General features: G+C 43.3%; 49 protein-coding genes and 1 tRNA gene (1 of these 50 running past the window's edge). 41 read left to right on the forward strand and 9 right to left on the reverse strand.

The genetic code is table 11. The features are described 5' to 3' along the window. Positions 1-123 precede the first annotated feature (123 nt). The 34 genes from PHG53_08625 (at position 124) to PHG53_08790 (ending at position 38,732) form a co-directional block, all read left to right on the forward strand. Positions 124-774: a methyltransferase domain-containing protein gene (locus tag PHG53_08625; GenBank protein ID MDD5381681.1), complete on the forward strand. Its 651-nt coding sequence runs from the start codon at positions 124-126 to the stop codon at positions 772-774. After that, positions 774-1,610 (forward strand): glycosyltransferase family protein, encoded by an 837-nt coding sequence (locus PHG53_08630; protein ID MDD5381682.1) that lies wholly within the window; start codon positions 774-776, stop codon positions 1,608-1,610. Before PHG53_08625 ends, PHG53_08630 begins: the two co-directional genes overlap by 1 nt. After that, positions 1,607-2,587: a UDP-2,4-diacetamido-2,4,6-trideoxy-beta-L-altropyranose hydrolase gene (pseG, locus tag PHG53_08635; protein MDD5381683.1), complete on the forward strand. Its 981-nt coding sequence runs from the start codon at positions 1,607-1,609 to the stop codon at positions 2,585-2,587. The genes PHG53_08630 and pseG overlap by 4 nt, the downstream gene beginning before the upstream one ends. Positions 2,588-2,597: 10 nt before the next feature. After that, positions 2,598-3,452 (forward strand): NAD(P)-dependent oxidoreductase, encoded by an 855-nt coding sequence (locus tag PHG53_08640; protein MDD5381684.1) that lies wholly within the window; start codon positions 2,598-2,600, stop codon positions 3,450-3,452. Positions 3,453-3,522: 70 nt separating this feature from the next. After that, on the forward strand, positions 3,523-4,359 hold the full coding sequence (locus PHG53_08645; protein MDD5381685.1) for a class I SAM-dependent methyltransferase: 837 nt from the start codon (positions 3,523-3,525) through the stop codon (positions 4,357-4,359). A gap of 37 nt (positions 4,360-4,396) precedes the next feature. Further along, complete coding sequence (locus tag PHG53_08650; protein ID MDD5381686.1) at positions 4,397-5,080, forward strand: metallophosphoesterase family protein; 684 nt, start codon at positions 4,397-4,399, stop codon at positions 5,078-5,080. 7 nt (positions 5,081-5,087) lie between these two features. Then, positions 5,088-6,077, forward strand: a complete 990-nt coding sequence (locus tag PHG53_08655) for an ATP-grasp domain-containing protein (GenBank protein ID MDD5381687.1) — start codon at positions 5,088-5,090, stop codon at positions 6,075-6,077. Further along, positions 6,074-7,099 (forward strand): pseudaminic acid synthase, encoded by a 1,026-nt coding sequence (gene pseI, locus PHG53_08660; protein ID MDD5381688.1) that lies wholly within the window; start codon positions 6,074-6,076, stop codon positions 7,097-7,099. Before PHG53_08655 ends, pseI begins: the two co-directional genes overlap by 4 nt. Beyond that, positions 7,092-8,324, forward strand: a complete 1,233-nt coding sequence (locus tag PHG53_08665; protein MDD5381689.1) for a hypothetical protein — start codon at positions 7,092-7,094, stop codon at positions 8,322-8,324. Before pseI ends, PHG53_08665 begins: the two co-directional genes overlap by 8 nt. A gap of 31 nt (positions 8,325-8,355) precedes the next feature. Beyond that, positions 8,356-10,449, forward strand: coding sequence for a radical SAM protein (locus PHG53_08670; protein MDD5381690.1), 2,094 nt, complete (start codon positions 8,356-8,358; stop codon positions 10,447-10,449). A 483-nt stretch (positions 10,450-10,932) separates the two neighbouring features. Further along, positions 10,933-11,982 carry a KpsF/GutQ family sugar-phosphate isomerase gene (locus PHG53_08675; GenBank protein ID MDD5381691.1) on the forward strand — a complete coding sequence of 350 codons (1,050 nt, stop codon included), beginning with the start codon at positions 10,933-10,935 and terminating at the stop codon, positions 11,980-11,982. A 129-nt stretch (positions 11,983-12,111) separates the two neighbouring features. Further along, the gene (locus PHG53_08680) at positions 12,112-13,101 is read left to right on the forward strand and encodes a methyltransferase domain-containing protein (GenBank protein ID MDD5381692.1); all 990 of its coding nucleotides are present in this window, start codon (positions 12,112-12,114) and stop codon (positions 13,099-13,101) included. Positions 13,102-13,103: 2 nt separating this feature from the next. Next, the gene (locus tag PHG53_08685) at positions 13,104-13,982 is read left to right on the forward strand and encodes an SPASM domain-containing protein (protein MDD5381693.1); all 879 of its coding nucleotides are present in this window, start codon (positions 13,104-13,106) and stop codon (positions 13,980-13,982) included. A gap of 140 nt (positions 13,983-14,122) precedes the next feature. After that, positions 14,123-15,562: an aminotransferase class III-fold pyridoxal phosphate-dependent enzyme gene (locus PHG53_08690; GenBank protein ID MDD5381694.1), complete on the forward strand. Its 1,440-nt coding sequence runs from the start codon at positions 14,123-14,125 to the stop codon at positions 15,560-15,562. Between the two features lie 207 nt (positions 15,563-15,769). Then, positions 15,770-17,374 (forward strand): hypothetical protein, encoded by a 1,605-nt coding sequence (locus PHG53_08695; protein ID MDD5381695.1) that lies wholly within the window; start codon positions 15,770-15,772, stop codon positions 17,372-17,374. Positions 17,375-17,552: 178 nt separating this feature from the next. Then, the gene (locus PHG53_08700) at positions 17,553-19,016 is read left to right on the forward strand and encodes a Coenzyme F420 hydrogenase/dehydrogenase, beta subunit C-terminal domain (protein ID MDD5381696.1); all 1,464 of its coding nucleotides are present in this window, start codon (positions 17,553-17,555) and stop codon (positions 19,014-19,016) included. Between the two features lie 16 nt (positions 19,017-19,032). Next, positions 19,033-20,061: a polysaccharide pyruvyl transferase family protein gene (locus PHG53_08705; protein MDD5381697.1), complete on the forward strand. Its 1,029-nt coding sequence runs from the start codon at positions 19,033-19,035 to the stop codon at positions 20,059-20,061. A 5-nt stretch (positions 20,062-20,066) separates the two neighbouring features. Further along, complete coding sequence (locus tag PHG53_08710) at positions 20,067-21,191, forward strand: glycosyltransferase family 1 protein (protein ID MDD5381698.1); 1,125 nt, start codon at positions 20,067-20,069, stop codon at positions 21,189-21,191. After that, complete coding sequence (locus tag PHG53_08715; protein MDD5381699.1) at positions 21,184-22,251, forward strand: glycosyltransferase family 2 protein; 1,068 nt, start codon at positions 21,184-21,186, stop codon at positions 22,249-22,251. Before PHG53_08710 ends, PHG53_08715 begins: the two co-directional genes overlap by 8 nt. Positions 22,252-22,260: 9 nt before the next feature. Further along, positions 22,261-23,031 (forward strand): methyltransferase domain-containing protein, encoded by a 771-nt coding sequence (locus tag PHG53_08720; GenBank protein MDD5381700.1) that lies wholly within the window; start codon positions 22,261-22,263, stop codon positions 23,029-23,031. 26 nt (positions 23,032-23,057) lie between these two features. Further along, the gene (locus tag PHG53_08725; GenBank protein ID MDD5381701.1) at positions 23,058-24,023 is read left to right on the forward strand and encodes an FkbM family methyltransferase; all 966 of its coding nucleotides are present in this window, start codon (positions 23,058-23,060) and stop codon (positions 24,021-24,023) included. A 7-nt stretch (positions 24,024-24,030) separates the two neighbouring features. After that, positions 24,031-24,819 carry a class I SAM-dependent methyltransferase gene (locus PHG53_08730; protein ID MDD5381702.1) on the forward strand — a complete coding sequence of 263 codons (789 nt, stop codon included), beginning with the start codon at positions 24,031-24,033 and terminating at the stop codon, positions 24,817-24,819. Between the two features lie 20 nt (positions 24,820-24,839). Then, positions 24,840-25,907 (forward strand): glycosyltransferase family 4 protein, encoded by a 1,068-nt coding sequence (locus PHG53_08735; protein ID MDD5381703.1) that lies wholly within the window; start codon positions 24,840-24,842, stop codon positions 25,905-25,907. Next, complete coding sequence (locus PHG53_08740) at positions 25,904-27,670, forward strand: polysaccharide deacetylase family protein (GenBank protein ID MDD5381704.1); 1,767 nt, start codon at positions 25,904-25,906, stop codon at positions 27,668-27,670. The genes PHG53_08735 and PHG53_08740 overlap by 4 nt, the downstream gene beginning before the upstream one ends. 4 nt (positions 27,671-27,674) lie before the next feature. Further along, on the forward strand, positions 27,675-28,493 hold the full coding sequence (locus PHG53_08745) for a class I SAM-dependent methyltransferase (protein ID MDD5381705.1): 819 nt from the start codon (positions 27,675-27,677) through the stop codon (positions 28,491-28,493). Positions 28,494-28,625: 132 nt separating this feature from the next. Then, positions 28,626-29,666 (forward strand): glycosyltransferase, encoded by a 1,041-nt coding sequence (locus PHG53_08750; GenBank protein ID MDD5381706.1) that lies wholly within the window; start codon positions 28,626-28,628, stop codon positions 29,664-29,666. Continuing rightward, positions 29,612-30,826 (forward strand): glycosyltransferase family 4 protein, encoded by a 1,215-nt coding sequence (locus PHG53_08755; GenBank protein ID MDD5381707.1) that lies wholly within the window; start codon positions 29,612-29,614, stop codon positions 30,824-30,826. Before PHG53_08750 ends, PHG53_08755 begins: the two co-directional genes overlap by 55 nt. After that, a complete protein-coding gene (locus PHG53_08760; protein MDD5381708.1) occupies positions 30,823-31,638 on the forward strand; it encodes a class I SAM-dependent methyltransferase in 816 nt (271 codons plus the stop codon). The genes PHG53_08755 and PHG53_08760 overlap by 4 nt, the downstream gene beginning before the upstream one ends. Beyond that, the gene (locus tag PHG53_08765) at positions 31,629-32,678 is read left to right on the forward strand and encodes a glycosyltransferase (GenBank protein MDD5381709.1); all 1,050 of its coding nucleotides are present in this window, start codon (positions 31,629-31,631) and stop codon (positions 32,676-32,678) included. The genes PHG53_08760 and PHG53_08765 overlap by 10 nt, the downstream gene beginning before the upstream one ends. A 9-nt stretch (positions 32,679-32,687) precedes the next feature. Beyond that, on the forward strand, positions 32,688-33,485 hold the full coding sequence (locus tag PHG53_08770; protein ID MDD5381710.1) for a glycosyltransferase: 798 nt from the start codon (positions 32,688-32,690) through the stop codon (positions 33,483-33,485). Positions 33,486-33,496: 11 nt separating this feature from the next. Beyond that, a complete protein-coding gene (locus PHG53_08775) occupies positions 33,497-34,423 on the forward strand; it encodes a glycosyltransferase family 2 protein (GenBank protein ID MDD5381711.1) in 927 nt (308 codons plus the stop codon). Beyond that, a complete protein-coding gene (locus PHG53_08780) occupies positions 34,420-35,790 on the forward strand; it encodes a radical SAM protein (protein MDD5381712.1) in 1,371 nt (456 codons plus the stop codon). Before PHG53_08775 ends, PHG53_08780 begins: the two co-directional genes overlap by 4 nt. Before the next feature lie 27 nt (positions 35,791-35,817). Then, positions 35,818-36,663 (forward strand): glycosyltransferase family 2 protein, encoded by an 846-nt coding sequence (locus tag PHG53_08785; protein ID MDD5381713.1) that lies wholly within the window; start codon positions 35,818-35,820, stop codon positions 36,661-36,663. Positions 36,664-36,680: 17 nt separating this feature from the next. After that, on the forward strand, positions 36,681-38,732 hold the full coding sequence (locus tag PHG53_08790) for a glycosyltransferase (protein MDD5381714.1): 2,052 nt from the start codon (positions 36,681-36,683) through the stop codon (positions 38,730-38,732). On the opposite strand, the gene PHG53_08795 is transcribed toward PHG53_08790, so the two are convergent. The 4 genes from PHG53_08795 to PHG53_08810 form a co-directional block, all read right to left on the reverse strand. After that, entirely contained in the window at positions 38,729-40,231 is a 1,503-nt protein-coding gene (locus PHG53_08795) for a glycosyltransferase family 39 protein (protein MDD5381715.1), read from the reverse strand. The genes PHG53_08790 and PHG53_08795 overlap by 4 nt on opposite strands. 1 nt (position 40,232) lies before the next feature. Next, positions 40,233-41,639, reverse strand: coding sequence for an undecaprenyl-phosphate glucose phosphotransferase (locus PHG53_08800; GenBank protein MDD5381716.1), 1,407 nt, complete (start codon positions 41,637-41,639; stop codon positions 40,233-40,235). Positions 41,640-41,739: 100 nt separating this feature from the next. Next, a complete protein-coding gene (clpB, locus tag PHG53_08805; GenBank protein ID MDD5381717.1) occupies positions 41,740-44,322 on the reverse strand; it encodes an ATP-dependent chaperone ClpB in 2,583 nt (860 codons plus the stop codon). Between the two features lie 461 nt (positions 44,323-44,783). Next, complete coding sequence (locus tag PHG53_08810) at positions 44,784-45,884, reverse strand: PEP-CTERM sorting domain-containing protein (GenBank protein MDD5381718.1); 1,101 nt, start codon at positions 45,882-45,884, stop codon at positions 44,784-44,786. A 785-nt stretch (positions 45,885-46,669) separates the two neighbouring features. Here PHG53_08810 and PHG53_08815 point away from each other — a divergent pair. Continuing rightward, the gene (locus tag PHG53_08815) at positions 46,670-47,626 is read left to right on the forward strand and encodes a hypothetical protein (GenBank protein ID MDD5381719.1); all 957 of its coding nucleotides are present in this window, start codon (positions 46,670-46,672) and stop codon (positions 47,624-47,626) included. A 6-nt stretch (positions 47,627-47,632) separates the two neighbouring features. On the opposite strand, the gene PHG53_08820 is transcribed toward PHG53_08815, so the two are convergent. Continuing rightward, positions 47,633-48,031 carry an STAS domain-containing protein gene (locus PHG53_08820; protein MDD5381720.1) on the reverse strand — a complete coding sequence of 133 codons (399 nt, stop codon included), beginning with the start codon at positions 48,029-48,031 and terminating at the stop codon, positions 47,633-47,635. A 188-nt stretch (positions 48,032-48,219) separates the two neighbouring features. Here PHG53_08820 and PHG53_08825 point away from each other — a divergent pair, with 188 nt between their 5' ends. Then, a complete protein-coding gene (locus tag PHG53_08825; protein MDD5381721.1) occupies positions 48,220-48,624 on the forward strand; it encodes a response regulator in 405 nt (134 codons plus the stop codon). Between the two features lie 197 nt (positions 48,625-48,821). Here the strand turns inward: PHG53_08825 and PHG53_08830 are convergent, their stop codons facing one another. From PHG53_08830 to PHG53_08845, 4 genes are all read right to left on the reverse strand, one after another. Beyond that, complete coding sequence (locus PHG53_08830; GenBank protein MDD5381722.1) at positions 48,822-49,352, reverse strand: macro domain-containing protein; 531 nt, start codon at positions 49,350-49,352, stop codon at positions 48,822-48,824. Positions 49,353-49,592: 240 nt separating this feature from the next. Further along, on the reverse strand, positions 49,593-49,838 hold the full coding sequence (locus tag PHG53_08835; GenBank protein ID MDD5381723.1) for a hypothetical protein: 246 nt from the start codon (positions 49,836-49,838) through the stop codon (positions 49,593-49,595). A gap of 718 nt (positions 49,839-50,556) precedes the next feature. Further along, the gene (locus PHG53_08840; GenBank protein ID MDD5381724.1) at positions 50,557-51,039 is read right to left on the reverse strand and encodes a hypothetical protein; all 483 of its coding nucleotides are present in this window, start codon (positions 51,037-51,039) and stop codon (positions 50,557-50,559) included. Between the two features lie 599 nt (positions 51,040-51,638). Then, positions 51,639-51,712 (reverse strand) — tRNA-Cys (locus PHG53_08845). 324 nt (positions 51,713-52,036) lie between these two features. Between PHG53_08845 and PHG53_08850 the strand changes: the two genes are divergently transcribed. The 5 genes from PHG53_08850 to panC all read left to right on the forward strand — a co-directional run. Further along, on the forward strand, positions 52,037-53,671 hold the full coding sequence (locus tag PHG53_08850) for a TolC family protein (protein MDD5381725.1): 1,635 nt from the start codon (positions 52,037-52,039) through the stop codon (positions 53,669-53,671). A 530-nt stretch (positions 53,672-54,201) separates the two neighbouring features. Continuing rightward, entirely contained in the window at positions 54,202-54,621 is a 420-nt protein-coding gene (locus tag PHG53_08855) for a transcriptional repressor (protein ID MDD5381726.1), read from the forward strand. 31 nt (positions 54,622-54,652) lie between these two features. Continuing rightward, positions 54,653-55,882, forward strand: coding sequence for an LL-diaminopimelate aminotransferase (locus PHG53_08860; GenBank protein ID MDD5381727.1), 1,230 nt, complete (start codon positions 54,653-54,655; stop codon positions 55,880-55,882). A gap of 32 nt (positions 55,883-55,914) precedes the next feature. Continuing rightward, positions 55,915-56,994 (forward strand): 2-amino-4-hydroxy-6-hydroxymethyldihydropteridine diphosphokinase, encoded by a 1,080-nt coding sequence (gene folK / locus PHG53_08865; protein ID MDD5381728.1) that lies wholly within the window; start codon positions 55,915-55,917, stop codon positions 56,992-56,994. Further along, positions 56,994-57,671, forward strand: the 5' portion of a protein-coding gene (gene panC, locus PHG53_08870; protein ID MDD5381729.1) for a pantoate--beta-alanine ligase. The gene runs 177 nt beyond the window's last position; 678 of the gene's 855 nt are visible here — the first part of the coding sequence; its start codon is at positions 56,994-56,996; its stop codon lies beyond the right edge, outside the window. The genes folK and panC overlap by 1 nt, the downstream gene beginning before the upstream one ends.

The following is a 57,671-nucleotide window of genomic DNA, read 5'->3' on the forward strand; positions in this document are numbered from 1 at the left end:
ATACCCCCAAACAGTTCTGGGGCATAGTGGAGAAATTCTGGAATCGTGAGATATTTGAGGAAGTTGAGGGGGGCTGGAAATTAAAAAATCCTGTCTACAAAGATTTAATGGAAAGCCGAAAAAATGGATAAGCATACTACATCTCAGTCACAAAAATGGGAAAGTAAACTTGGCGAGGAGTACACCGAGAGGAATATTTTTGCGCCGGAACAATTAGATCAGTTGTATGTAAGCAATTACGGCATCAGCAGAACAGCGTTAAACGAGGCGTTTTTGGGTAATTTTGAGCGGTCGGTAAAAATACTGGAGGTCGGGTCGAACCTCGGCAATCAATTACTGAGCCTGCAAAGAATGGGATTTGAAAATCTTTACGGTATCGAGGTGAATAGCTATGCGATTGAACATGCCAAGAACAACACTAAGAACATTAATATTATTCGGGGCAATGCTTTTGATATTCCCTTTAAAGACAGGTATTTCGATATTGTTTTTACTTCGGGAGTTCTGATTCATATAGCCCCGCAAGATATAGAAAGGGCGCTACAGGAGATACACAGGTGCAGCAGGGAATATATCTGGGGGTTTGAATATTATGCTGACAGTTGTACCGAGGTTAGATACAGAGGGCACACGGATCTCCTCTGGAAAACAAATTTTGCAGGTTTGTATCTTAATTCCTTCGACGACTTGGAGCTTGTCAAAGAAAAGAAGTTAAAATACTTAGGGAATGAAAACATAGATACAATGTTTCTTATTAAAAAACGGAAAAGCTAATGAAGATAGGAGCCGTTGTTCAAGCAAGGACATCTTCGACAAGGTTGCCGGGTAAAGTGCTTAAGGATTTACCTTATGGCAGCGAAATATCTGTTTTGCAACAGGTAATCAGAAGATTAAAAAAAACATCGAAACTCGATGATGTTGTAATTGCCACCACTATGGATAAGGCAGATATGGCGATTGTCGAATTATCTGAGAAAGAAAACGTCAGATGGTTTAAAGGAAGCATAGATGATGTATTGGAACGGTATTATCTGGCCGCGAAAGAAAATGATTTAGATATAGTTGTGAGAATAACAAGTGATTGTCCGTGCATAGACCCGGCAGTAGTTGATTTAGTTGTGGAAAGACATATAGCTTCAAAAAATGATTATACTTCAAATGTACTTCACAGGACTTTCCCACATGGGTTGGATACGGAAGTTTTCAATTTTGGTGCCCTCGAAAAAGCACACGGGGGGGCAAAGAAGCTGTCTGAAAGGGAGCATGTAACTTCGTACATATACAGTAACCCACAATTATTTAACCTCGGTGAAGTTCAGGCGGAGAAAGCATTTTATAGTTCTGATATCAGAGTTACGCTCGATACAGCAGAGGATTATGTCTTGCTATGTGCAGTCTTTGACTACCTTTATCAGGCAGATGAGTTTTTTGGTGTCGAGGATATAATAAAGTTGTTTTGTGACAAACCTTGGTTGAAGGATATCAATAAGAACGTAATTCAAAAAAGGATATTTGATTCAGTGGAGCAGGAAATCAAAGAGGCGATAAGGATATTAGATTTCCAGGGGCTCAGAAGGGCAAAGGAAATTCTTGCAGGACATATGCAGTGAAAGTTTGGATATTGACCGAAGGCGGTAAAAATATAGGCTTCGGACATATTAGCAGATGCACGGCCATATTTCAGGCACTTCAGGAGAGAGTGGTTAAGCCGACATTTATAATCAACGGCGATGAATCAGTCCGGAAGCAATTCAAAGGCAGCATCAGTTTTGACTGGCTGAACGATACTGAAAAGCTCTTTTCGTATATAGAAAATGCAGATATTGTTTTTGTTGACTCGTACCTCGCAGATTATGACCTATATGAAAAGATTTCTAATATCGCAAGGATGGGTGTTTACTTTGATGATACTGTAAGGATTAAGTATCCAACAGGTTTTGTGCTCAATGGAACCATTTCGGCGGAGCAGATGCCGTACCCAAAAAGAAATAGTGTTACGTATCTTTTGGGTACTCGATATACCCCTCTTAGGAGGGAGTTTTGGGACGTACCGGGAAAAACTATACGTGATATTCTCGAAACTGTGATGATAACGTTCGGTGGGACAGATGTATGCAATCTTACACCGAAAGTTCTGAAGCTATTGGTTGATGCTTATCCACAGTTAAATAAAAAGGTGGTCATAGGAAAAGGATTCCAAAATGCATCGGAGATTGAATCTATCAAAGACCACAATACTGAACTGATATATTATCCCGATGCTGCTGAAATGAAGAAGGTTATGCTCGAATCTGATATAGCGATATCATCTGGTGGCCAGACATTATATGAGCTGGCAAGGGTTGGGGTTCCTGCAATTGGCATTTGTGTAGCAGATAACCAGCTGCAGAATATCAAAGGCTGGCAAGAGGTTGGTTTTTTAAAATATATATGCTGGTACAATAACAAGGATATGAAAGAGAGGTTGGCTAGTTCTCTGAAAAAACTGGTATACGCTGATATTCGGGTTAAAATGTCGCAAGCGGGCAAGACCCTTGTAGATGGTCAGGGGCCAAGTCGAATAGTATCTGCTCTGGGAGTTGTGTGAAGGGTACACTGTGGTTGGAAGAGTTTTAATTAGCGGTGCCAATGGTTTCGTGGGGAGTTGCCTTGTTAAGATGCTTGAGGATACCAACTGGCAGATAGTACCTTTGGTACGGCGAAGCTCGGGTTTCGATAATGAAGTAGTGCTGGATTTTTGTGACATTGATTTTTGCAGTAAACTTGCCTTGTTGCCAAAGGTTGACGCTGTTGTTCATCTTGGGGCGAAGATAGGATGGGATGGAAGTACACGAGAGGAGCTGTTTAAGCCCAATGTTCTTGCGACAGTAGAATTAGCTGACTGGTCAAAAAGCATAGGGGCTTATTTCCTATTTTCATCTGCGGCAATCGTTTTTGGGTCGCATAGCCATCACATTACCTCGAATAGTAAACTGGAGTTGGATACTGATTACGGCTACAGCAAATGGCTTGCTGAAGAGACAATAAAGATGTCCGGGGTTGAAAGTGGGATACTGCGGATAGGTGGAATTTTTGGTAAGTCTGGACCTAGGCATCTTGGCATTAATGTAGCTATTAATAACGCGATAAAGGGTATTGTGCCTGTGCAGTTTGGGAAAGGAGCGATTAAACGTAATTATATATATGTCAAAGATTTATGCAATATAATCAGGTTTTGCATAGAGAATAGGGTCGGAGGTGATTACTTGGTCTCTGGCAGTTCGGTCAATACAGTTTATGAAATGCTCAGGATAATCTGTGATGTGTTGCTTGATGGTAGAGAACCTGAACATGTAGAGAAGGAAGAGACTGGGCACGATCAGATAATAGAACATTCCAGCCATCTTCCCAGTGGGCGTTCATTTGAAGAAGCAATTAGGAATATTAAAAGTGCAACTGAATCATCCCTATAAAGAATCTATCAATAAGAACGGGTACACACTAATAAACTGTGAGAGTTGCGGTTACTGGCATGTTCACCCTATGCCCACAAATGAAGAACTAAATTTACACTATGAGCAAATCTATTATGAAACTCTGGGTGAGAATCGAAGCATGACAGACAGACTAAAAGACCCTGACGGTTTTTACATGATTCAGTATGAAGACAGATTAAGGCTTATTAAGAAATATCTTAGAGATGATTTACCTCGCAGTATTATGGATATAGGGGCTGGTTACGGAGATTTTCTGAGTTTCATGAAAACAGCTGGGTGGAAGACTCAGGGTATAGAACCCTCCAAGTATGCATATGAGCTTATAGAAGACAAAGAAGAGCTTGATATCAAGTGCGCAAGCATTGATGAATTGATAAATCTGGGTCTTAAACCTGTATCTGTAGTAACAATCAATAATGTGCTTGAGCATTTGAATTTTCCACAAGGAGTTCTTGAGACTGTCAGGAAATGTCTTTTGCTGCCGAATGGAATCGTTTTTGTGGCGGTGCCTAATGATTTTAGTGTTCTGCAGAATCTACTTATGCAAACTGTTTTAAAAGATAAGCCAGACAAGCAAAATTACTGGGTACATCCACCTGAACATCTTAATTACTGGTCGCACAAAACAATAGTAGGTTTTATGCGAAAGTGTGAATTTGAGATAGAATTTTTAACTACAGATTTCCCTATGGAAATCTTTCCTTTAACGGGAGAGGATTATATCACAAAACCTGATGTTGGAAGGAGTGCTCATCTTAAAAGGGTCGGCTTTGAGAAATATCTCCATCAGGCACACGCCGAAGTTTTTAAGGATTCTTTGTATTTGTCACTGGCTCAATTAGGCATTGGCAGAAACATGTATATTGTCGCAAAACCCATATAGTTCTGGAGGAGATTTTCTGTAGTAACTCAAATGGTGTATGAGGATAGGCGTTTTTGCAGATGTACATGGTAATGGCTATGCTTTTGAGAAGGTGCTTGCATCTTTGAAAAAAGAAAAGGCAGACCTTTATGTTTTTTGTGGTGATATTTGTGGTTATTACTATTACCAGAACGAGATTATCAAAATCATGAGAGAGATGGAGAATCTTATCTGTGTAGCCGGGAATCATGATGCGATGTTTCTTCGCATGCTGCAGGACCAAGCTTTAGAGGATGAATATGAAGAACTGTATGGCAAATCATCTCGTTTGCTTAGGAGTAGTATAAACAAGGAAAACCTCGAATTTATCAAAGGTATGCCGGATCAGTATATCTTCGAGGATTATAAGGTGGCTGTTTTTCATGGCAGCCCCTGGGACCATATGAATGAATATGTGTACCCCTCGTCTTGTCTAAAGAGATTCAAAGAGCTTGGATATGCATATGTCATCCTTGGCCATACTCATTATGCTATGGACAAGCTCGCAGATGATGTGCGAATAATAAATCCTGGTTCATGCGGCCAGCCACGCGATAGCAGGGACCCCAGCTATGCGATTGTTGACCTCGAGAAAAAGACAGTGCATATCAAACGAGTTCAATATGATAGGTCACTGATGATGCGAGATGTGTTGAAACACCAAGACAAAAATGCGTATTTAGCAGCGGTTCTGGAAAGATAGATAGTCTATGGTTAGAGGATATGTGCTGGTAACCGGGGTTGGCGGGGACATTGGACAAAGTCTGCTTAAGTGTCTGAAGGATACAGATTACAAGTTTTCATTGCTGGGCTGTGATATTGATCCATTTGCCGGTGGTAGAGCATTGGTTGAGAAGTTTTATCAATCGCCTTGTGCGTTGGATTCAGAAAACTACCTGCGATTTATTACAAGATTACTTGAAAGTGAAGATATCAGATATGTCTTTCCAACCAGCGAGGCCGAGATCGAGTTTTTCGATATTCACAGAGACCGTTTTAAGAATAATATAACTATTTTTATCAATAGTCACGACATAGTAAGGATTTTCCTGGACAAGTACGAAACTGCGTTGCTGCTGGCGAACAACAATCTGCCAAGTCCACGGACATATCTTATCGAACACTACAAAAACGAACTTGGCTATCCGTGTATTTTGAAGCCAAGGAGAGGACATGGCAACAAAAGTCTAATTTTGATAAATGACCTTGCAGAGTTTGACTTTTTCAGAAGAAGACTTAAAAATTACGTTGTCCAAGAGAATATTGGAACCACGGACGAGGAATATACCGTGACGGTCTTTTCTACCAGAGAAAAATCTTATTCTATCGCATTTAAGAGGTCGTTGGGCTATGGCAGCCTGTCAAAAGTCGCCCAGTTAGTGCATGATGCCCACCTTGAACGTTTGGCAGAAAGAATTGCCATGACTGTGTCGCTGGAAGGTTCGTTGAATATTCAGTGTCGCAAGACAGATTCAGGCTATGTTCCATTTGAAGTCAACCCGCGTTTTTCGAGTACTGTCTACGTAAGACATTTCTTTGGTTTCCAGGATGTAAAGTGGTGGATGGATTTGAAAGAAGGCAAACCTGTTGAGTATAAGCCGAGGTTCAAAGGCGGAACATGTGTGCGGACCATCAGCGAAACTTTCTTCGATTTGGGGACAGAACAGGTTAAGGATATTCCGAAGGTTAATAATCAATGATTGATCTGAAAATAGGCAAGGAAACGTTTATAGTCGCGGAGATTTCGGCAAATCACGGACAGAATTTTAACAGGGCTGTAGCACTGATAAAAAAAGCTAAGGAATGTGGTGCTGATGCTGTCAAGTTCCAAGCCTATACGCCAGATACTTTGACAATCAAAGCGGACAATAAGTATTTTCAAATTAAGCACCCAACGTGGGGTGGACAAACACTATACGAACTTTACCAAAAAGCTTGCACTCCTTGGGGGTGGTTTAAGAAGCTAAAGAAAGTAACTGATGACCTCAATATGACATTTCTTTGTTCAACCTTTGATAGAACCAGCGTCGATTTTTTGGAAGAACTGGATGTTTGTGCTCATAAGATGGCTTCGCCTGAGCTGGTAGACTTGGCTTTGATTGAGTATGTTGCAAAGACAAAAAAGCCCTTAATGCTATCCACCGGTATGGCTGATATTTGTGAGATTCAAGAAGCAGTTGATACCGCCAGAGAGGCTGGTGCAAAAGAAATCATCTTATTGAAATGTGTGTCGAGTTATCCAGCTAAGCCTGAGGAGATGAATTTGAGAACTATTCCGAACATGCGAGAGCATTTTGGTTGTCCTGTCGGTCTTTCTGACCATAGTTTGGGAATTGGAGCTTCTGTTTGTGCAGTAGCTTTAGGTGCAAGTGTTATTGAAAAACACTTTACCTTGTCAAGAAAGATAAAAACACCCGATGGTTTCTTCTCAATAGAGCCGGAAGAATTAAAAGAGTTGGTGACAAATATAAGAATTGTGGAAAAAGCTTTAGGCAAGGTTTATTATGGACTAACTAAAGAAGAAAACAAAAGCAAGGTTTTTAGACGTTCTTTGTTTGTGGTTAAAGATGTTAAAAAAGGGCAAGTTTTTTCTGAAGATGATATCAAATCTATCAGGCCTGCAGCTGGTCTTGAGCCGAAATACATAGATGCGGTTTTGGGCAAAAGAGCAACGGCGGACATAAAACGTGGGACGCCGCTGAGATGGGATTTGGTTGATTGAAAAAACGCTTTTGTGCCGAGATATGAGCATAAGTGTACCTATAAGCCGAAAGAACATATGTTTCATACGTTCAGGCAGTGTTGAAACAATAGTAGACCTCGATAGTCTGCTTTTTAAACATTTCGCCAAGGTATTCGATGAAGTATTCTTCTTGGATGTCAGCAAGGTATTTACATCTAAGCTTATATTAGGTCGATATGATAATGACAGTGCATATCACAGGTTACCAGCAGGGTTCAAAGTTGTTTGCCCCAAAAAACTTTCAGAGGTCAAAAAGTTCTTAAGGTCTAATGATGTGGTTGCGATATGTTGTTTTTCCGAGACATGGCCAGATTGGTGGATTCATCATTATTTAAGGAAATATTCGATACCGCTTATTTATATATATACGCACTCAGTAATAGCAAGCTTTCAGTATAAAAAATCGTATTTTAACGATTTCAGAGCAAAATTGAAGAATCTTGCTGCTCATATTCGTCGTCGCTTTCCTTCACATGATTTTTTGGCGGATATAGATACCTATTTCGTTTCCGACAAACATAAAGCGGAGAAAAAAAAACCTTCCAGCCGTTACAAGGAAGTGGTTGTGACAAATAGTAGATTTTATGATAGTTTATTAGTCAGCAACCACAAGATTTCAACAGATTATGTAGTCTTTCTAGACTCTATGGAGCCATATCACGATGACCAGATAGTTTTTGGTTACCAGCCTATTGACAGAGAGTTATATTACAGAAATTTAAATACTATTTTGGATACAATAAGCAGAATACTCAAAAAAGAATTAGTGGTCTGTTTGCACCCAAAATACGATGACGATAACCTAAAAAGAGACTTTGGAGAACGAAAAACCGTTAAATATAAGACGGCGGAATTTGTAGCACAGGCCGAAGTAGTGCTTTTTCACGAATCGAGCTCCATTAACAATGCTTTCGTTTATGGTAAAAAAGTTATTCAATTAACTGGCAAATACTTTAACGATTTTACTAAGAGAAACTGTGAAGCGTGTAATAAAGTTTTTTTATTTCCGACGTTGGATATGTTTGAGTGGGAGGAGAGTTCCCTCCTGGAAATTCTCTATGGCCTCAGGGTAGATTCGGAAAGGTACAGTGATTTTTTATCAAATCGTATAATAACCAGTGGTCAGAAGGGTGTTCCTTCTTTTGTGCAAATAGCAGACCACGTTAGTCATAAGTACGGAATCTCGAAAAAGGGTGGGAACTAGATTTTCTAATGAGAATACGGAGGTTTAAGGCATGATTGTTTTTCTGGCAGACCTACAAAATTCCTACTATCGCTACTTGCGAAATTCTATACCAATCGGCATGGGCTATGTCGCTGCGTACTTAAAAAGTCGCTTTGGAAAGGATGTTGATGTACACCTATTCCGCCGGTTTGAAGAAATATACGAAGCGCTCAAGGACACAACTCCGCATCTTGCTGCTTTTGGTTCCTACTGCTGGAATACCAAACTCACTCTTAACACAGCCAAGTATATCCGTGAGCGTTGCCCGGATGCGGTGACCGCAATTGGCGGGCCCGATGCTTCACCTTTCCCAGGCATGTTGGACAAGGATTTGTGTGCAAACCGACATGTTGATTTTTATCTGCCGAACGAAGGTGAAGCGCCCGCCGCAAATCTTATGGAAACGCTTTTGAATCTAAACGACCCTGAGAAGGTGCGTCGGACTATGATTAGAGGCTGTCTTTCCCTTAAGCCCGGCACATCTGAGGTATGGGGTGAAGTGATAGACCGTTTTGAAGGTGATATTAATGAAATTCCATCACCTTACTTTGATGGTTTGATGGATCGTTTTTTGAGTGATATTGACTATATGCCAAGTATCCAGGTTACGCGTGGCTGTCCATATCAATGTACGTTCTGTGTGTCCGGCAAGAAGAACTGGTGCAAATTGAAGACATTTGATTTGTCGCGAGTTAAAGCGGAAATCGATTATGTAGCTGCACGAACGAAAAATTCTTTTATGCGATTTGCTGATGAAAATTTGGGCCTTTTGCCGAGCCATCTCGAAATAGTTGAATACCTGATGAAAAAAAGGAAAGAAACCGGTTTTCCTCAAAGCGGCTCGATTTACACGGATAAACACCTAACAGAGCGGGTCAAGCAAATTGTCTTTCTGATGCGGGAGATTATACCACTTTGTGTCAGCTATCAGTCGTTGACGCCGGAGGTGCTGAAAAACATAAAACGGGTAAATCTAGGCGAACAAGAGGTGCAGGACGTTATAAAATTTGCGCGACAGAATAATCTAATTCTTGTAAGCGAACTGATATTTATGCTTCCCGGCGAGACCGTGCAGACGTTCCTGGCTTCCGTTCAAAAGTTGGTGGATCATAGGTTTGAGAGTATGGAGATTCAGCCGTTGCAGATTCTAAAAGGTACTGAGATGGATACTCCACAGGACCGTGCCAAATATGGCGTCAAGACTATGTTTGCCGCAGGTGAAAAGGGCTACACCAGACACCCTGCATTAGAGAATATCGAAATAGATGAGTGGGTTGTAGCTAATAACACCATCTCCAAAGAAGAACATTTCAAGACTCTGCGATTTATTTATCTTCTTGATTTTGCCCATTATCGAAGCTACCTCAAAGAATTTTTGTTCTTTTTTGAATGTCATGGCGTTCGTACCACAAAGCTTCTTATGCGAATTGTTGATAGTCCTGATACTTGCCAGATACTCTCGACGACCGCAGCGAAATATGAAGCAGGAATACGAGAATTTCTTTATGAGACCCCTGAGCAAGTTGTGGATTACGTGCATAGGAAAATTGCCGGTGGTGAGGAACTATTGGGTTTCTACGACCTCAGGAGAACGATAATGGTAGAGCTTCTGATGGCCGATAAGTTCGCCAACGTAATTGATGAAATAGCTGCAATTGGTACGATGATTTGCAAAGAACAATCAGGTAGCCTACCCGATGGCTTCGAAGATGAACTGGCAATAATCAAAGAGATAGTGTTCAATTCATTTATTCCTATACACCGCAGGGTACCGCTTGAGGTAACTGTCGAAAGCCCATTCGATGTGCGCGGCTGGATTGTGGACAATTATAGTAAACCTTTGTCCGCTTACAGGCTCAAAACCCCTGTCAAGTTAACCTTGAAGATACGTGGTTATAGTTTTTATGAAGATATATGGGCGATGCAGGAAACTGATCTGACCAAGTACCGAAAAGCTTTTCGTGTTTTCACATCAGCTAATCGTCGACGAGCTTTAGTCGCACCATCAGATTCAGAACCACAGCAAGCCAAATCAACCAAGGGTATAGTGGAAGTTGATGTGTCGAAAAAAAACGACGCCTCACTCGGTTCTATACGCAAATAGCAAGTCATTTAAGCCGAGGACGTGGCATCGTAAAATTCGAAGCTACTGGATTTAGTGGAGATGGCCAAGATGTTGATATCAAAAATGTGGTCAATATTGAAAGAGGAAAGGGAAATCCTTGGGTGTGTTAGCTTTATTTGGCTAAACGTAAGTGCCTTATACAGCTGAAGATACTGATGAATTGTCCCCAAAACAGTTATTTCAAAATTTTTCTTGAAGAAAAAATCGTAGAAATGTGCCCATTTGAGGAAATAGTAGTGTATAATAACCTCGAAAGAAAAGAAAATCAGGGTAGAGCAACTTACGTACCACTGGCAGAAACCGAACGGCATACGGAGGATACCTTTAAAACAGGCTTTTTGAACCAGATGAGTTGTTTTATCGAAAATTTTGTATACCAGAAGAATGCATCTTTGGAGCATATTGAACATTTAGAAAAGGTAACGCTTTTTTGTGACACGTTAATTCGCTCAAGGAGATTCTATGAATAGGGTAATTTCCAACATATCCAAAATGGAAACAAAGAAAAAAGCGGTAGTAGAGTTGCATCAGCAAAAGTCTAAAGATAAGTTCATATCCTATGCTAAGGAAGTATTTAAGATAGAAGCTGAAGCAATAACGGAGCTTTCACAGCGGGTTGATGATGTGTTTTCAAAAGCCGTTAAGGTGATATTGGAATGCAATGGAAGAGTAATTGTCTGTGGAATGGGCAAGTCCGGCATTATCGGTCGAAAAATATCGTGTACGTTGGCCTCGACAGGTACGCCGAGCTTTTTTATGCACCCAGCGGAAGCATTTCATGGCGACCTCGGTATGATAAAGAAAGAAGATATCTTGATGCTAATTTCATATTCGGGAGAAACTGAAGAGATACTGAAAATTATTCCCTTCTTAAAGGGCAACGGTAACCGGATTATTTCGATGACAGGAAACCCAAATTCCACAATAGCAAGCAGCTCTCAATATCATTTGAATGTGAATGTCAAAAGGGAGGCTTGCCCGCTCAAAATAGCTCCGACCACTTCTGCCACTGTTTCTTTAGTGATGGGGGATGCAATCACCATCGCACTAATGAGAGAAAGAGGATTTAAGGCCGAAGATTTCGCAAGATTTCATCCCGGAGGAAGCGTCGGGAGAATGCTGCTAACGAGGGTAGAGGATGTTATGGTTAAGAATAATCTGCCAATCATCACAGAATATTCTGATATAAAAGATGTGATTCAAGTTATGACCTCCGGCCGATGGGGTACGAGTGTGGTTGTTGACAGCAAGGAACATGTAATCGGTATAATCACTGACGGGGACTTACGAAGGGCATTGAGCAAACACGGGGATATACTGATGCTCAAAGCACGTGATATTATGACGAAAAATCCCAAGACTATTAGTAAAGACTTAAAACTTTATGAGGCTGAGAAGATATTCAATACTTACGAAATTATTACGCTACTCGTTTGCAGTGGAGAAGGCAAACTGCTCGGCTTGCTGTCAATTTCAATGGTTTGTACGCCGAAGACTAATAGGATTAGTTAGAATCACACCGGGAAGTAAAGGATCAACGCGCCTTGTGAACAACATGTGATTGGAATAATTACCGATGGAGTTCTGCACAGAACTCTGAAATAATACCCAAAGGACTGATTAAGCTATTCGAGTATCGATATGATAGTAAGCGAAATAATGAACTCGCCGGATAAATATGTCTTAAAACTTCCGGTTGTGAGTCTGAAAGAATTAGCTGATGCTGTCAATAACGGCAATGAAGGTGTGGTTTTTATCACAGATGGTACAAATATTTTGAAAGGGGTTGTAACAGATGCTGATGTCAAAAGATTTATCGCTAATGGAGATACCTTGATAGATAATATTCTGCATCTTATGAATACCAATCCGACAACCATTGATTCTGAATCAGATGCAAGTATTGCGCTTAGAATTATGAGGGAAAGGTCTATAAATGTTTTGCCTGTAATGATTGGGAATAAGCAAATCATAGGTATTTTAACTCTACAGAGCCTGCTTTCCGTGTCTTCTCCGGAAAGATTATATATACGGAATCCCGAGCAGGATTCAGAGAGCGATGAGAATATAGACAGGCATGTGAGTCGATATAAATTTGCAGAGGGTTTTTTAGGCAAAAATGGCATTTTTTTGGATTGTGCATGCGGCTCAGGTTACGGGACAAAAATATTATCAAGTAAAGCACAAAAAATTGTCGGTGCGGATTTTGCTCAAGACGCGATAGATTTTGCTAACTCTTATCATTCCGGGGAAAATATCGAGTATATTTGCAAAGACGTCGGCAGTCTATCTTTTGATGATTCATTCTTTGATGCAATAGTTTCTTACGAGACATTAGAGCATCTACCCCAAGATAAGTGTTTAAACTTTCTTAATAAAATATCAAACTGGTTAAAACCGGATGGTTTGTTTATCGGCTCATCTCCAATGCTTCGTTACAAGAATGGTCAGCCGTATATTACCAATGCTTATCACATAAACGAAATGCCAAAAGAGGAATTAATAAGGACATTTCATAAATACTTGAACGGCTTTAAAATTCATGTATATCACCAGAAACAAAACTCATTTGTTCCTTTGTGTGATGAAAACTCGGGATTCTGTATTATTGTCGCAAGAAAAAGAGGCTGAGTATGAATCCCCAAAGAACGATCAGTAAAAACCTGAAAAGAGTTGATGAATTAATTGCTAAAAGCACAAAAATTACCGATGATGGTATTCCTCTACTGTCTTGGGTTGAAGTTAGTCTCACTGAATTTTGTAACAGAAAATGTGTATTTTGTCCCAAAATAGATGACTCTATCGCCCCTAATCTGAGATTGGAAATGCCAGAAAAACTCTGCAGGAAGATAGCAGAAGAATTAAAGGAGATAAACTTTGAAGGTACAGTTATGCTGGCTGGCTATGGCGAACCGATGGCTGCAAAGAGTTTAATAGGAGCAACAAAAGCCTTTTCCGCTGTTTGTAATACCGAGATTACAACAAACGGAGACTATTTGAGCGTTGAATCTATTAAGGAAATGATTGCCGCCGGAATTGGCAAAATTGTTGTGAGTATGTATGATGGAGAATTTCAAATAGCTAAATTTAAAGAAATGTTTACTAAGGCGGGTGTGGGAGAAGATAAATATATTCTTCGTGATAGATGGTATTCTGAAGACCTTGGCTTTGGTGTTAAGTTGACTAATCGTGCTGGCGTAGTTAAAGTGGGACATCAAGGAGAGGTAGACCCCAATAAACAATGTTTTTACCCGCATTATTCAATAATGATTGATTGGAACGGCGATGTTTTTTTATGTACACAGGACTGGCAAAGACGTGTAAAGGCAGGGAATTTGAACATTCACTCCTTATATGAGGTGTGGACATCCGACATCATGAGAAAATACAGAGGTCATCTTTATAAGGGGAAAAGAGACTTGTTTCCGTGTAATCAGTGTAATGCAAGGGGTACTTTGCATGGTAGAAAACATGCTGAGATTTGGGATAGTTATTATACTAAAAAGAAGTGAAATGACATGTTTATAGCTATTCAAAGTGTAATCCTGCACATTTTATGTTACGTAACACACCAAAATCAAATGCCTCAAATAGATCTACAATTTACCATATATATGTTATATCATAAGAGTTTATCGCCGGAGTATATTAGGTGGGAAAGAGTTTTGTTATGGGATTGAGCAATATCAGCGAAGAAGTTTACAACAAATTCAAGAACAGCCAGGCTAAAACCATAGAAAGGTTGAATAGAGAATGTGTAAACAACTATGTTCTTAACGAACAATATGGATTAAACGATAAAAAAATATACATAAAGAAAGCTTATGGGCCCTATTTGGAAGACTTTGATGATAACAGGTACATCGATACCGCGATGGGAGGTGGGACATTTCTCTTGGGACATGCCCCCGCTTTTATTCTAGATCAGGTAAGAAAAAAAATTGACGATGGTACTTTATACACCATGCCAACGTTTATTCCTCATGAATTTGCAAAACTAGTCAGTAAATGTATTTCTCATTTCAGCAGCTTTGTCTTTTGTAATAGTGGTTCAGAGGCAACTATGCGTGTGATGAGAATTGCTCGGGCATTTACCAAAAAAAAGAAAATTGGCATTTTCAGTGGTGGATGGCATGGCTCACACGATGGTAGTCTCGTAGGTGACAATTATGAGACTGATAAAGATAATCCTGGTTCTTATCTTCTATCCGGGGGCATACCGGAGGAATTTTTGAATTTGGTAGTACTGCTACCTTATAATAATGACAGGGCATTTGAAATTATTCTCAAGCATAAAAATGACCTAGCCTTGGTTTTTATTGAACCCAGCCAGGGTTCAAACCCAAGAGATGATGTTAAGGATTTTCTGCTCAAATTAAGAGATATCACCGCCGAGAATGATATTTTGTTAGGATTTGATGAAATAATCACTGGATTCAGATTAGCTTTAGGTGGAGGCCAGGAATACTATAACATAAAAGCTGACATTGCAACCTACGGGAAAGCGGTTGGTGGTGGTTTTCCTGTAGGAATAATTGGTGGGCGGGAGGAAGTTATGAATGTGATAAAAAAGGACCATATTTTTATGGGTGGGACTTTTTCTGCGAATCCTATAACAACTTTTTCAGGGATGATGGTATTGAAACACCTGATGCAAAATTCCGATACGATATATCCATCTATGTTTGAATTAGGAAATCTTCTCAAAACTCGGATGAATGACCTTTGTGTTCGAAAGAGTATTCCTATAAGAATGCAGGGCATCGGTTCCATGTTAAGGTTGATTTTTACAGACTATCCAATAAAATCAAGACGGGACCGGGATGAGTATGAATGTGATAGAGGGATCCAGGATTTGTTTTACACCGAAATGCTGAATAGAGGGGTACACGTTGGAAGCAACAGAATAGTTTTTTTATCTACGGCTCATACGATTAGCGTGGTAAAAGAATTGATAGATATATATACAAACACTTTTGAGTATTTCTCAAAAAAAGGACTTTGGGAAATAGCCCTGAGTTGCCCAGTCAATAATTTGAACCATCTGAGCCGTAAAGGCCTCGGTGGAATCGAAAAATATCGATATCCTTAATATCTATCTTTTTCAAGACACAATATTCTTGATGCGGTTGATTATTCTGGTAAGTTTTTATTCGACGATGGTATTTTAGTCCTGAAAAGGGGTAGGTACGAATGTCCGGGTTGATTCCCTCCACGGCAATTGGCAGTTTCAAATCTTCGTGCATCAGAAATTGTGCCCCTCTATTTGGTTCGCTGATTTAATTCGGGAATTTGGTTGATGAACGACTTGCACTCCAATTTTATTCAAGCCAACAAAGAACAGTGGTCAAGGATTCCAGCAAGCAAAGGCTCAAATGGCGTGTTGCTCGTGGAAATGCACCATCATCCCATTATATCCCATGCCAATGCTGTTGTCGCACGTATTATAAAAGAGGCTAAGGAAATGAGTATTCGTTGGCTTGACAACAGCTATAAACCAGAGGTTCAGCAGCGTTTGATGTCTTATGATAGCACTTCACAAATCATCTATCCTGCTAAATTGTCACTGTTTGACAAATCAACTATCGGATTTAAGTTCGTATATCATGCTTTGAAGATATTGCTGACACAAAATATTAAAGGTTTCTATTTAGACGGCGTTCCTTTTGGGGATATTCTTTATGATTCTTACTTAGTCTGGTTCAAGGTTGCAACTATTCACAGAGTCAACAGGGGTGTTCTGAAGACTTTGCTGGCGTTGATTACAAGTTATTACCGATTCAAAAAGACTCTGCAGAGCTGTCATACATCAGCTGTGCTGGTATCGCACCAGGTTGGATTATCTTCCGGAGTTCTGATGCGGACTGCTTTGAAACTTGGGTTGAAAGTTTATCTCCGCAGCGCAGGAAATAACAAATTGGCAATAAATCTATATACTTCACTATCGCAAATCTATCAATATTCTTACACACCTCGCCCAGTCGATGTGCGGCTGCTTGCCTCGCTGAGTCAGCAGAAGATGGACGAGGAGTTTAAGGATTTAGCTGCAAACAGAACACGGGGACTTGGCGACGAAGATGTCAGCAGAGCTTATGGCGAAGGAAAGAAAGTGTACAACTCGAAAGCTGAATTCGCCCAGGAGTTTGGGCTTTCAAAGGATAAGCCGGTTGTTTTCGTGATGTTGCATGCTTTTAATGATCACCCTCATACGCACTTCGGCAAAATGCTTTTCAAGGATTACTATGACTGGTTTGTAAAAACGTTGGATTTTGCCAAGGGCAAAACAGATGTTAATTGGGTGTTCAAGGAGCATCCCACGGCTGCGTTGTACCCTGCTAATGATATATCAATGCCGAGTCATTTTGTCGGATGTCCGAATCATATAGTTTTTTTGGATAGGGAATCACCCTTTAATTCACGGAGTCTTTTAAATTTCGCCCATGCAGTTATTACAGTACTGGGTACTGCTGGTATGGAGCTTCCTGCTCTGGGGGCAATCCCTTCGATCTTAGCTGGTGTTACTTATTACAGCGGCTTCGGGTTTTCCATAGAACCAGAAACTCAAGACGAATACTTTAAAACTCTCAGTAATATAGAGAAAATCGGTAAACTGTCGAAAGTCCAGCAGGATACAGCTCGGCGGGTTTTTCTTTACATTGAAAGGTACTCTTATGTGCCATTTGCTTGGTCCCCGTTGTGCAGCCTTGAGGAAACTAAGGATCCCGACCTTGACAAATATTATTGGAGGCGCGTGATAGATTGTTATGGGGAAAATGCCGAAGTTCTTGTTTCCGAATTCCAAAGGTACGTCGAATATATCAGCAAAAAAGATTTTTCCAGACTTGCGGGGCTGCAGTTTCTTGGGCAGGAGTATTACACAAGTGCAAAACAGGAAGGCCTGTGAGGTCGAATTGAGGTGTTACCGGAGATGAGAAGAAACAAAGGATTTGCCGAAAAACCCAAAAGTCTTTTAAGCGTATTTTCATCATGTAGCAGCGTTTCCACGTCTTTTTACAAATACACAGAAAATGGCTGGAATATCAGCACCGGGAGCGGTAGCACTTATAGAAGTGGTTAAATAGATGCCTAAGACGGAGGCGGAAACAATTAAATATAAAAATGTTTGTGACGTTATTGTGCGCAACGACTTGTGTGTTGGTTGTGGTCTCTGTGCGGGTATCTGTCCTGAAGGCGCTCTGCAGATTGTCTGGAATAACTACGGCGAATATGTGCCTGCGGAACAAGCTGGCAGATGCACCGAGTGCGGATTGTGTCTTGGCGTTTGCCCCTTCTGGAATCAGCAGGAAAACGAAACCACTTTGGCGGAGCGTGAGTTTAAGGATCAAAGTGGAATTCAGCATAATCCTATCACCGGTTTATTCCTGGATCTCTTTGCAGGATACTCTAAGGTCGATAACCACCGAAGCAGTGCAGCAGGCGGAGGACTGACAACTTGGTTGCTTGAAAAGTTATTTACTGAGCAACTGGTCGATCACGTTTGTTGTGTTGTGCCTGATAATGATGCCGGTACTTTGTTCCGCTTCGCAATTGTTAATTCAATCGGCGACATTCGCAATGCCTCTCGTTCTGTGTATTATCCCGTTGAACTATCAAAGGTAGTTTCTGAGATTCTCAATGTCGATGCCAAATATGCTGTTGTTGGTTTGCCCTGTGTCCTCAAAGGATTGCGACTTGCCATGCTGCATAATACGGGCTTGAAGAAAAAAATTGTTGCTCTTGTCGGATTAGTATGTGGCCAGCAGAAAAGCAGGTTTTTTGCCGAATATCTTTGTGCTGTCTGTGGAGGATGTCCTTCCAAACTTAAATCCGCATCTTTCAGAGTCAAAGACCAAGGCAGGCATCACCTTGATCATCGTTTTGAGTTTATTTGTGGCTCCGGACAAAATGAAACTGCTGGATACGTCTATCAATCACAAGGAATGGGCTGGCTGTGGGGGCACGATTGTTTCAAGATAAATGCTTGCAACTTTTGTGATGATATTATGGCTGAAGTTGCTGATGTGACGTTCGGTGACGCAGTAGCCGAGCCTTATTGTTATGGTAATATGGGAGCAAACTTTGTGGTAGTGCGCTCACAGGTAATTCGTAACTTGTTGGTTAGTGGTGCTTCTGCGGGAGAAATTATTCTTGACGAGGTGCCCGTAGAGTCTGTAATTGCCAGGGAGAAGGACGTTGCTTTGCAGAAACGTGATGACCTTATGCATCGGCTTTACGAACTCAATAACAGGCACGATTCATCTTATGTTCCTGTGAAGCGCATAGCAGCACGCCGAAGGTTTAATCCTTGCCGCAATCTTGATATGTGTATTCGCGACCAGCTCAGGAAAGTTAGCCGTGAAAGCTATGCGGAATTCAGACATTTACCCGGCGTAGGATTAGTAATTCAAAAAGCTATGAGCAAGGTACTTGAGAATTTTACCGCAAAAAGTTGGAGATATCACTTTCTTCTTGGCATCGCCTGTATCACAAGACTTGTCCGGGTATCGTTTGACAACTTGATGCAAAGACTGCGTAAGTTAATTTGATTTTGTGAGTATTCGGATGAAGATTGGGATATTGACTTTTCATGATGGGATTAATTATGGTGCCTTTTTCCAGGTCTATTCTTTACAAAGTTTTCTGTTGCAGCACGGATTTGACTGTCAGGTGATAAATTATAAAAGTCCCGGTTTTACAAAGCGAGAATACCGGGTTTTCTTGAAGCTGCGGCGGCCTGTTTACTTTGTGCGGAACGTCAGAAAAATTATTCAGTTTAAAAAAGCTCATAAGAAGCTTCGGCTGACTAAAAGAATCTTTACACTAAAAGGACTTTCGAAATTATTATTTGGCAGGATTATTATAGGTAGTGACGAAGTTTGGAATTTTAGTACACGGCTGATTGGATATGATCCTGTATATTTTTCACAGGGGCTTCAGGCAGAGCGAATTATATCTTATGGAGCGAGTTTTGGCAGTATAAAAGCAAACCAGCCTGTTCCAGAGCAGCTCAAAGAGGCCCTTGGCCGAATAGCACATATTTCGGTTAGGGATGATAATTCTGCCGACATAATGCGTGTTATAAGTGATAAGCCTGTGCGAATTGTGTTGGACCCGACTTTTCTTGTTGACTTGAGTTCTGAAGCTGTCTTGCCTCGCGAAAAAGGATTTATTCTGGTATATGGCAGCTTCAGTAGTAAGATGGTTCGCAAGATTGTTGAGTATGCTAGGTTTGTTGGTCGGAAGACTATTTCGGTTGGTTATAGATTGCCCTGGTGCGATGTCAGTCTCGATACCCTCAGTCCGTTTCAATGGCTCGGCTATTTTGCCGCAGCGGATTGTGTCATAACCACTATGTTTCACGGTATGATATATTCAATCCTGAATCAGAAAGAATTCTGTATGTTTATCACGCCTTATCGACAAAATAAATTGGGAAATTTTCCATCAGACATCAAGCTCTCTGAACGTATAGTTGATGAAAATGTCTCTCTCAAAGATGTTTTTTCGCGTAAGATTGATTACTCGCAGGTCAATTCAATACTTCAAACGAAGCGCAACGACTCGGCGAAATTCTTGCTTGAAGCCCTATAGGCATAATGGAACTTATAGTTGATGGCATTATCTACTGTTTGCAGTCGAAAGGCGGGATTTCAAGACTTTTCCGTGAAATCCTTCTGCGGATGTGCGAAACCGATGACTCATTAAACATAACTCTTTTGATAAAAGGCCGACTAAAACAGGCGCTGCCTCGGCATCGGCACATTAAACATCGTTCTATTCCTGATATCGAGCGTTATCTGCGTCCAAAGCGAATATGGAGCTTACTTATACCAGCGGCTGACGGCCTTATTCAAAAAATATTGATTGGACAAGGTTCAGGAAAGGTTTGGCATTCGACCTACTACACTTTACCGCAAAGATGGAAGGGACATTCGGTTGTGACGGTTCATGATATGATATTTGAACAGTTCCGTGATTTCTACAACGGCCAAAACGCTGATCTTCTCAGAGACAGAAAGCAGCAGTGTATCCGCAGTGCTGATGCCGTGATTTGTGTTTCTGAGACCACCCGCAGGGATGTAAAAAACTTCTATGGGTTTAATTCCGACTCTATTTATGTAGTGCCGAATGCGTGCAGCGATGTTTTCAGACAACTGGAGCAAAGTGTAGATACCTCCAGGCTTCCAACCGACCGGCCTTTCTTGCTTTATGTTGGTATTCGCAGTCCTTACAAGAATTTTGGTATGTTGATGCAAGCCTACAGTAAGTGGCACCGGCAAAAGGAAGTGACGCTTGTATTGGTAGGAGCAAGACCTTGGTCGGACGATGAACGGCGGCAGCTTGCGCGGTTGCAAATACAGGACTGTGTTCATCTATTGCAGGATGTTGATGATGAAACACTTTGTCGTCTTTATAATAAAGCGGCTGCATTTGTTTTCCCCTCCCTTTGTGAGGGCTTTGGCATACCCTTGCTTGAGGCAATGACCTGCGGCTGTCCGATTGTTGCTTCCCGTATTCCCTCTACGATTGAGGTGGCGGGAGACTGCCCGATATATTTCGACCCTGCAGAAGAAGATGATTTGCTCATCGCTTTGGATACTGCTTTGTCCGAGGGGCGAAACTCCGCAAGAATACAGACAGGCCTTAAGAGGGTCAAATCCTATTCTTGGGATAAGACAGCCGCTCAAACACTGGAAGTATATCGAAATTTATATGCCTAATTTGCAAAAAATGCTATTACGAAGTCCGACTCTGAAAGATTTGCCGTCTGCTCCTGCGGGTAAAATCGGCTGGCCATGGACCGAGCAGAGCAAAATTCTGCTGGACACGGCTCCGGATGGTCAGCCTTGGCCTAAAATAAGCATTGTTACACCCAGCTATAACCAGGGAAAGTTTATTGAAGAATGCATCCGTTCAGTATTGCTGCAGGGTTATCCGAACCTTGAATACATCATCATAGACGGCGGAAGCACGGATGAAACCGTTGAGATTATAAAAAAATATGAGCCGTGGCTGGCCCACTGGGAAAGTGAGCCGGACAGAGGACAAAGCCACGCAATCAATAAAGGGTTGCTGAAAAGCACGGGAAGGTTTTTCAACTGGCATAATTCTGATGATATCCTTACGCCCAATAGTCTGGCGACTATGGCCTCAACAATAATCAAATACCCGCAGGCTGGCTACATTCATGGATATCGTATTCTTGTTGATTATAAAAGCGTTATCCAGCACGGCAACGAACCTATCGAAAGCGACAAGGTTAGTTTCTTACCTGAACTGACGACTGCGATTTCTATGTTGAAGTCGGGTTATCAGCCGGGCTGTCTGATGGATAGACAGCTTGCGGTTGAGGTCGGTATGGTAGATGAGAGTCTTCATTATATTATGGATATTGATATCTTATTAAGAATCGCTTTGGTAAGGCGCCCTGTATATATACCATTTCCCGCTGTCTATTTAAGGATTCATCCCGAAGCGAAGAGTACTAAGTGGAATTCCCAGCGGGCCAAAGAAAGGATTTACCTTGCCGGTAAAATATTCAGCCGCTCTGATTTACCGGATTCCATAAAAAAGTTAAAAGGGCAGGGGCTTGCAGCCGCCCATCAATTCGCCTGGCGTTGTTATGGCGAAGCGAGAATGTACCCGGTTGCTTTATGGCATTTATTATTGGATATTTTTTACTCACCTTATAATGGCTGGAGAAGACGGTTTGCAAATTACAAATTGCTCAGATTTGGCAACCGAACACGAAGTTTTCTCGAAAAAACTACCTCTGATTAGAGAAGAGCGATGCATCTAAAATTCTGGTTTAAAACTGTTCTTTACCTTTATACTCCCGGTGGTTATGGATATGTGCGTCATCTTCGCAAATTCCGTGATACCAGTTATGTCTACAGCCGCGATAAACATAGCGTTCGCAATAAACATCACGCCCAAAGCGGCTGGAAAGAGCAAAGCCAAGGTGATTTCCATTATCGAGATTATAAGGATTACCAGGAGTACGTAAATCATCAGGGTCAAAAGTTTAACGAGATACTGAAGATGCGTGGCGGTTTTATAAATGAGGCAATAGTGGCTTATCGCCACAGGTTCTATAGTCGGTTCCGTCATTTATCAGCTCTTTTGCCGAAATCGGCACACATCCTTTGTGTCGGTGCACGACAGGGAACGGAGGTCGAAGTTTTGAGGGATATTGGTTTCAAAAATGCTTATGGCATCGATTTGAATCCAGGACCTGATAATAAGTTTGTTCGCATCGGTGATTTTATGCGTCTGGAGAACGCTGACTCCTCTCTGGATATGATTTATAGTAATGCGTTGGACCATGCTTTTAATCTCGAATCTTTTTTCCGTGAGCACGCTCGTGTGATAAAACCGGATGGGTATATATTATATGATGTCGCCGGACAAAATAAGGAGCATGGAGCGTTTGAAGCTGCTGGCTGGAAATCACAGGAGGTGCTGTTTCTTTTGATGCTTAAATATTTCAAAAGTGTGGTAAAAGTAGAAACGGAGCCCGGCTGGATGTGGATATTGTTACAGGGCAAAACAGGTATGTAAAACATTTTTTTAGCAGGGATAACTCAATGAACATTGAAAATATTAAAACTTTGCTTCCCTTTATAAAAAAAAGGCAATTTGGGAAAGCGTTCTCGCTGGCTTTTAATCAGATAGACCATCATATCAATATAAAAGTTCTTAAAAAAAGGGAGGTTGTCAGAAAAGTAAACAATTACCCGATGATTCTGAACTTCGAGGAAAAAGGATTGTCGAGAGATCTGATAATTCACAGAGAAAGAGAAATTGCCGAAACTGAAACAATCAAAAAAATCGTAAAACCGGGGATGTGTATCCTGGAAATAGGGGCAAACGTCGGCTACTACACTATTCTTATGGGAAAATTAGCAGGTAAAACCGGCAAAATATATTCTTATGAACCATATCCTCACAGTGTTGACATTCTCACCCGTAATGTCAAGCTGAACAATCTTACTGATATTGTTGAAATTCACAATATGGCGATTTCCTGCGATAATACCGTCAAAAGGTTATTTCTCGGCAACGCAACGAATGTCCACAGCTTAATAAACTACAAAACCGGCGATAACAATCCGGACTATGTTGAGGTTAAAACTAAGGATATTAGAGAAATCTTGGTAAGTGCCGATAGAAAAATTGACCTGTTAAGAATGGATATCGAAGGTCATGAACGTGAGATTTTTAACAGGTTAAGCAGTGATATTAAGGCGTTTTTACCTGCTCAAATATTTTTTGAGGTTCACCCACTGGGCAACATTGACCCGGACCCGACGTTTACAAAACCATTGACGAATATGCTGGACCTGGGGTACTGCCCCGACTTGGTTATTTCGTCTTCTCACGTTGACGCCAAAAAAAGATTTGATGAGCTGAACTATCAGCCGTTTAAGAGTACGGGTGTTAATGCGAGCATGCATTATTTGTATAATAACATAAAAGCTTCGGATTTATTAAAGGTCGCAGCAAGACGCCCGAAAATAACAAGGGCTATCTTGTTAAAACGTGCGGAATAGATGCAATATGGCAACAGGGCGAAAAATTGAAACACGCGGTCATATTGTAGGTTTTAGGGAGGAGATTGATAATGCTTCCCATGGGGGCAAGGACGCATTTTTCACCTGGTTTGATAGTGCCGAGAACGCCGACACTGCGTTTTTAAGAGGACAATGGGATTTTATGGTTCATATTGGCCTGCCGTTAGCTGGATATATTAGTAATCCTGAAGGTAAAATTGCTCTGGAGATAGGACACGGCGGGGGAAGAATCCTGTTGGCTGCTTGTAGAAGTTTCAAAAAAGTAATAGGTGTTGATGTTCATAATAACAATAGATTAGTCGAAGCAGAGCTTAGAAATCGAGGCGCGTCTAACTTTGAACTGTTCAAAACTGACGGCAGCACAATACCCGTTGAAGACTCTTCCGTAGATATCGTTTATTCTTTTATTGTTTTACAGCACGTAGAAAAAATTGATGTTTTTAAACGCTATTTGGCGGAAACCCAGCGCGTATTAAAACCGGGAGGAATTGCCATCTTGTATTTCGGCCGAAAGTGCGTTTGTTCCTTAAATAGCAGCTCCCGTATTAATTATTTGATTGATTGTATTCTTGAGAGATTCTTGCTAATAAGGGGCTTTGAAGAACTTCCGGCTAAAGTAAATTGTAAAAACCTGATAGTCTCTTTGAGATATGCCGAAAAACTCGCCGATGGATGCGGGTTTCTTACGCTGAAAAAATGCGTTTCACATAAAAAAGTCCCTGATGGGTTCTCCTTGTATGGAGGCCAGCATGGTCTAATTTTGAAAAAGCCGTAAACTTCAAAGTAATCATCGCAATGCTTTTGAATAAACGATACATAAGAACAGTTGAAGACTCTATAAGAAATAAAATAAACCGTAAGGATATCTACTATATAATAGAAGGTGCAAAGTGGTCCATAGATCACGATGGCCGTTCCATAACGGCGAATTTGCCCGGCCTTAGTTCAGCTGTTGTTACGACCTGTCGTGGTATAAGAAACAGCATAGTACATTTTGGTTCAGTTAACACATTCCTAAATAATGATGGGCCAAAGTTTCCCCACAAAAGCAACAAATTAATAGTGACCTGGTTTCATGTCTCACCGGCCGACAAACGTGTCGAATTTATCTCACAGACAGTAAAACACGTGGGTTTATGGCATACTTCTTGTAACCTTACCCGAAATAAGTTGATAGAGTTGGGGATACCGGAAGAAAAAATAACGGTAATTCCTCTCGGTGTTAATCTGAGCGCCTTCGGCGTGCCGACGCCGCAGCAAAAAGAAGATATACGTGCCGAATTGGGTATCCCGAAGGGGAAAATTGCAGTCGGCTCTTTTCAAAAGGATGGCATCGGATGGGGTGAAGGGCTGGAACCTAAATTGATAAAGGGACCGGATATTTTTTGCGATGTGGTCGAGAAATTACGCCAGCGATATGATTTGTTTGTAGTGCTTACAGGCCCGGCTCGCGGGTACGTCAAACAACGGCTTGAAAAGTCGGGTATTCCTTATTTGCATCATTTCCTTAACGACCCTGATGACGTCGCCATGTATTATAAAACGCTGGACATTTATATTGCGACAGGCCGATGTGAAGGCGGACCAAAATCTCTGCTCGAATCATTGGCCGGCGGTGTTCCCTTCGTCTCTACAAAAGTCGGTATGGCCCCGGATATAATAAATGACGGTGAGAATGGATTTCTTTGTGATGTTGACCATGTTGATGAAATTGTGAGAAAAAGCTCCGTGGTTCTGGAAAATAGGGGAAAAACGCAAAAAATTGTTGAAAAAGGGCTGGCAACAGTGCGCCGCTACGATTGGACCTGCATAGCCCGGCAATATGAACGTTTTTTATACAAGCGTGTTTTAGGAATAGTATGAATATAATTATTACAAGTAGAAATGGATTCAGACACCAGATATTTTTATCTAAGGCTGTAGAATACTTTGGTTCGCATATTTCAAGGATATATATACAGGATATCGAAAGAAAAGAGGATAGTTGTTCCTGCTATGGTAAAATACGAAATAAATTATCTGCAGTTAAGCACAAAATTCTAAGCAGGGGAAGAAAGAACCTTGATGATTACTTGCGAGATTTGTATGACAATATTGATTCCGGTTTATGGAAAAAATCTAATGCTGTAAAAAAATATGTAATAGATATTAACCGTCCTGATGTTCAAAAAGAAATATACGATTTGAAACCGGATTTAATTTTAATTTTTGGGGGAAAAATCCTAAAAGATGCATGGGTTGATGGTGCCAGGTATGGCTCAATCAATTTGCACTACGGTATCCTGCCTTATTATAGAAGCAGTCATTCGACTCAGTTTGCTTTATACCATGAAGCCTACGAAAAGCTTGGGGCGACTATCCATTATATTGACAAAGGCGTGGATACCGGTCCTATAATATCGAAATTTTATGTACAGCCGAACGTAAATGACCTTCAGGAGTTAATGGCCAATATCTTTAAGGGTGGAATTGATGCTTTGATTAGGACCGCCTTAAAAATAATTAATGGAGAAAAAGTTACAGGAAATAGTGAGCGCTCAGAAGACAGCTATTTTCCGGGAAAGGCTTTTAATGATCGCGTAAAGCAAACTGCAAATTTAAGATTAAAAGTACTTAATAAATACAGATTTCCATGTGTTTCAAGGGCCTTGAGGAACATACAAAATAAATCGTCTTATTCTTTAGTAAACCTCAAAAAACGCAACCGCCTGGAAAATGGCGTATATATTTTCTTGTATCACTCTTTGGTAGATAGTAATAATTGTAAGGAATGGGAAAGATGTTGTACCAAAGTATTGACATACAAGAAAGATTTTTGTGACCATATCAATTATCTGTCGGAAAATGCAAATTGCGTCAAGCTCAGCGAAGTCCCCAAAATCCTTTACAAAGGCAGTTTCGAAGAACCTTATTACGCCGTAACGTTTGATGACGGATATTCAAATATATTGGATAATGCTTTTGAAATATGCAAAAAAAAAGGCGTATATCCAGCTGTTTTTGTGAACAGTAATTTTGCAAGTCAAAGACAAATATATTATCGAGTTTTACTGGGGCTTTTGCTCAGCAGGGGGTGCCATAACGATGTTAGGGCGGAAATCACAAAAATCTTTAATATTAATGATGAAATATCATTATTCGACTTTTGCAAAAAATATTATCGTTACGGGGAAACGGAACGTATCATCAGCAGCATTTGGAATAAGTGCTTCGCAGATGAAAAAATTAGATGTCATTTGGACTGGAATCAATTGAGGTTTTTGCAGGAAAATGGTTGGGAAATTGGTAACCATACAATGTCGCATCCTGTGCTGTCGAAGTTATCGTATGAACAACAAAAAATCGAGATAGAAAAGAATTATCAGGAAATACAGCAGAACGGCCTAAATTGTATTAAATGGTTAAGTTTCCCCAATGGAAAGCCTTGGGATATAAATGAAGACACACGCACCTGGATGGGAAATAACCCTGATTGGTATGGCATTGTTGTTGCTAATGGATATAATCACTTCTACTCCCAAAATGAATATTTAAGAATCGGAATAGTTAATGATAATATCCGGCAATTTAAAAACAAAATTGCATGTTCAAATTATAATATAAAATCATTGCTGAAAGGTTGTTGAAACTGTGTTTAAAAAGTTTTGTAGCTTCTTTGGTAATAAGCGAAAGTGGTATGAAGATTTGTGCGAGTACTATTGTGTAACACCGCAGCAGGCGAAGAAATTGGGGCCGCGTTCCGACACACGCAGACCTTGCCTGCCTAACTCATCCACGACAAATCCGGTCGCCGGAAAGACAATGGACGAAATTTGGGAAGGCAGACCCCGCAATACCGCTGAAGAAATTTACCGGTGGCAGAAGGATATGGGGTCTTGGATTTCTTTTCGCCAGTGTTATTATCATCGCAACGACCGTTTTGATTGGCTTGTCAAAACTCTGTCGTCCGAAAGCAAATACTGCGAGTATGCCTGTGGAACTTCACCGATATGCAACTGGATTGTGGAAAACGTGAAAGACATGGTGTTTAACTTTACGACGGTTGACGTTGACTGTGAGCATCGAACGTTTGGCGAATGGCGTCTTAGAAAAAGGATTGAACGCAGTGGCCGGCCGTTCACGTTGCAGGCCTTGATTGTTAGACCTGATGCTCCGTTACCGTTGAAGGACCAATACGACGTCGTAAGCATTATTGAGGCCCTTGTTCTTATTCATAACCCGCTTGAGGTGGTTCGGCACGTAACGGAGCACCTCCGAAAAGGCGGCAAGTTATGGGAAACATACACAGTTATGGACGATCCCCGCACCAAAAGTTGGATATCTTTTCGGCAGGCTCAGGAGCAAAGGCCCGCCGTCTTTGATTATATTCGTGCAAATTACAAGCTTCTCGAGGGACCAGACCCGGACACCCCGAAAGATGCTGGAAGGCGATGCTGGGAAAAGGTATAAACATCTAAAATCAGCCGACCGCGTCGAGGCTGTCTCATCCCACATAATCACAAGATTATCTTGCTATAACCCCTTGAGCAGATGAAGGTTAGCTTTAACATAAAATTTATCGATAGCGCCTACGGAGGGGGGATGAGTTTTGCAAATTTTTTGAAGGCGTTTCTTGAGAACAAAGGGGTAACTGTCATCAATCATTTAGACGACGATGACATCGATATCATTCTTCATGTCAACATTACTTTTACATCCGCCTATTCTTTCTATGCGGCTTATCTTTACAAACTTGATCATCCCGACACAATTATCGTTCATCGTATGAATGATTCCGGCATGCATCGCTCAAATGCCTTAATGAGCCGTTCGATGATTACCTGCTGTGGTTATTCGGATTACTTGGTTTACATTTCAGAGTGGCTCCAGAATCTGATGCAGCCGAAGTCGTCTGCAGCAAAACCCTCTATTGTAATTTATAATGGAGCTGATGCGGCGATATTTAATCAATCCCATCATAAAGAATGGGACAAAAAGTCTAAATTGAAGATTGTTACTCATCATTGGAGCAGCAATTACCTGAAAGGGCACGAAATATATAAACATCTGGATGAGTTATTAGATGAAAAACCGTTCCAGGAGAAATATGAATTCACCTATATCGGCAATTATCCTAAAGGTTTGCAATACAAAAACACGCAACTTATACCGCCCTTAAATAAGTTGGAGCTTGCTGCTGCATTAAAGAAGCACGATGTTTATTTGACCGGCGCCAGAGATGAGGCCGCGGGTATGCATCATATCGAGGCTGCCCTTTGCGGACTGCCGATATTATATGTTAATTCAGGAGGAATACCGGAATACTGCAGAGAATATGGCATTGAGGTCAGTAAAGAAAATCTCCGGCAAGCCCTGTTGCAAATATATAGGGATTACGACAGGTATTATAATAAAATGAAAAGTTATGCGAACACCGCTTCTGCTATGAGTGAAAATTATCTGAAACTTTTTGAGGAGTTGATTCCCAGAAGAAAAGAATTTTCAGAGCATGCTGTAACATTGAAACATACGCCATTTTACAATCTTTACAGGGGCTGTCTTCGCCTCAAAGACAAATTGTATTCTCTTTGCTTAAGAAGAGGCAGCTTAATTTCCCGGATTCTAATGTTTTCTCTCCGTTAATTTCGTTATTTCTGTCTATTACTATGCAGCTTGCCTTGTTTTTCACACATGGTATTTCCCTCCGGATTTGGCTCGACACCGGCTTGTTCGACCGTGAAAAGCAACTGTATGAGGAGCATCTTCGCAGGGGGCATCTTGAAAAAGTATATTGGCTGACTTACGGTAAAAAGGATGCCGAATTAGCGGAGCAATTAAAGTTATCCAGCCGACTTGATAGCCGTATCGAAATCCTTCAGATGCCGCATCTTTTTTGTAGTCGCTGGGGCTGTTTGATTTATTCATTTCTTATGCCGTTGATTCACTTTGCCGTCCTTCGTCCTTGCGATATTCTTAAAACCAATCAAATGGACGGAAGCTGGGCCGCCGTCATCGCAAAATGGCTGTATCGCAAGCCTTTGATTGTCAGGACTGGTTTCACCTGGTCGCTTTTGAGAAAAACGCAAAATGCGCCAAAACACCGGCAAATACTGATTAGAATAGCTGAACGGCTCGCATATAAAAATGCCTCGGTGACTACAGTTACTACTCAATCTCAGGCCGGTTATATTATTGAGAGCTACCGCCTCTCTGAAAAGAATATTCAGGTAATACCCAATTATATTAACACGCAGCTTTTTACGCCCGGAGAACCGGTTGAGAAATATCCTGACCGGCTTGTGTTTGTCGGTCGGCTCAACGAGGAGAAGAACCTTTTCAACCTCATCGAGGCGGTCGCCCAAACCAGTCTGACCCTTGACATTTACGGCCAAGGCGACATTCGCGACAAGCTGGAAACCCTCGCAAAAAAGCTCAATGCGAATGTTAATTTTATGGGCGTCGTTCCCAATAATGAGTTGCCGGCGGTTCTTAATCGTTACCGCTATTACATATTACCCTCACTGCACGAAGGAATGCCTAAAACATTGCTGGAGGCAATGGCCTGCGGACTGGTATGTATCGGAACGGATGTGAATGGGATAAATCAGATTATAGAGGACGGCGTCAGCGGTTATCTGGCAAGAGGAACACAGGCCGATGCGATTGTTGAGGTAATAAAAAGAGCTGCTCGGTTGCCGAATGATTCCCTTACCGCAGAGGGATTGCAACTGGTTCGAAACAACTTCTCACTCGAAACTGTAGTAGAACGGGAGAAAGAAATAATCGCAAACTTGAAAATATGATACGCTATTTTGATAAAAGTAATAACCGGCTTGTTTATGTAGGCAAAGCGGCCGATGACGCCTATTGGGACCAGCACTGGAAGGTTGAAAGTTCAAAACTTAAAGAACAAATTAAGGTTAAGGGCGATAGGTTTATAATCGGTTATACCCAAAAGTACCTTCCGCTGGGGACTAAAATATTTGAAGGCGGATGCGGACTGGGAGGTAAGGTTTGCGCCCTTCATTATAATGGGTATGATGCCTACGGGGTTGATTATGCGAAGGAGACTATCGAAAAAGTTAATCAGTATGCGCCTGAATTAAAAATTAAGACCGGCGACGTCAGAGATTTGCAGTTTCCGGACAATTTTTTTGACGGCTATTGGTCGTTGGGAGTCATAGAACATTTCTACGATGGTTACGAAAAAATTGTAAGTGAAATGTTTCGAGTGCTTAAGCTGGGAGGCTATCTTTTCCTGACAGTACCTGTAATATCTCCTCTGAGAAGAGCTAAAGTGAGGCTAAAAAAATACCCTGAATATAAGGAATCTGAAGAAATGAGGGAGAATTTTTATCAGTTCGCGTTTGAACCGGAGGATATTATCAATGATTTGAAAAGTAAAGGATTCAGCTTGGTCGATGTGAAACCTTGCGATGGGATTAAAGGCTTGAAAGATGAGGTCTTGATATTAAAACCTTTTCTGCAGTATCTGTATGATAAAAGAGGTCGTGCTTCAAGTCTGATGAAGAAAATATTGGATGTGGCATTTAGACGTTTTGCAAACCATGTATGCCTGTTTGTTATGCGGAAGGTTGAAACAAATTGGAGCTGATAAGAGAAATAAATTCCGACCAAAGCGGAGATTTTGAGCTCGTAAAACCGAACAACTTTATTGATGCTCCTGCGATTTCAGTTGTAATGTCGGTTTACAATGGTCAAAAATATCTGCGTGAATCGGTTGACTCAATTCTGAATCAAACCTGTAAGAGCTTTGAATTTATCATTATCAATGACGGGTCAGAAGATAACAGCTTGGACATCCTCCTTGATTACCAAACTAAAGATAATCGGCTCTTAATAGTAAACCAAAATAATATCGGCTTGACACGTTCGCTAAACAGGGGGATAAGAGTAGCTGCATCTGAATACATAGCCCGTCAGGATGCCGATGATATTTCTCTCCCCACCAGGTTCGAAAAGCAGCTCAATTATATGGAAAATCATCCGGAAGTTGCTGTAATCGGCTGTCTTGGAGACGTATTCAGCGTCAATGGCATTCTCCGAACAACCAAAGACACCAAATACTCCCGGGATGGAATAAAACGGCACCTGGCAAGTAAAAATCTGTTTATGCACGGCTCAGCGATGATGAGAAAATCCTGCTTGGCGAAGGTTGGTTTCTACCGTGAATTTTTCCGCCATTCGCAGGATTATGATTTGTGGCTGAGATTGTCACAGTATTCCGATATTGATATTTTACCCGAACACTTGTACCAGTATAGAGTTACTCCTGAGGCAATAAGCGTTTCCCGCTGGTCGATTCAGAAACAATACGCCGATATTGCCAGAAAACTGCACGCAGAGCAGCTTGCAGTGGGTAGAGATTCTTATGATATGTTCGTCCGGTCCTATCCGGATGGTTTGCCTGTTTGCGAAGACAAAGCAGGCAAATGTGAGTACCATCTTTTTTTGGCCAGGGAATTAGTGGGTGGCAACAAGTTAAAGGATGCCCGCAGGCAATTACGGCAACTCTGGCAACTGGGCTGTCGAAGGCCGGAGATGCTCTTTTTGCTTTTGAAAAGCCTGCTCGGGGAAACCTTGCTTAACTTGCTTAGGCGACTCAGAGCTCTGATTTTTGAAATGGATGCGTGAACTGAAACTATGGATACGGATGTTGTAGTTCTCATCCCGCATTACAACAACCTCGAAGGGTTGAAACGGTCGCTGCTTGCTGTTTCTCGGTCTATCATTCCGGTTGATGTACTGGTTGTGGATGATGGCAGCGATACACCTGTTGAAGAAGAGCAATTGCGACAGATATATCCTTTGACCATCGTTCTGCGTTCGCCGACAAATGAAGGCATCGAACATGCCCTCAATCGCGGGCTTAAATATATTTGTGAACGTCAACCGTACAAATATGTCGCACGTCTTGATGCCGATGATATCTGTTCTCCGGATCGCTTTGCTAAACAGAGAGAATTTCTAAACGACAATCCCGATGTCTTTTTAGTGGGTTCATGGGCATTGTTTGTTAACCATTCCGGAAAATCGCTCTGGAAGTTTTGTCCGCCGACTGACCACAAATCCATCGTTAAGAAAATGTTTATAAATAATATGTTTTGCCACCCAACAGTGATGTGTCGGCTGGAAGTATTCAAAGAAGTCGGCTTTTATTCTACCGAGCATCCTTCTGCTGAGGATTTTGCCTTGTTCTTTAAAGTCACTCGGCGATTCAAAGCAGCTAATATTCCCGAATATTTAGTGCGCACCTTTGTTACGCCGGGTGGTATTTCGTTGGGCTGGCGCAATCAACAGTTGAAGTCCCGAATCAGAATTATACTCGAAAATTTCGATTTTTCGTTCTGGGCCTTTTACGGTCTGACGCGTAATCTTATTTTGTGGTTTTTGCCTGTTTCTTTCGTGCAAAATTTGAAATGTCGGTTGTTTAAACCGTAAGAATGGTAGAATTGGCCGAAAAAGAAAGCAATCCGTTTGTCAGTGTTATAATCCCGACTTATAATCGAAGCCGGTTATTAGTTCGTTCTGTTAAGAGCGTGCTGAACCAGACTTATCGCAGTTTCGAGCTTATTATTGTCGATGATGCCTCAACTGATAATACTGAAAAAGTTGTGAGAAGCTTTAACGACGAAAGGATTAGATACGTTCGGCACGAGAAAAATAGAGGCGAAGCAGCGGCGCGGAACACCGGCATAAAAGCTGCCAAATACGACTACGTGGCACAACAGGACAGTGACGACGAATGGCTCCCTGAAAAACTTGCAAAACAAGTCCGGGCTTTTGAAAATTGCCCGCCGCAGATTGGCGTTGTGTATACCGGATTTTGGAAAGAAGAAAATGGCCAGAGGACATATATTCCTTTTGAATGGGTAAATAAAAAAGATGGGGATATACACCAGCAGCTATTGAAAGGGAATTTCGTAGGAAGTCCTGTCACTCTTGTTAAAAAGGAATGTTTCGAAAAGGCTGGTATGTTCAATGAGGGAATATTCCATCTCGTGGACTGGGAATTGTGGCTTAGAATTTCGAAATATTACCACTTCAAATGCGTAGATGAACCTTTGGCTATAGCTTATTATCATTCTGACAATGTTTCTTTTAATTATCGTGCTTTTATCGAAGCCCTTGAGTCGATTTTGGAGAAATACTCCGATGAGTTTGCCGGCGACAAAAAGTTGCTGGCAAAGCATTATATTGACATCGGAAATCGGTTAGTGGTCAACAAGGAAATGCAATACGGCAGAAACTATCTCATTAAGGCTGTCAAATTGTGCCCATCCAACGTCAAATTGCTGCTGGCTGTCTTTTCTACATTTTTTGGTCTGGGCGTTTATAAAAAAGCTGTCCGACTACTGTGGAAATACAATGAAAAATGAAAATTACTCTTATTTATCCTGGAATTACTGATTGTGGCTTTAATTCGCTCAAGGGGAATGAAGGCTCTTGGATAAACCACGGCCTTGCAATCTTATCCTTGGCTCTGAAGAATAAAAACCACCGCGTCAATCTTATAGACCTTCGCCGACTAACGAGTTGGGAACATTATTCCCAGGTTGTCGAGGATGAACTTGGCGAAGTTGCAGGCATTACTATGATGAGCGTGGATTACAATAGCGGTATCAAGGCCGCGGAAATAATCAGGAAAGTAAAACCGGAAACGAAAATCTTCATAGGCGGCCCTCATCCTTCAATTTGCCCTCAGCAATTGGAGACAAAAGACTGTATAGATTGTGTTGTAAAGGGTGAAGCTGAAATTACTTTTCCAGCCTTGCTTGACGACTTGGCCAATGGAGAAAAAATCCCTAAAGTAGTGCAGGGACAGCGACTGGAGAATCTGGACGAGGCGCCCTGGGCGGACCGGGACCTGTTCAGCTGTCCTGAAGAGCCTTTTGTGTATTTCTTAAAACATCCCTTTGTTACACTGATAGCGGCAAGAGGCTGTAAATACAACTGCAATTTTTGTCAGCCGGCGGAAAGAATAATGTTTGGCCGTGCGGTTCGACGACGCTCAGTGGCGAATGTTATTGAGGAGTTGAAATATCTCAGGAATAAATACGACTTCAATTCCTTTATGCTCCACGATGATTGTCTCACGGAAGACCGGGATTGGGTAATAGGTTTTTGCAGACAGCTTAAGGCCGAAGGGTTAAATAAGCCTTTTGTCGTGCAGTCAAGGGCGGACATAATTTGTAAAAATCGTGATATGGTTGAGATACTGCGTGATGCTGGTCTGGAATTGTTCATTATCGGCTTTGAAAGCGGCTCGGACCGCGTGCTCAAGTTCCTTCGAAAAGGCTGTACCCGCTGGCAAAATATTGAGGCTGCAGATATCTGTAGACAATTGGGTATAAAAATATGGGCAAACTATATGCTTGGCTTGCCCACGGAAACCAAAGAAGAAGTTCTCGAAACGTTATCTATGCTCAAAGAAATAAGGCCCTACCATTGTTCGCCGGCCTTTTATACGCCGCACCCGGGCAGCGACTTGTTTGAAATGGGCAAAAAAATGGGGATACATTTGACAACTTCGCACGATTTCTACAGACGCAATACCTATGAACCAAAAATCAAAGGCCCCGACTATAAGTTTCTCGCAAATATCCTTTCTGAATCTATGGCGTTAGCGGAATATCAAGGTATGCCGTTTTCGTTAAGACTAAAGAAAAAATGCCAGGCTAGAATCGCAAGATGGCCGATGGTTTACCAATTTCTAAAATCTGTCAGGAAAATAATCTTTCAGTAAAAGAAAATTTATTGGATACTTGACGCCGTGAGTTATAAACCAGATATTAAAATTTTGTTGGCAACCTATAATGGGCAGGAATATTTAGCTGAACAAATAGATTCTATTCTTACCCAGTCCAATCAGGATTGGCAGCTTTTGATTAGAGACGATGGCTCGGATGATGATACCGTGCGCATCATAGAAGGCTACGCAAACCGCCTGCCGGACAAAATCGGGTTAATTAAGGATAATGAAGGTCGTTTGGGCGCGAATTTGAATTTTGGAAAATTGTTGCAGTATGCCGATGCCGAATATATTATGTTCTGCGACCAGGATGACGTTTGGCTGCCGAACAAAATAGAGATGGCACTGAACGCGATGAAAGCAGCGGAGCAGGTTTATCCGGACAAACCAATATTAATACACACGGACCTGAAAGTTATAGATTCTGAACGGAACACCATTGCGGATTCGATGTGGATTTATCAAAAAATTTTTCCTGAGGCTGGCAATGATTTGAACAGGGTTATGGCCCAGAATGTAGTAACGGGCTGTACGATGATGATAAACAAAAAAGCCAGGGCTGTATCCATACCTGTTCCTGACGAAGCCATAATGTATGACTGGTGGCTTGCTCTTAACGTATGCAGACACGGCAAAATTATTTATCTGTCAATTCCATCAGTTTTATATCGGCAGCACTCCGGGAACCAGGTAGGGGCAAAAAAGGCACGGAAGATAGATATCATTCATTTCTTGAAGAAGCTATGTTGCATAAAAAAGCTGTTGTCGGCACACTATCGGATGTTAAAAAAATTTGACCCTCGTGCCGGTTTTTGCCGGCTGCTGCTGAATAAGACCCTCGTTAAAATCGCTCAACGCTGCAGATAGGAACACCCTAACTAAAAATGGTCACCATAATCGTTCCCACCTATAACGCGTCAAAACATCTGCCTTCTCTGCTCGTAAAACTTGAGTCACAAACATTCAGGGATTATGAGTTGATGATAGTAGATTCGTCCTCAAACGACGATACTGTTGATATTGCCCGGGATCACCGGGCTGACGTTATGACCATTCCACAATCGCAGTTCGACCATGGCGGAACAAGGACCCTGGCCGCTAAAAAGGCAAAGGGTGATATCTTGATTTATTTGACCCAGGATGCCTTGCCTTATGATGAATATGCCCTCGAAAACATCATTAAGCCTTTTGCTGATGACAAAAAAATCGGAGCCGCTTTTGGAAGACAAGTACCGTATTTCGGAGCGTCCCTCTTTGCGGAACAGTTGAGGGCATTTAATTATCCGAATACATCTTATACAAGAATCCTGGAGGACAGGAAAAACTATGGCATCAAAACAGCTTTTCTCTCCAATTCCTTCGCAGCCTATAGGAAATCTGTATTGGAGGAAATTGGGTATTTCAAAAGCGGTTTGCCCTTCGGAGAAGATGCCTGCGCCGGTGCGAAGATACTTCTAAAAGGCTATAAAATCGCTTATGTTGCAGAAGCAATAGTCCGGCATTCTCATAATTACACCATTTGGCAGGATCTCAAACGGTATTTCGACATGGGAATGTTCCATAGAACGGAAAATTGGCTCCTGGAGGAATTCGGAAAAGCTGAAGGCGAAGGGATCAGGTACGCAAAATCAGAGATCAAATTTTTATTTAAGAAGAGAAGGTTTGATTTACTCCCCGTATCTGCACTTAGACTTATTACAAAATATTTGGGATATAAGCTGGGAACGGATTATGTACGCGTAAGGCCGTTGATTGCAAAGACTAAACAGGTTATTACATCGTCACCGCCTTCAACAAAGCATAAGGAGCAATCTAAGATAGCCCTTGTCTGTGACTGGCTGACAGCTATGCGTGGCGGCGAACGATGCCTGGATGCTATATGTGAAATTTACCCGGATTCCGACATCTTCACGTTGGTACACTTTCCCGGGTTTGTGTCGAAAGCAATAGAATCGCACAAAATACGAACCTCTTATGTCCAGCACCTGCCGGGCAGTGTAAAAAACTTCAGGATTTATTTGCCGTTTTTCCCTCATGCTATACAAAGATTCGATTTGAGCGGGTATGAATATGTCTTAAGTTTCAGCCATTGTGTCGCAAAAGGCATCAAAGTTCCAAAGGGCCTTTTGCATATATGTTATTGCCATACGCCGATGCGATATGCATGGCATATGCGGGATGCTTATATGGACACAGTACCCAGGTGGGAAAGATTGCCGATAGAGTATATGCTAAACCGCCTTAAAAACTGGGATGCAAAAGCTTCATCCAGAGTGACACACTTCATAGCTAACAGCAAAAATACTCAAAATCGGATAAAAGAGGCCTACGGCAGGGATTCGGTTATTATTTATCCTCCGGTTGAGTGTAGTCGATTTGCCGTTTCCGAAGACGATGATGGTTACTATCTTGTTCTTTCAGCATTGGTGCCTTATAAAAGAATCGATATTGCGGTTCAGGCCTTTTCTGCTACTGGCCAAAAACTTGTGATTGTGGGAAATGGCCCAGAGCTGCCTCGGCTGAAGAGTATGGCTTCGGCCAATATCTCTTTCGTCGATAACGCCGGCGACAACCAGGTTGTCGAATACTTAAAAAAATGCAGGGCGCTGATATTCCCCGGCGAAGAAGATTTCGGCATCGTCCCGCTCGAAGCACAAGCCTGCGGCAAGCAGGTCATTGCTTTTGGCAGAGGTGGTGCTCTGGAAACAGTAATAGGACCGAATCCGTCTCAGGGTGTAAAAACAACGGATGCGACGGGAATATTTTTCTACGAGCAAACTCCACAGGCGCTCCGGGAAAGCATTTTACTGTTTGAAAAAACAAGAGACCAGTTTGACCCTCGGAAATGTCGTGATAATGTGCTTAGATTTGACCGCCCCCTCTACCAGCAAGCAATGCAAAATTATATTCAAACTGCCATAGCTGAAAACCGCTAATACTTTTGCCTATAAATAACAAGCTTAGATTTCTTGTTTTTGCCCTCGATAGTAAAAACCTCTTTTGCCTGTAGCATCTCTTCGCCGCCCGGCGTATCCTGCTCATCCTTAAATGCTTTTACCACATATTGGGCTTCTTTAGGGATACCCCGATCATCATACTCGATGCTTCGGCGGCCGGAATAAAAACCAATGCGAATATCAGGAGCTGCTATAATATCTCCCTCGTCGGTATTTTTTGCAAGCCATCGGGCAGCGTCCCGATAGCTCTGTTTTTCTGCACGTATGGGTCTCAGTAATTTTGGACTGCATATAGCAATTCCGATTAATATCAAAGCCAAGAACCAGAAGTCTGTATTAGCATTGTTGGAGAATTTCTCGCTAAGCCATGATGCTAACATCTCTATCCCGATGGGAACATAAAAAATTGTAAACACCACCAGCGGCAAAGTATGTCTTCTGCTCATGTAGCCGAACTTGTAATACAACAGCGTCATTATAAGCACGTTAAGAGCAATAAGGACAATTACAAAAAACTTCTCCGGCTCACGCCAGTCTCCCTTTCTCAAACCCCTATAAGATCCTATCAGTAAAGCTGGCACAAAAAACCACATCAGCGTCTCGCTGACTCTCTGAACCAGCTTGCCCCACGCCTCTGCAATATCTGACGGCGCAAAACCGGCAGTATATATACTATTTGGGCAGATTCGGGTTGTCTGTTCGTAAATTTCAAAAGTTTGTCTCTCTGGCATGAAATGGACTAACTGTTTTTTAGGAAATACCGCTCCCTTAAGTTTCATATATGGGCCTGCTGTAACCAAAAAACCGGCCAGAAGCAAAACGAAGGCAAATACCGCCTTATGTTTGCTTATAATCCGCTGGGAATAAAACACCTGCAGTCCCAGCCACAAGGTGCCGAGCACAACTATTTGAGCGCACTCGGGCCGAATTAGATACCCCATTCCAGCCGCCAGTCCTGAAAAACCAAACAGCCACCATTTCCCACTTACCGCTCCATGTATCAACAGCAAAAAGCCGGCTGACAAAAAGAAAATATACGGCCAATCACTAAGGGCATCGCTTCCATATTCTGCAGCATCAGGAAGCAGGATAAGAATTAAGATGGCCCAGAAGCTGAATCTCTCCCCCACAATCTTTTTGCCCACAAAGTAAAGTAATACCACTGCGAGCAATCTGAAAACAAGCGTCACAGCTTGAGCAGAATAAATCCAGCTCCGCAGTGATGAACCATCTTGTCCTATTTTTGCTATTTTATGCGCAACAGCAATTAGGAAGGGATATCCAGGGTGCTGAAATTCGCTCTTCATCGCTTTGATGGGGGAAGTCTCAAGCCCTCTGGCGTATTCTATGAAGGTTATCCCGTCTTTTGCAATAAGAACAGTCGTGCCGACAAGATATACGCCAACACAAAACGCTGCCGCCAGCAGAATTGAGATATGAATAACAGTTTTCCTTCTGCTGGATTGTTCATCCATCATTTTAATACGCATTTCTGCTTTTTATAATACGCCAGGGAGTTAACAACAGTACTTTAAGGTCAAGCCAAAACGACCAATTCTTAATATAGTATAAATCATATTGCAATCTTTTTTTCAGGGAAGTATCACCGCGGAAGCCGTTGACCTGCGCCCATCCAGTCATACCGGCTTTCAGTTTATGCCGGAGCATATACTTTTTGTATTCTTCGGAGAATTGCTTTACGAAGTGTGGCCGCTCCGGCCGCGGACCAACAAGACTCATTTCCCCTTTTATTACATTTATAAGCTGAGGCAGTTCGTCCAGACTTCCGCGACGAAGCCAAGCCCCGATTGCCGTCCGTCTCGGGTCGTTCGGCTTGGCCCATTGCGGGCCGTCCTTTTCCTCCGCGTCGACTCTCATCGTGCGAAACTTCAGCATTTCAAATTCCTTCTGGTCCATACCAACCCTTATCTGTTTGTAGAAAACCGGCCCCTTGCTGGTTAACTTAATCAGCACGCCGATTATTACCATGGGAATCGAAAATATAACAAGAAATACAAACCCCATTATGCGGTCGAAAATTTCTTTCAGCACGATGTTATACCCGCTCAATGGCGAATCCGCCGACGAAAACAAAAGTTGTGACCCTATCGGCACCGCCTCCGCATCGCTTATAGACATAAGGTTGCCCCAGTCAGGAACGATTCGTATGGTCACACCGGCACTTTGGAGAGACTCAAGAATCGGATATGTCTCCTGTGCTTTATTGCCGCTGAGAGTAAGATAAACCTCGTCTATCCTCTTCTCTTTGACCAATTCCTCTAATTTCTCAATTGGGCCGTATACAGACACCCCAGACAATGTCCTGCCGATTCGATTTGGATTATTGTCCACGAAAAACTTGCATCTTAACCCAAGCCATCCCATTTGCTTAATGTCACGGACCAGCAGTTGTCCCTTTTTCCCTGCTCCAACCACGGCATAATATCGCAGGTTATATCCTTTTCTTCGCAGAAACCGTAAGCTCTCTATCGCCAGTAAATGTGAGATGCACAGCCCCCCAAACAGCATTGCCATGAACAATGCCAGCAGTTTCCTTGAATAAGGCACATTTTGGAGGTAGTAGAGAAATGCCAGCACCAGTAGACCGCTCAGCAGGCTCGCCTTCAAAATATCCACAAGCTGCCTGAGCATGCCCTGGACGCGCTTGGATTTGTAAAGCCCCGACCACAAACACCCTGCATAGCAGATACAAACCACCGGCAGTGCCAGAGTCAGATGCCCCCACAAACTTGGTATTCCTTTTGTAGTCGCGAATATCCCTGAATGGAATCGAACGAAATAGACCGAAATCCAGACGACGGCGATAATTATAATATCGATAATTGAGCGAAGCAGTGAAAAAAATGCCGCATATCTTTTTAACATATCGCCCCTTTAAACTTATCTTGGTTTTTATATCCTACAGTCAACGTTATTTTGCCTTTTAACGTCGAAAACTGCAAGATAAATCCCGAAAAGATATGTCTTATTTCTTCTTTTTGAATGTGAATTTATGGGTGTCAGCGTCAATTTTTATTGTATCGCCATCGACAAATTTACCGGCCAGAAGCTCTGCTGCAAGCGGGTTTTCTAATCGCTGCTGAATCGTTCGCTTCAAAGGCCTTGCCCCGAATACTGGGTCATAACCTTCGTCCATAATCTGCTGACGTGCGTTGTCCGTAAATTCCAGCCCAATCTTCCGTGTGTTCATACGCTCCCGAAGGTATCCGAGCTGGATATCGACAATTTTTCTTAAATCCTCCTTTGTGAGCATATGAAAAACAATTACCTCGTCGATGCGGTTCAAAAACTCCGGCTTGAAGACCTTCTTCAGGGCGTCCTTTACGTGCGCCTCTATTTCCCAGTCCGCCCCCGACTCCTCCGTCAGTTCCTGAATTTGCTGGCTGGCGATATTGCTGGTCATAATAATGACGGTATTTTTGAAATCTACCGTTCGGCCCTTGCCGTCGGTTAATCGGCCATCGTCGAAAACCTGCAGAAGCACGTTAAAAACGTCCGGGTGCGCCTTTTCGACTTCATCCAGTAAAACCACCGAGTATGGCTTCCGGCGCACGGCTTCCGTTAATCTGCCGCCTTCTTCGTAACCGACATACCCCGGCGGCGAGCCGATAAGCCGGGCGACCGAATGCTGCTCCATAAACTCGCTCATATCAATCCGAATCATTGCGTTCGGGTCGTTAAACAGAAAATCTGCCAGCGCCTTGGATAATTCAGTCTTGCCTACTCCCGTCGGCCCTAAAAACAGGAATGACCCTATCGGCCGGTTCGGGTCGCCCAGTCCCGCACGGTTCCGCCGCACCGCGTTGCTAAGTGCCTCAATCGCCTCTTTCTGGCCGACTACTCTTTCACCGATAGCGTCCTCCATCTTCATTAATCGCTCGCGCTCGCCGCTCAATAACCTCGCGATAGGTACGCCCGTCCATTTGGAAACTATCTGGGCTACGTGCTCTTCGGTTACCTCGTTCCGGATTATGCCTTTGTCGGATTTGGCGAGCTGGCCCTCTTTTCCCTCTAATTGTTTTTTCAATTCCGCTATCGTGCCGTATTTCAGACGCGCTGCGGTCTCCAGTTCGCCGTTGCGCTGGGCGTTTTCGAACTGGTTGTGGGCGTCCTCGATTTTCTGCTTCAATTGTTTTATCTGGTCGATTTCGCCTTTTTCGCCTTCCCACTCTGTCGTTAGTTCTTTGTCTTCTTTCTGCAGCTTGGATAACTGCTTCTCGGCGTTCTTCAATCGCTCTTTGCTCGCTGTGTCGCTTTCTTTCTTTAATGCCTCGCGTTCAATCTGAAGCTGAATTATCTTCCTGCGAATATCATCCAGCTCGGCAGGCAGCGAATCGTTCTCAATCCGTAGCTTCGACGCCGCCTCGTCAATCAAATCTATCGCCTTGTCCGGCAGCCACCGGTCGGAAATATACCGGTTCGATAGCGTCGCCGCCGCCACAAGCGCAGAATCCGTAATCCTGACCCCATGATGGGTATCGTAGCGGTCCTTTAGCCCTCGCAGAATCGCTATCGTTTCCTCAACGCTCGGCGGGTCTACCATAATCGGCTGGAAACGCCTCTCGAGCGCAGCATCTTTCTCTATGTATTTTCGGTATTCGTCAATCGTCGTCGCGCCGATACAACGCAATTCCCCTCTGGCCAGCGTTGGCTTCAGCAGATTGCCCGCATCGACCGCGCCCTCTGCCTTGCCCGCCCCGACTACGGTATGCAGCTCGTCTATGAAAAGTATTATTTCGCCCTTGGCCCCGACTACCTCTTTCAGCACTGCTTTTAGCCTGTCCTCGAATTCACCCCTGAATTTAGTCCCCGCTATCAATGCCCCCATATCGAGGGCAATAATCCTCTTATTTTTGAGACCCGTCGGCACATCCCCGGCTACTATCCGCTGTGCAAGGCCCTCGACAATCGCCGTCTTGCCTACGCCCGGCTCGCCGATTAGCACAGGGTTATTTTTCGTCCGCCGGTTCAGCACCTGCATACATCGCCGGATTTCTTCGTCCCTGCCGATGACAGGGTCTAACTTTCCCTTTTGCGCCATTTCCAAAAGGTCTATCCCGTATCGCTCCAGTGCCTTGTATTTCTCTTCCGGATTCGGGTCGGTTATCTTTTCGCCCCCGCGGACTTCTTTCAGCGCCTCTTCAATCTGCTTTGGCTCAATCGAATTAAGCCGTAAAATCTCCCTCGCGTCGCTCTGCACCGAAGCAAGTGAAAGAAGCAGGTGCTCCACGCTCAAATATTCATCCCCCATTTTGTCAGCCCGGTTTTGAGCGTCTAATACTATCTGATTAAAAGCTGGGTCCGGCATCATCCCGCCGCTGCTTTGGCCTTTCGGCAGTCGTCCAAGTTCGCTTTCCGTCATATCCTTTAGACGCGATATATTAGCGCCCATTTTCTTTAAGACCATAACCGCAACGCCGGTATCGTCTTCTAAGATTGCGCTAAGTAAGTGTAGCGGCGACAGGATGGTATTTGACTTGGCCATCGCAACCTGCTGGGCCGTTGCCAGCGCCTCCTGCGCCTTTAAGGTGAATTTGTCAAATTTCATCTTCTATTTCCTTACTTTCATTGTGAGGTTAGCCCCGCCAACACCTTGGCGGGGTTATCGGCGAAAGCAAAACACTCCGCCGATTTTCTTTTTCGACAGAGTATTGAGTTATCTCTTACGCTCTAATATACCTTAAGTGCAAACCCTATGCCAGCCCCGGCTCTTAAAGCCAATTTCTCGCCTAATCCCTTATATTTCAAATAGTTACATCTTTTCTCTTCTGTCTTCTGCGTTCCGTATTCTGTGTTCTGTCTTTTTGTTATTGCCACTTTGGCAGGGGGGTGAGTGCATACTTGGTTAGCCCCGTCATCTTGCATGACGGGGTTCGGTTAGCCCTGCCGCGAGCGGCAGGGGGTCGTCATTGCGAGCGCAGCGCGGCAATCTCAAAAATGTTTAGCCCCCCAACCCGTCTTTTGCGGTTGGGGGATTCTTTCATCCGGGGTTACCCACATGAGGATTGCTTATTTTTTACGTCTCCTTACAATCACCGCACCGAGGCCAAGAAGAAAAATCGTCGCTGGTTCCGGGATTGGTTTCCAAAGGATAGCACGAAGGTCTGAATCACCTTGTTGTGCAAAGCCAACGATGTTCCCGTAACTATCGATACCTTCAGCTGCAGCAATACTAAACCCTGTTGGCAAGAATTGATTCAGGTCGATATAGCTTTCCGCGCTTCCGTTCCAGAGCAAGGCGTGCATGTTGTACCCTGTGACCGAACCATAACCATAGCCGACCTGCTGAGTGCCGTTGGTCCCGCGAGCATAAGACTCAGTGAATCCGCTTGGGTGTAAATCGATACAGCTTTCCGCACTGCCGTTCCAGAGCAAGGCGTGGCTGCCGTACCCTGCAGCAGCCGCTTCGCCGACCTGCTGAGTGCCGTTGATCCCGCGAGCATAAGAGTGAGTGAACCCGCTGGGATTCAAATCGATATAGCTTTCCGCGCTTCCGTTCCAGAGCAAGGCGTGCGTGTTGTACCCAGTGGCCGAACCATGACCCCAGCCGACCTGCTGAGTGCCGCTGATTCCGGAAGCACCAGAGCTATCAAATCCGCTGGGGTGCAACTCGGTATAGCTTTCCGCGCTTCCGTTCCAGAGCAAGGCGTGGAAACTGCTTGTGGCCACAATATAACCTTCGCCGACCTGCTGAGTACCGTTGGTTCCGAAAGCACGAGAGTAATCAAATACGCTGGGGTGTAAATCGATACAGCTTTCCGCGCTGCCGCTCCAGAGCAAGGCGTGGTTGCCGTACCCTACAGCCGCATAGCCGACCTGCTGAGTGCCGTTGGTCCCGCGAGCATAAGACTCAGTGAATCCGCTTGGGTGTAAATCGATACAGCTTTCCGCACTGCCGTTCCAAAGCAGTGCGTGGTAATTTTCTCCTACAGGATGACCCCAGCCGACCTGCTGAGTGCCGCTGATTCCGAAAGCACCAGAGCTATCAAATCCGCTGGGGTGCAACTCAATTGCTTTGTAGCTTATCCCCCAGGCTTGATTTGTTGTACAGGCTGCAATAACTATGATGGTCAGCAGCGCCATACCGATTTGTTGATGTTTTGTTTTCATCTTCTTCTCCTCTCAAAAAGTGTTAATATTGTAGCGCACCGATTGCGCAGAAATACTCCGCTAAAGTTATGTGTAGATTCAACTGGATTAACCTCTCCTCGCACTTCCCTTTTCTCCTTTATACCTTTTACCCTGCGGTAAAAGACAATTTGATTATACCTTTTGGGGTATGACTGTCAAGATAAAACCTGAGTGTTTGAGTGAAAAGGGTTTTGGTAACCTTCAATCAAAAGCGCAGCTACCTGCATACCAAAAACGGCTAATTTCAAAATTTTTTTTACCCCTTTAGCTCCAACGACTTAGCCAAAACCACGTCTCTAAAAATTCCCAATTTTTCGACAAATTCGCGCAAGTTCCTCCAATTATAGAAAGGACGTATTCTGTCCTTTACGTGGTTTAGTATTTGGAGCTTAGTGTTTATGTTTTCTTTATTCTAAATACTGTCTTCGGACTACTGTATTTTGTTTTTTTCTTTTTTGTCCACTGTCGTCTGTAGTCTGGCGTCTGGTGTCCGCTACTGGTCTGTCCAGTAGCGAGAATTTCAATCAAAATGAACTAAATTATGCGAAACGAACCCAATTTCCAAAACGTCTAAAATGAGCTTAAATCCTTATTTTACAATTACTAACAACCACGAACTCCGAACTATGAACTACTCAAAACGAACCCAAACAAAGCCAATTTTACCCGCCATAGCCTCGGCGAAGGCGGATTTATATTGCCTGTTATGTAGCTTGTTTGGTAAGCTTTTGTTCGGATTAAAGGAAAGTACAAGGATTACACGGATGGTAATTTTGGCAGGGATTGATGAAGCTGGATTCGGGCCGATACTTGGGCCTTTGGTCGTATCATCGAGCGCATTTTCTATTCCAGACAATCTCCTCACCGCAGACCTCTGGCAGATTTTAAGAAAAAGCGTCGGCAGCACACGCAAACATCTCGCGGGCCGCCTGCTCGTCACCGACAGCAAAAAAGCATACAGCAAACAAAAGGGAATCGGACATCTCCAAAGGACTATCTTAACCTGCCTTGATTACCTTGGTAAAAAGCCGGCCACCCTAACAGAATTATTAACTCTGTTATCGCCGGACTGCGTCGGGCGATTGGGAGATTACCCCTGGCATAGAGATATAGCTGATTATCGTCTATCGGCCGATACAGGTGATTTGGCGATTGCCACGTCGGTATTGAAAGATGACTTGGCCTCGAACGGCATCGAATTGCTGGGGATCGAAAGCAGTTGTCTCGACGTCGCGTATTACAACAAAATGGTCGGCAATGTGAAGAACAAAGCCAGCGTTCTTTTTACCGCGGTTTCACAGCTCATAAAGAACGTTTTCGACAATTCTGAAACCGATTACGTGCAGGTCATAATCGACAGGCAGGGGGGGCGGACGCGGTATCAAAGAAACCTCCAGCGGATGTTTCCGGATATGGAATTGGCGATTATCAAAGAGGACCAGACCACCAGCAGCTATGAATTAAAAGCTAAAGACAAACAGATGCGCCTGCATTTTGTAGTCGGGGCAGACAACAGGTTTCTCCCGACGGCCTTGGCGTCGATGGTCAGCAAATATATCAGGGAGCTTCTGATTGATAATATGAATAGCTTCTTCACCGGCCTTGTCCCGGAGTTGAAGCCGACCGCGGGTTACTGGAAGGATGGCTTGCGTTTTATCGAAGACCTGAAGAAGATTCCCCACGTTACGTTTGACAGCAGCCAGCTCATTCGCTGTCGATGACTGCTGTTATTTTACTTTTACCTCTTCGACACCTTCCATAGCCGCCATGGCAGAGAAGCGGTCGTCAACGAAATCGAAGACCTTATCGAGGCCGGCGACCGTAAAGATGTATTTGGTCATAACGGAAACATTGCAGAGGATAAGCTGACGTCCGTGTTCCTGCAGCAGCTTGTTCAGTATCATCAGATTGCCGATGCTTGAAGAATTTATTATTTCGACCCTGAAGAAATCAATCACCACATCACAGTCGCTTTTGTTGCTGACGCTTACGTTAAGGCTTTTGAGCTCGTTTCCTATTTGCGGTTCATGGGACGGCAAATCAACGAAAATAACATTTTTTGAGAAATTTTGAATCGTCATTTTTAACTGCTCCTTTACCCGCTTGCGGCGGACTAACTCACGTATGGTTTAAGACATAGTATTATCGGAATAGTTAACAGGGGAGTTGAGCAAAAAAAAACGGCAAATTTAACCCCTTGGGAAAGCGGGTTTTTTTGAAGGTACCCTTTTAATATGCCGATAATATCCCAAGGTAGGCGAGCTAAGAAGACACATAATTTAGGGGGTAACTTTTACAACAAAGGGAGACATAAGTGTTAAGCGTAAAATTAAGGCCTGTACTACTTGTTGAGGATGACACCATTGATGCTATGACGTTTGAAAGAGCGATAAAAGAGCTGAAAGTTCAAAACGGGCTGGTTCATACAACCGATGGCAAAAGGGCATTGGAATACTTAAGAACTCCCGGCAATACAAAGCCCTGCGTTATTTTCCTCGATTTGAATATGCCGGAGATGAATGGCATCGAATTTCTGCAAATCATAAGAGCAGATGACACGCTGAAAGAAATCCCCGTTGTAATGCTGGCTGCATCCAGTGAAGAAAAAAATATTATTGAAACCTTTAATTTTGGTGTTGCTGGCTATATATTCAAACCCGTTGATGCCAAGAAGCTTGATGAATTCAAGCTGATTAAACTATACTGGGCGGTGGAATAAAAAAAACTCTCCCCTTGAAAAACTCTTCACCCCAAGGCCTTTGGGCAACGTAAAAGTTCTTATTCGCATACCCTCAAAACGGCGGCGGTGCTATTCGGGAATTTGTATTTGATTATCTCTCGGCGCAGGGGGCGGCAAATCGGCTGCTTCTAAAGGCCTGCTTTCAATTGGCGATATTTTGTTTAAGAGCATCGCCCTCATTTTGAAGTTTCCTGCCTTAGCTGGTTTGCGAAGACTTCATAGCTGTCCCGCCCGAAAAGGCAAAAGATAACTTTTTCCAGCCCCGTCTGGCCGTTGAGATAATCAATAGTTGTTCGCAGCATTATTTTTGCGCATCTATCGACAGGAAAGCCGAAAATTCCAGTGCTGATTGCCGGGAACGAGATGCTTTTTATGTTATTTTCATCAGCCAATGTCAGTGAGTTTAACGTTGCGTTTTTTAGCTTTTCGTCTTCGTTACCTTCGCCCATTTGAGGTCCGACGGCGTGAATGACGAATTTAGCTTTTAAGCTGCCGCCGGTGGTTTTGACAGCCCCGCCAACAAACGTTCCACCTATTTCGCTGCATTCTTGCTGGATTTTTGGGCCGCCTTTTCTTTTGATTGCCCCTGCTACACCGCTGCCCAGAATCAGCCGGGCGTTGGCGGCATTGACGATTGCTTCGGTTTGTATTTCCGTAATGTCGCCTTCTAAAAGTTCCAAGACGCTTTTTGAAATCTTTACTCTCATAGCATTGACCGCTCTGAAAAACAATAGCTTGGGGCAATCCTCAAAGCAAGCACAAAAACTATTTGAGATGGAATCTGAGGACAGAAGCTTCGAAGAGGAGCATATAAAGAAAGCCCATTCCTCCGTGAATGGACCATCCTTAACTTTTACAGTTTTTTGAACTCGACCGGCGTCATCCTCAGAAGGTCATAGCATTCTCTGGCCTATTGGTCCTTCTGAGGACGACAACCGAATATGACTTTAGGCAACGGCTTTTTTCCTGTGGAACAGGAAAAGAATGATGCCCAGAGCAATCAAGCCAACAAGCCCGTTATCGCCCAGGGTTTTAAGTAACATGGTGATATTGGCAACAACGCCTCCAAAAAAGGGAACAGCACTAACAGCACTGCCAAAAAGGATTTCAACTGCTATCCCCAGGGCAATCAGCAACAAAGAAATTTCAGTAATCTCACCAAGCCATTTTTTCAATTCTACCAGAAACTGCATTGTTAATTCTCCTAATAAAAACAAAGAAATTATTGGACATCCTGTCCTTTCTATTCGGCGTATGTTTTCAAATTACTTTAGTATTTATACCTAAAATACTTAGGTACAGAAGAGGCCTTCTGGCAAAGTATGCAAAAAGCCTGTTTTTTCAGTATTAATACAGCTTTCTTGTTAAAATAGGCAATTTCGGCTTGACCTTTTACGTTAAAATAGTCTATAATAAGTCTGTGTTTAGGCAATTCTTATTGTTTCTCCTACGGATGGGACTAATTGCAGTACTTTGGGCCTTTATATGGCGGGTTGTGGAACCCAGAACACAGTTTATGCGGATATTGCGAGCTGCTTTACTCGTGCTCTGTCTTTTAGGTGTCCTGGTCGTATTAAGGTTAACAGGGCCGTGACCTCAAGGCTGTGTCATTTCTCGAAGAGATAATTTTTTTCTTTTCCCGTTTGTCTCCTCTACAGAGATATATTATACTTTGTGCAGAACCAATAAGGGAGTGTGCAAAAGCGATATTGTCTCTGAACAGCTACAAATAGCCTTATACTCCTCTTCTTCTGGGAGACGTGCTGGCCAGCCAAGTCGAATACATGGGGGGGTCAACCGTCTCCTTTTTTTTATTGATTTTTCCAAGCTCTATATGTTTTGCCGCCAGTGAGCTGCGAGGTTAATATGAAGTGACAATTTATGTTAGCTGTTAATTACCAAGAAGAAATATTATCTTCTATTTCCGCGGTTTTGTTCGTGCATTCCCCTTGAGTGGTGAACTCGTCCCCTGGACGGTCTCCTGCCTCGAATCTCCCGTATTTCAAGCCTTCCTGACTTCGGCGGCCTTTCTGAATGAGATTTTCCCCGCGGTTCTTTGTTCATCAGCGACAAGGCGTGATTGCATGCATTTCTAATATCAGTTCTGCGATGTTTCATGCCCTGCTCTAAAAGGGCCAGGGCGGGTTTCTTCATCCTGCCCTGCATATTCCTCAGGCCGTAAACTGCTGCGATTTTTGCCGTTCTGGGAGAATCGTTAAGCAAAGCTTCTTTTAGGATGTCTAATCCGTCTTCCTGTTTCCACGACAAATTAAAAGCTGCCCGCCGAGCAGCCGAAATATCATCCACGTATAATTTTTCTCTTAGCTGTTCGAGAAGCTTTACGGCCTCTTCATCTTTTTCGCGTCCGGAAGGTTTTCTTTTTTTTAATATCATAAGACCACCCACTAATTAAATTATATCGACAGGCACAGGCGAGCATCTAAAACCGTTTTGTTTTCCCGTATGCAACCAAACAACAAGCAACCCGACAATCCTTTGCCTGACAAACGGGGCAAGGGAGTATTACCTGATACTCCTCCCAGCCGCCCCATTTTTACATCCTTATTTTATCCTCCTCCGAAGAGCCAGATTCCTTTTGACTTCCTATTACATTCAGCCGGTTCCCACATCATTTCAAAACTGCATTCCGGCCAGTACTCAACACGACCCGTACAAATTAACAAGGCCGAATTGGATTGTCAAAATATTTTTTTAAAGAAAAACCCGCTTTTTTCCTCGTAATCATTGCACCAAAACCCAGCAGTAAAACTGCGGCCAGCCCAGGAATTGGCACAGCAGCAGGTGCAGAAAACCGCCGTATGGTTGGTCAGGATAAACCTCAAGAAGTGTATACTTTCTTCTCTCTCGTGCCCGCCCTTACTTTTGCGGGCTTGCTCCCCCTTTGCGGAACTGATTATGATTATAGACCTTGCGGACCAAAAAGCAAGGGAAAAGTAGAACTAAATATAACCTTTCAAGTTGAGTTAATCAAAAGGCGGCGGTGGGATTCGAACCCACGGATAACGGTTTTGCAAACCGTCCCCTTTGGCCGCTTGGGTACGCCGCCATTGAAAATCTTGCGTATTTTACTGCTAATCGGCTCTTTTTACAAGAAACACCCCTGAGAATCAGGAGATTTTTTTGCAACATTTTTAACCTGACAAACGTCTATATAAACAGAAAATTCGATGGCGCCGGTGCGTTCTTTGGTACGTAAGTTATTGACTTTAAGGATGTTAGTGGGATCAGGGCGTTATGATATATGAAATGATTATTTTCGGCGGGTGCCTTGGCCGGTTTTTGGCTTTTTTCTTATAACCTTTTATGGTATAATGATATAAATACAGACAAGGGAGTCTTACAAGTGGGGATTGCATTGGAGAAGGGTTCTATGTTCCGCAATTTTAGGCCGGCGATGCTGTTCTTTTGCGGGCTGTGTGCCGCCATTATTTTAGGTATGGCTGGTGCATGCAGTCCTAAGTACTACAAGGCCGATGCCGATAAAGAAGTATATAAGATTATCGACAAAAAATGGCAGGACAGCTTTGGCCAAAAGGTAAATTATACAATCAGCGACGTACCGCCATCTCCAAATGACGTGCAGATTGAAAAAGCCGTGCCGCCATCGGGCGTAATAAATCTTGCGCAGGCGGTTGCTATGGCTACCGCCCATAATCGTGACTATCAAAAGCAAAAAGAAGACCTTTACCTGATGGCGCTCGATTTAACTCTCGAACGGCATCAGTATGCAATGCAGTGGTTCGGCACTTTTGACCCCAGATACACGAAGGGTCATGATGCCGCCAGCGCTGCGGGGGATGATAACGAGGAAAAGCTGAGCTACGATGCCGAGACGGGTTTTAATCAGGCATTAGCTGATGGAGCGATAGTTAGCGCCAGTATTGCATTGGATTGGGCGCGGTTTCTTACCGGTGACCCGCGGGCTTCAATTGGTTCGGTTATGACCGCTACTGTAACCCAGCCACTGCTGCGTGGTGCCAGCCGAAGAATAGCCCAGGAAAACCTGACTCAGGCTGAACGGAACGTTTTGTATCAGGTACGCTACTTCAGCCGTTATCGCCAGCAGTTTGTGGTTACAATCGTAAATGACTATTATCGTGTTTTGCAGCAAAGAGATGTGGTAACAAACGCCGAAAACAATTACAAAAGGCGTGTTGAATCGAGACAGCGTTTGGAGATGGAGGCCGATGCCGGCCGTACGAACCGCTTTGAAGTTGACCAAGCGAAACAGAGTGAACTGGATGCGATGGATAGATATGTGCGGGCCCAGCAAAGTTACCAACAGGGGCTTGATGTCTTCAAAATAGAGTTGGCTTTGCCGACCGACGCCAACGTGGAACTGGACCAGAATGAGTTAAAGGCATTAGGAGAGGTCGGCGTAAACCAGCCCGATTATACGGCGGACGCGGCAATTGAAACAGCATTGCTTCAGCGCCTGGACTTAGCTACCAGTATGGATATGATTGATGATGCGCTGCGTAAGGTTGTGGTGACAGAGAACGGTCTTGGCGCCGAATTAAACCTGGTCGGCAGTATGAGCGTGGGGTCGACCCCCCCGACCGATTACGGCAGGCTGCAATTCCACCGCGGCACTTACGGATTGGGTCTTGAAGCCGACTTGCCTTTAGACCGGAAAGCAGAACGCAATGCATACCGCGAGGCGCTGATAGCCCTGGAGCAGCAGCAGCGACAATATGATAACGATGCAGATACGGTTAAGCTGGATGTGCGCAATGCATATCGCAACCTCGAGCAGGCTGCGGAAAGCTACCGCATTCAAAAAAACAGCTTGGATTTAGCCCAGAAGCGGGTTGAGAGCACCTCATTGTTACTCGAAGCGGGGAGACTAACTACCCGTGATTTGCTGGAGGCACAGGATGCTTTGCTACAGGCTCAAAACAATCTTACAGCCGCTTTGGTGGACCACGCGATTGCGAAATTAAGCTTTTTCCGGGATATTGGTGTTCTACAGGTCAGGCCTGACGGAATGTGGGCGCAACAATAGGCCCGGGTGAGAACTGCTCCTACCTCCATTCCTATACAGATAAATCCACTGCAAAAGCGCATCTTGAAAAGTTTTTTTGAATTATGTCCGGCATTGCAGAGTTAGGCGGCAAGAATTTTTCAGAAAAATCAAAAAGTTTATTGATTAACAGGAACAACTACTATATAGTAGTAATATAAAATTAGGATGTTAGTAGCCTGGACTTAGGCAATTGATGCGGGCAAGGTGTCCTAACCGCCAAAGCGAAAAAATGAGGAGCTGCGGCCCGACCTTTTGCTTATCAAAATCGGTGTTGTATGGTGTCAAGTTGGACAAGACCGGTTTTGCTTTCCGATGATGGAGCCGTCGGAGGAGGGCGGCTCCCTTTTTTTGCGCATACTTTTCCGCATAACGCACTCCCAAACAAACCATAAAGCTGAATAATTTTCTACTCAACGCCGACAGGAAGCGATATAATGAAATCGTGAGCCGTTCGAGCAGCAAGTGACGAGCGACCAGAGACGAGTTAAACAGCGATTAGGAAGGGAAAAATGGATGCTTTTCGAATAAGGTGCCGTGAGGCAGGATTGAAGGTAACGCCGCAGCGAGTAGCAGTTTATAAGGCGCTGATTGAGTCAAAAGAGCATCCATCAGCCGAAGTGCTGTGGCGCAAATTGAGGAAGGCTTTTCCTAATATTTCATTAGATACGGTTAACAGGACCCTTTTGACTTTGGCTGAAATTGGTGCGGCCTTTATCGTTGAGGGGTCGGGCGATGTCAAAAGGTTTGATGGTTGTCTCGAAAATCATCAGCACTTCAAATGTATAAAATGCAGAAAAATCATCGATTTTCATCATAAGCCGTTTGATAATATCACTGTACCGAAGAACATCAGTGAAAAATGCACCGTATTGAGAAAAACGGTATATCTCGAAGGTGTTTGCGATTCGTGCAGAAAACGCCGCACGTGATCCAACCAGCGAGTGACGAAAGACGAAAAATATGGCAGCGATTAATGAGAATTTTTTGAAACTGCAGGCGGGCTATTTGTTCCCTGAAATCAGCAGGCGCATTCGCACTTTTAAGGCAAATAATCCTGATGCGAAGATAATCAGTTTGGGCATTGGCGATGCTACACAACCTCTGGCTCCGGCCGTTGTCGAAGCGATGAAAAAGGCCGTTGTCGATTTGGGCACCGGTGCTGCCTTCCGCGGCTACGGCCCGGAACAGGGCTATGATTTTCTAATCGACGCGATAATTCAAAACGATTTTAACTCTCGCAGTATTGATTTAGACCGCAATGAAGTTTTTGTCAGCGACGGCGCAAAATGCGATACGAGCAATATCCAGGAAATATTCGGCCTGAATAATGTCATTGCCGTAACCGACCCCGTATATCCGGTATATGTGGACACTAATGTGATGGCCGGCAGGACCGGCCAGGCCGACAAAAACGGCCAGTATGGCAAAATTGTCTATATGCCCTGCACATCTGGAAATAGTTTCGTCCCGGATATACCGGAGCAGAAAGTAGATATTATTTACCTTTGCTTTCCGAATAATCCTACCGGAGCGGTGGCAACAAGGGAAATTCTGAAAAAGTGGGTCGATTTCGCCCGCAGAAGCAAGGCTGTAATTCTTTTTGACGCTGCTTACGAGGCCTTTATAACCGACCCAGAGATTCCTCATTCAATTTACGAGGTCGAAGGGGCGAAAGAAACGGCGATTGAGTTTCGCAGTTTCTCCAAGACAGCCGGTTTTACCGGCGTCAGATGCGCCTTTACTGTCGTACCGAAGCAACTGAAGGCCTATACAAAGGACGGCAAGACAGTCGAAGTCAATTCATTGTGGCACAGACGGCAGTGCACTAAATTTAACGGCGCCTCATACATATCACAGGCCGGCGCAGCCGCTGTCTATACGGCAGAGGGGAAAAAGCAGTGCCGAGAAATTATTGATATCTATATGGCCAGTGCCGCTGTAATTCGTGAATCACTCACAAAACTCGGCTGCGAGGCTTACGGCGGAGTTAATGCACCGTATATCTGGATGAAGACGCCGGACGGCATAAGCTCATGGGACTTCTTTGACCGCCTACTGCAAAATGCAAACGTCGTCGGCACGCCCGGAGCCGGCTTCGGGCCATCGGGTGAAGGATACTTTCGACTTACGGCCTTTGCCGGGCCGGAGGATGTCAAGGAAGCTATGCATCGCATAGCACATAGCATATAGTATTGTCATTCCTGCGCAAGATGGTTTTACTAATGACAACAGCATATATTGGACTAGGCAGCAATTTAGGGGATAGAAAAAACTCTATTCATAAGGCCCTTAAAATGCTGGCCGAAACTGAGAATGTCGAAGTTACCCGCGTCAGCGACATAATCGAAACCGCTCCGCTCGGAGGTGCCGACCAGCCGAAATACTTAAACGCAGTGGCCCAGATTAAAACCGCTCTGACCGCGGAAGATTTACACAAAGTACTGCTCGGCATCGAGACCTTACTTGGCAGGAGCAGAAAAGAAAAATGGTCATCAAGGACCATTGATTTAGACCTTCTGCTTTTTGGCGATGGAATAATAAATAGCCCCGGCCTAATTATCCCGCATCCGCAGATGCACTTGCGCTCATTTGTGCTTAAGGGTTTGTGTCAGCTCGATGCCGACTTATTGCATCCTGTTTTAAAAGTGCCGATGAAGGAGCTATCAAATCGGCTCAATAATGCGGATTTTGTGCTTAATCCCAAGCTGCCGCAGCTTGTCAGCGTAGCGGGCATTATCGGCGTTGGGAAAACCACCCTGGCAAAAAATCTATCGAAGATATTTTCCTCTAAATGTATTTTTGAACCTTACGATAAAAATCCTTATCTGCCGGATGTGTATGCCGGCAAAAAAGAACTGGCGCTGGACTGTCAATTATTTTTCCTGACCGGCAGGGCTGCTCAGTTAAATCTCCACAGCTTAAAAGCTGGCGAAATGCTGTTTGCTGATTATGTGTTCGATAAGGAGCTGATTTACGCAAAACACCTGCTAAATGCCGAGCAGCTTACATTGTATCATACGATTCATAAGCAAGTAATCTCTGATATTGTGGCTCCCGTTTTGGTAATATACTTAGCTGATTCTGTGGAAGATTGTCTGGAGCGCATTCACAGACGTAATCGGCCATACGAACAGAAAATCCAGCCACAGTTTCTGGATTCTCTCAGCCGAGGCCACGATGAACTCTTCGCGGACTGGAAAAAGTGTCCGGTTATACGTTTGTCGAAGTCTGAATTCGATTATATGCAGGATGACAATGTCCGGCATCTCGCGAATCAGATAAAGAGTTATATTGCAGTATAATGAAAATCGCCAAAACAATAAATTCGGTTAGAAACCTGGTTAAAGCCGCCCGCAGCAAGGGTAAAAAAATCGGCTTTGTGCCTACGATGGGTGCACTGCATATCGGCCATATTTCGCTGATTAAAAAAGCGAAGCAGCAAACCGATTTCGTAGTTGTCAGCATCTTTGTCAATCCCACACAGTTTGGGCCGAGTGAGGATTTCAAGAAGTATCCGAGGCCGATTAAGAGCGATTTGGCTATATGCAGAAAAGCCGGCGTCGATGTGGTTTTTGCGCCGAGTTCCCGGGAAATGTACCAAAGTGAGAGCCTGACGTGGGTGGATATGGAAAAGCTGGCCGAGCTGCTTTGCGGCCGATTCCGACAGGGACATTTTCGCGGCGTTGCCACTGTTTGCACCAAGTTATTTAATATCGTCGTACCGGATATGGCGTTTTTCGGCCAAAAGGACGCCCAGCAGGCAATCGTTATTAAGCGAATGGTTGCTGATTTGAATATGCCTTTGAAAATTGTTGTCTGTCCTACAGTGCGTCAGGCCGACGGACTTGCGGTCAGCAGCAGAAACCAATACTTAACCTGTCAGCAGAAAAAGGATGCAACGTATATTTACAAGGCGTTGAAGAAATCCAGGAGTTTGATTAAAGCTGGTACAACGAAGAGTAAAACAATCGTCGGCGAA

The organism is Phycisphaerae bacterium (assembly GCA_028714855.1).
Taxonomy (GTDB): Bacteria; Planctomycetota; Phycisphaerae; order Sedimentisphaerales; family Anaerobacaceae; genus CAIYOL01.

What these genes read in the sequence shown, in the direction of transcription:
- PHG53_08650 (MDD5381686.1), top strand. Translation starts at nt 4,397, where the DNA reads ATGAGGATAGGCGTTTTTGCAGATGTACATGGTAATGGCTATGCTTTT.
- PHG53_08725 (MDD5381701.1), top strand. Translation starts at nt 23,058, where the DNA reads ATGAACATTGAAAATATTAAAACTTTGCTTCCCTTTATAAAAAAAAGG.
- clpB (MDD5381717.1), bottom strand. Translation starts at nt 44,322, where the DNA reads ATGAAATTTGACAAATTCACCTTAAAGGCGCAGGAGGCGCTGGCAACG.
- PHG53_08630 (MDD5381682.1), top strand. Translation starts at nt 774, where the DNA reads ATGAAGATAGGAGCCGTTGTTCAAGCAAGGACATCTTCGACAAGGTTG.
- PHG53_08735 (MDD5381703.1), top strand. Translation starts at nt 24,840, where the DNA reads ATGCTTTTGAATAAACGATACATAAGAACAGTTGAAGACTCTATAAGA.
- PHG53_08670 (MDD5381690.1), top strand. Translation starts at nt 8,356, where the DNA reads ATGATTGTTTTTCTGGCAGACCTACAAAATTCCTACTATCGCTACTTG.
- PHG53_08680 (MDD5381692.1), top strand. Translation starts at nt 12,112, where the DNA reads ATGATAGTAAGCGAAATAATGAACTCGCCGGATAAATATGTCTTAAAA.
- PHG53_08855 (MDD5381726.1), top strand. Translation starts at nt 54,202, where the DNA reads ATGGATGCTTTTCGAATAAGGTGCCGTGAGGCAGGATTGAAGGTAACG.
- PHG53_08715 (MDD5381699.1), top strand. Translation starts at nt 21,184, where the DNA reads ATGCCTAATTTGCAAAAAATGCTATTACGAAGTCCGACTCTGAAAGAT.
- PHG53_08795 (MDD5381715.1), bottom strand. Translation starts at nt 40,231, where the DNA reads ATGATGGATGAACAATCCAGCAGAAGGAAAACTGTTATTCATATCTCA.
- PHG53_08860 (MDD5381727.1), top strand. Translation starts at nt 54,653, where the DNA reads ATGGCAGCGATTAATGAGAATTTTTTGAAACTGCAGGCGGGCTATTTG.
- PHG53_08740 (MDD5381704.1), top strand. Translation starts at nt 25,904, where the DNA reads ATGAATATAATTATTACAAGTAGAAATGGATTCAGACACCAGATATTT.
- PHG53_08710 (MDD5381698.1), top strand. Translation starts at nt 20,067, where the DNA reads ATGGAACTTATAGTTGATGGCATTATCTACTGTTTGCAGTCGAAAGGC.
- PHG53_08730 (MDD5381702.1), top strand. Translation starts at nt 24,031, where the DNA reads ATGGCAACAGGGCGAAAAATTGAAACACGCGGTCATATTGTAGGTTTT.
- folK (MDD5381728.1), top strand. Translation starts at nt 55,915, where the DNA reads ATGACAACAGCATATATTGGACTAGGCAGCAATTTAGGGGATAGAAAA.
- PHG53_08835 (MDD5381723.1), bottom strand. Translation starts at nt 49,838, where the DNA reads ATGCAGTTTCTGGTAGAATTGAAAAAATGGCTTGGTGAGATTACTGAA.
- PHG53_08655 (MDD5381687.1), top strand. Translation starts at nt 5,088, where the DNA reads ATGGTTAGAGGATATGTGCTGGTAACCGGGGTTGGCGGGGACATTGGA.
- PHG53_08705 (MDD5381697.1), top strand. Translation starts at nt 19,033, where the DNA reads ATGAAGATTGGGATATTGACTTTTCATGATGGGATTAATTATGGTGCC.
- PHG53_08760 (MDD5381708.1), top strand. Translation starts at nt 30,823, where the DNA reads ATGATACGCTATTTTGATAAAAGTAATAACCGGCTTGTTTATGTAGGC.
- PHG53_08790 (MDD5381714.1), top strand. Translation starts at nt 36,681, where the DNA reads ATGGTCACCATAATCGTTCCCACCTATAACGCGTCAAAACATCTGCCT.
- pseI (MDD5381688.1), top strand. Translation starts at nt 6,074, where the DNA reads ATGATTGATCTGAAAATAGGCAAGGAAACGTTTATAGTCGCGGAGATT.
- PHG53_08700 (MDD5381696.1), top strand. Translation starts at nt 17,553, where the DNA reads ATGCCTAAGACGGAGGCGGAAACAATTAAATATAAAAATGTTTGTGAC.
- PHG53_08830 (MDD5381722.1), bottom strand. Translation starts at nt 49,352, where the DNA reads ATGAGAGTAAAGATTTCAAAAAGCGTCTTGGAACTTTTAGAAGGCGAC.
- PHG53_08815 (MDD5381719.1), top strand. Translation starts at nt 46,670, where the DNA reads ATGGTAATTTTGGCAGGGATTGATGAAGCTGGATTCGGGCCGATACTT.
- PHG53_08810 (MDD5381718.1), bottom strand. Translation starts at nt 45,884, where the DNA reads ATGAAAACAAAACATCAACAAATCGGTATGGCGCTGCTGACCATCATA.
- PHG53_08840 (MDD5381724.1), bottom strand. Translation starts at nt 51,039, where the DNA reads ATGATATTAAAAAAAAGAAAACCTTCCGGACGCGAAAAAGATGAAGAG.
- PHG53_08675 (MDD5381691.1), top strand. Translation starts at nt 10,933, where the DNA reads ATGAATAGGGTAATTTCCAACATATCCAAAATGGAAACAAAGAAAAAA.
- PHG53_08850 (MDD5381725.1), top strand. Translation starts at nt 52,037, where the DNA reads ATGTTCCGCAATTTTAGGCCGGCGATGCTGTTCTTTTGCGGGCTGTGT.
- PHG53_08750 (MDD5381706.1), top strand. Translation starts at nt 28,626, where the DNA reads ATGAGTTTTGCAAATTTTTTGAAGGCGTTTCTTGAGAACAAAGGGGTA.
- PHG53_08800 (MDD5381716.1), bottom strand. Translation starts at nt 41,639, where the DNA reads ATGTTAAAAAGATATGCGGCATTTTTTTCACTGCTTCGCTCAATTATC.
- PHG53_08695 (MDD5381695.1), top strand. Translation starts at nt 15,770, where the DNA reads ATGAACGACTTGCACTCCAATTTTATTCAAGCCAACAAAGAACAGTGG.
- PHG53_08645 (MDD5381685.1), top strand. Translation starts at nt 3,523, where the DNA reads ATGCCCACAAATGAAGAACTAAATTTACACTATGAGCAAATCTATTAT.
- PHG53_08625 (MDD5381681.1), top strand. Translation starts at nt 124, where the DNA reads ATGGATAAGCATACTACATCTCAGTCACAAAAATGGGAAAGTAAACTT.
- PHG53_08685 (MDD5381693.1), top strand. Translation starts at nt 13,104, where the DNA reads ATGAATCCCCAAAGAACGATCAGTAAAAACCTGAAAAGAGTTGATGAA.
- PHG53_08780 (MDD5381712.1), top strand. Translation starts at nt 34,420, where the DNA reads ATGAAAATTACTCTTATTTATCCTGGAATTACTGATTGTGGCTTTAAT.
- PHG53_08770 (MDD5381710.1), top strand. Translation starts at nt 32,688, where the DNA reads ATGGATACGGATGTTGTAGTTCTCATCCCGCATTACAACAACCTCGAA.
- PHG53_08720 (MDD5381700.1), top strand. Translation starts at nt 22,261, where the DNA reads ATGCATCTAAAATTCTGGTTTAAAACTGTTCTTTACCTTTATACTCCC.